Here is a 56,555-nt window from a genome sequence, read left to right on the forward strand (position 1 = left end):
GTCCGGAGCTCCGGACGAACGCCTTCGCGCGTCCGGCGACCGGTGCAGCCCGGGGCCGGTCGGCGATGCACGGCCCCGGGCGGTACCGGAGGTCTCAGGCGGAGCCGGCGTCCGCGCTCCCGATCAGGCTCTTGGGGCGCAGGTCGGTCCAGTTCCGCTCCACGTAGTCGAGGCTGGCCTGGCGGGTGTCCTCCTGATGGGCCACGGTCCAGCCGCCGGGCACCTCGACGAAGGCGGGCCACAGCGAGTGCTGCCCCTCGTCATTGACGAGCACCAGGTAGGTGCCGTTCTCGTCCTCGAAGGGATTGGTCACCGATACTCCTCGAACTTAGGTAAGGCTACCTTCACTTGCTGGGACCAGCTTACCCGGGCCGCCCCCGGTCGACGCGCGGAACGCCACAACTCCCGGCGCACCGGCCCCTTCCGCTGCCGCCGATGCCGCGGATCGCGCCGCATCGCTGACGTGCCCGCCCGCGCCACCGCCACGAGGGGCGGCCGTCGGACGAGCGGGAGGATCCGGCCCCCGGCCCTCTCCCACGAGGGAGCGATCCGGATCCCGGCACCCGCGAAGGGCGTTGCTCCACGGCCCCTCCGGAGTACCGGGGGGTCCGTCCCGGTGACTACTCCGGGTGTCTCCCGTGGCCCTCAGGGACGACCCAGGACCGGCGCCCAGAGGGATTCGTGGGGCCACCGCCCGCTCGTAGCGTCCTGATCACAGGCGGCGCGCGACGACCGTCCGGACAACGGCCATGGAAAGAGGCGGAACAGTGAGCGGGTGGCACGGGTGACTGAGCGGAACCGGCCGGAGGAGAAGGCGTTCGCCCCCGAATACCAGGGAGCCCTCGGCGCATTGTCGGTGAACTCCTCACTCACGGAGGTGCTGGCGAAGGGGACCGCGGAGCTGCGGGCCGCCGAACGCTCCGGGGACCACGTGGAGATGGCGCGCTGCGGGCTTGCCGTCGGCGAGGCGTACCGGCGGCTGGGGCGGGTGGCGGAGGCGGACGCGGCATGGAAGGCGAGCTACCGTGCGGCACGTTCGGCGCGGGACACGGGGGCGATGGCCTGGGCGCTCTGGAGCGGCGGCACGCTCGCCCGTCAGCGCGGCTCGCTGGCACTGGCCTACCGGCTGCTCGGGCTCGCGGCGGAGATGGGAGAGCGCGGGGGCGCCGTCATGGCGCGCAGCTACTCGCTGGCCGGCCTGGCGGAGACCGGGCGCATCCAGGGCGACTACCCGGCCGTCGCCGCCCTGCACGAGCGGCTGCTCGACGAGGCCAGGGCCCGCGGTGAGGCCCGGCACACGGTGTGGGCGCTGGAGGGCATAGCCCAGATGCACCGGAACACCGGCTCGTACGACAGGGCGCTCGCCCTGTTCGAGGAGGCGGCCGAGACCGCGGGCAGGGCCGATGACAGGCGGGGCCGGGCCTGGGCGCTGCGCGGGATCGCCGACGTGGTGTCCGTGCGCGACGGCGACGCGGAGCGGGCGCTGTCCCTGCTCACGGAGGCCGAGTCGCTCTGCCGCGAGATGCGGCTGTCCAGCGCCCTGGCGTACAACCACAAGATGCGGGCCAACGTGCACTACCGGGCCGGGCAGTACGCCCTGGCCCGTGACACCTACGCGCGGGCCCTCGCGGAGTTCCGGGAGATGGACGAGGCGCGGGGGACCGCGCTGTCGCGGCTGGGGCTCGCCAAGTCGCTGGCCAGGCTCGGGCGGAACCCGGCGCGGACCGCCGTCGAACTGGCCTCGGTCCGCCGGGCCCTGGACCGCATCGGCCTGCGGCACGCACGGGACATGGTCGACCGGGCGGCCGACGAGCTGGGGGTGGGCCCCCTGCCCGACGCCGTAAGCCGTACCGAGGAGCCCAGCGAGGCGGTGGGGTGACGCACCCCCGGGGTGCCGGACCGCCGTGCCCACGGAGGCGCGCCGGGGGCGGGTGACTCGCACCCCGGCGCCCGTCCGGGACGGGCGGGTGGCGATCCGCGACGCCGTACGCCCGGGAGCACGGCCGGGAAGGGGGCCCGGGGCGCCGTGCGCCTACCCCAGGAGGGCCGCGATGACGATCAGGGCCGGGACCGAGGCGACGGTGGACAGCAGAATCGATTCTCTGGCGAGCTGTTCGGCGACCCGGTACTGCGACGCGTAGGTGAAGAGGTTCTGCGCGGCGGGCAGCGCGGAGACCACGACGACGTCGAGGAGGGCCGCGCCGTGCAGATGGAACACGCCCGCTGCCACGCTCCAGGCGATGACGGGCTGGACCACGGTCTTGAGGGTGGCGGACAGGATGATGGCGGGCCGGTTGTCGCCCCGGGCCGGTAGGCCGCTGCCGCGCAGGGAGATGCCGAAGGCCAGGAGGACCGCGGGCACGGACATGTTGCCGATGAGGGTGAGGGGTTCGAGTGCGGGCGCCGGGACGGTCCATCCGGTGGCGGCCACGGTCACGCCTGCCAGCGAGCCGACGGCCATCGGGTTGCGGAGGGGTGTGGTCAGCCGCTGGAGGAGGGGGCGGGGTTCACCGGGGCGGCTCAGGTCGAGGATGGTCAGGGCGAGCGGGGTGACGACGATCTGCTGGAAGAGCAGGACGGGAGCCACGAGTGAGGCGTCCCCCAGCACGTAGACGGCGATCGGGATACCGAGGTTGCCGGCGTTGACGTAGCTGGAGCACAGGGCGCCGATGGTGAGGTGTCCGGCGCTCCAGCCCCGCACGAGTCCCACGACGAGGAAGAGGGCGGCCGCGGCGGCCGTCGCGGCCGCGGTGACCAGGAGCCGCCGGGAGAAGATGACGGACAGGTCCGCCCCCGCCAGGGTGGTGAAGAGCAGGGCGGGGGTGGCCACGTTGAAGGCGAGCCGGGTCAGGACCGTCCGGCCGTCGTCGCCCAGGTGTCCTCGGCGTCCGAGGATGTAGCCGATGCCGATGACCACGGCGATCACCGCGAACCCGGTGATAACTCCCTGCATGGACTTCCTTGCTGGTGGATCGTGTGCGGCCGGCCGGCGAAGGCCGCCTCGTGCCCCCGCCGCCCACAGGGCATGACCCCGTTCCGGGACCGCGAAGGGCTCGGGGCTGCCGCCCGCGACGGGCGGGGCCGATGCCTCGGGGGTCCGGCGGCCGGAGGACACGAGGCGGGAAGGTCCCGGAGGCAGCCCCCCGAACCCCGCCCACCCGGTGCGTCGGCCGGAGCCTGCCCCGCGGTCACCGTGGAGAGGCGTTCTCTCCGCCGGGCGGCGGCGCGGGCACCGACGACCGGTCCGGTTTCGACGGGACCGACTCTCATATTTTATAAGTTGTGCGGTGTTAGGGTGTGTCAGCAGAACGGGCGCTGTCAAGCCCTCCTGATCACGAGAGAAGGAACCGCGGCACGCGATGGCTGGTCCCAATCTTTTCCTGAGCAAGAGCGATCTCGCGTACGCCGAACTCCGAGGCCGGATCCTCTCGGGCAGCCTCCGGGCCGGGTCCCGGATCGCGCAGTCCGAACTGGCCGAGTCGCTCAACATGAGCATCACCCCCCTGCGCGAGGCGATCCGCCGTCTCAGCAGCGAGGGGCTCGTCGATCTCGACACCCACCGTGACGTCCGCGTCTCGCCGATGAGTTCGGAGGAGGCCCGCCAACTCCTCGAGGTCCGGCTGTCCCTGGACCCGACGGCGGCCGAACTCGCCGCCACGCGCCGCACGGCCGAGGACATCGCCGCGATGCGGGCGGCGGTCGAGGACCTGCTGCCCGTCACCCGGCAGTGGGGCGAGGACGCGCTCACCGCACACCGCGCCTTCCACCAGGCCCTGTACCGGGCCTCGCACAACGATGTCCTCATCCGCCTCCTGGACGACCTGTGGGACAAGTCCGACCGCTACCGCCGGCTCGGCCTCGAACTCCCGCCCGGCGACGAACCCCGCACCCGCGACCTGGAAGAACACCGCCGTCTGGTCGAGTTCGTCGTGGACGGCCGGGCGTCCGAGGCGGCACGGCTCATGCGCGGCCACATCGCGCACAGCCTCACCACCACGGCCATCAGCGTCCTGGAGCACCGCGAGAGCGGGCAGGACGGCTGAGCACGAGCACGGTCACGCCCTGGATCCGCCGGGCGCCGGGTACCGCGCCTCACACCCGTCGGGCCGGCACCGTACGTCCGGACCGGCACCGTACGTCATGGCCTGCGCCGTACCTCCGGACCTGCGCCGTATCTCCGGTCCGGCGCCGTATCTCCGGACCGGCACCGTACGTCCGGGCCTGCGGGTGCTCGCGTCGCCCGGGGGTGCGACGTGACGCGCGACCTGGCGGACGCGTTCCTTCCGCCGCCGGTCACCGGCCTTCCACTGGACGTGCATTCCGACGCGTGCCCCCTGGTCCCGCGGCCACGAAGCGGGACGGCGGCATGCCGAAGGCCCGGGTGAAGGCGGCGGTGAACGCCGCGGGAGAGGCGTAGCCGAGCCGGCCGCCGACCTCGCTGACCGATGCGCCGCGCAGCAACGGGAGGGCTGCGAGGAGTCGGGCGCGGGCCCGCCAGGCGGCCGGGCTGTCCCCGGTCTCCGCGCGGAAGCGCCGGGTGAAGGCACGCTCGCTCATGACCGTTCCGGCGGCCCAGTCCGCGTTGGTGACGGCGGCGTCCGGGGCGGCGAGGTAGGCGCGGCACAGCCGCGCGAGAGCGGCGGAGGCGGGAATCCCCACGTGGAACGGGAGCGGGGCGCGCTCGGAGATCTCGTACAGCAGGAGCGCGGCGATGCTTCCCTGCCGCCCGGAGAGGCTGTAGTCGGCCGTGAACTCCACTGCGGCCAGCAGTAGTTCACGCAGCAACGGCGGAACGTCGACCACCGTGCAGGTGGCCGGCCACCAGGGGACGGCGTCCGGCTCGACGTAGAGGCTCCGGGTGCTCACCCCCAGCATGCGGACCCGGTGCCGGGTGGCGGCCGGAATGAGCACGGCGCGCTCGGGCGGGACGGTCCAGGTCCCGTCGGCGGTGTCCACGACCATGATCCCGGTGGCGCCGTAGAGGAACTGCGCGCGCCGGTGCTCGTGCCAGTCCAGCACGTGGCCGGGCGGATAGTCGGTGCCGATCGGCAGGACGACCCGGTCGACGTGGTCGACATCGGCGAGCGGCACGTTCCTCACGCCTCGATCCTAGGCCGTCCCCGCGACCGCGAACCCGCACCGCACACCGGAAGCCCCGCGACCCTGAACCCGCGCCGCACACCGGAAGCCCCGGCACGGCGAACCAGCGCCGCGCGTCGGGAGGCCCGGCACGGCGAACGCACGCGACACGCCGGAATCCCGGGACCGCGAACCCGCGCCGCACACCGGAAGCCCCGGCACGGCGAACCAGCGCCGCGCGTCGGGAGGCCCAGCACGGCCCCGTTCACCCTGTGCGCCCGGGAGGCCCGGCACCGCGCTCTCACCCCGTGTAGGGGGCAAGGCCCCGCACGCGGAGGCGCGCCGTACGCCCCGGGTCCGTGGCCCACGCTGTGCGGCGCGTGTGATCGCCGGTGAGGTACCGGCCCCACACCACCGGCGAGGCACCGGCCCACATCCGGTACGCCCGCCGGACGCGGCGTCGCCGCACACCCGTGTGCGGCGCGTGCGGGCCCCTGACGGCACACGGTGGCCGGGACGCGAAAGAAGTGTGCCGACCATCGCATGCGAGCAGCTGCCTGGAGCTGATGGGGTGGGATCCATGGACGTGGTGATGCTGGTCGTGGTCGGGCTCCTCACCGGAGTGACGACGGTGCTGTTCGGGTTCGGCGGCGGGTTCGTGGCGGTGCCGGTCGTGGTGTGGGCCGACGCCGCACTCGGTGATGACGCGATGCGGGTGGCGACGGCGACCTCGGCCCTCGTGATGGTGGTGAACGCGGGGTTCGCGACAGCCGTGACACCGCGCCGGGTGCTCGTCGCCCTCAGCGGCAGCGGGCCGCTGCTGCTCCTGCTGGCGGCCGGCGCCTCGGCCGGCGCGGTCGCCGCGCGCTTCGCGCCCGCCGGACCGGTCCGCTGGGCGTTCGTCGGCTACGTCGTGCTCACGCTCGCCGACGTGCTCCTGCGCCCCGGCTTCCTGCGTACCGGCGGGCCCGTACGGGGGGACGCGGAGGCGCCGCGCGCCCTGCCCGCCTTCCTCGGCGCACCGGTCGGCGCCGTGGCGGCCTTCCTCGGCGTGGGCGGCAGCGTCATGACCGTGCCCGCGATGCGGCGGGCCGGACACACCATGGGGGTGGCGACCGCGTTGGCCAACCCGCTCACCCTGGCCATAGCGCTCCCGGCCACCGTGGTGTCCCTGGCCGCCGCCACGGTCCCCTCCGACGCTCGGGCGCACCTCGTCGGCCTCGTCGACCTGCGGGCCGCGGCGGCCCTGCTCCTGGGGGCCCTGCCGGTGATCGCCGTACTGCGCCGCCGCCCGCCCCGGATCCCCGACCGCGCGCACGCCTGGGCGTACGCCGGGCTGCTGGCCGTCGTCACCGCGGTGATGCTGCGGCCTGTCTGACGGCCGGCGCTACCCGGTGGCCGCCCGCCCGTGGACGCGTCAGCCGGCCCCCGGTCCCTCCGTGCTCTCCCGCAGGACGAGGCGGTGGGCCACGACGCGGTCCTGCGGCGACTGGATGCCGGTGCCCCCGGGTGCGGACTCCTGCGGACCGCGCGCGGCCTCCTCGATGCGCCGGTGCAGGAGCTGGACGGCGACCCTGGCCACCGCGGCCTTGTCGGGTGAGACGGTACTCAGCGTCGGCACGCTGAACCGGCCCCCCTCCACATCGTCGAAGCCGACCACCGCGACGTCCTCGGGCACGCGCAGGCCGTGTTCGTGCAGGGCCCGCAGCGCACCGAGGGCGAGCTGGTCGTTGAGGCACAGCAGCGCGTCGGGCCGGGCTCCGGCGCCCAGGGCCCGGGCCACCGCGCGTGCGCCGTCCGGCATCCTGAAGTCGGCCACCGGGAGCAGCGCCTCCGGGCGGTGGGCGATGCCCGCCCCGGCCAGGGCCGCGAGGTAACCGCGGGTGCGGGCCTCCGCGGTCCCGAGGCCCGGTGCCTCGATGCCGCCGACCGCGAGGACGGTCCGGCGCCCGAGACGGATGAGGTGCTCCGTCGCCTCGCGCGCGGCCCTCTCGTTGTCGATGGCCACATGGTCGGCGCCCTCCTCGAGCAACTCCCCGAGCAGCACCGTCGGCGGGGCACCCGCACGGTCCCTGACGTCGTCCGCGGTGAGGGCGAGCGGGCTGAGGATGATCCCGTCGACGAAGTCCGAGCCGAAACCGGCCAGCGCGGCCAGCTCGTGCTCACGGTCCGCACCGCTCTGGTGGATGAGCACCGTGAGGGAGAGCCGCTCGGCCTCGCGGATGACGTGCCGGGCGAGTTCGGCGAAGTACGGCACGTCCAGCTCGGGCACCACGAGGGCGATGATGCCCGTGCGGCCCTTGCGCAGGTGCCGCCCGGCCAGATTCACCCGGTACCCGAGGTGGTCGATCGCCTCGCGGACCACACGGCGGGTCCGGTCGGAGACATGGACGTAGTCGTTGATCACGTTGGAGACCGTCTTCTCCGACACCCCCGCGTGCCGTGCGACGTCCTTGATCCTGGGCCGTGCCACGGCCGACCTCCCTGCCCTCGCGCGCTGCCGAGTCTATGTCCCGGCCCGAGGACGGTGTACGGAGGCCGCCCTGTCCCTCCGGGGCGCGCGCTCGGCCCTCCCCGGAGCACCCCCGACCTCCTCGGCCTCGGCGCGGGACCGTCTCGCAGCCGTACGGTCCGAACTCTTTACAGCGAATGTACATCGATGTAAAAAAAGGTGGCCGCACTGTTTCAGCCAGTGCGGCCCACCCACCTGCCGTGTGCGGCGGACCCGCCCGTGCCGGGGGTCCACCGCCGATCCGGCATGAGCGTCCGGCCGTCGAAAGGTCCGCGATGAGTTCTTCGTCCCACCCCCGCCAGGTGCCGGTCACGCCCGGCCCCGGCCCGGCTCCCGGTCTCGGGCGCCGCCGGCTGCTGCGCTACGGAGCGGCCGGTGCGAGCGCGCTGCTCGCCACGGGCGCCCTGTCCGGCTGCTCCTCGCGTGCCTCCGCCTCCGACGCTACGGCTCTGAACGTATGGGACCTGTTCCAGGGCGGTGACGGCATGCTGATGGACGACATGATCCGGGCTGTCTCCAAGGGGCCGGACGGCTTCGAGGTCGATCGCACGATCCTGGACTGGGGGCCGTCCTACTACACGAAGCTCGCCATGTCGGCGGCCGGCGGACGGGCCTCCGACGTGGCGGTCCTGCATCTCTCCCGGCTGGCCGGCTACGCCCCCGGGGGGCTGCTGGACCCGTTCGACCTCGATGTGCTCGCCGAGTTCGGCGTCACGGAGAAGGACTTCACCCCGGCGGTCTGGGCCCGCACGAAGCATCAGGGGGGCGTCTACGCCATTCCCCTGGACGTCCACCCCTTCATCGTGTTCTACGACCGGGACGCCGCGGACCGGGCCGGGCTCCTGGACGCGAACGGCGAACTCGCCCCCATGGGTTCCCCGAAGGCGATGCTGGAGGCGGGCAAGGCGCTGGCCGAGGTGACGGGCAAGTCCGGCATCCTCTTCGGCCATGTCACCGACACCGCGCAGAGCTGGCGGCAGTTCGCCGCCCTCTACGCGCAGACCGGTGCGGCCTTCACCCTGCCGGACGGCGGCACGGCGCAGATCGACACCGACGCCGCCGTGCAGGTCGTGTCGTTCATGCAGCAGCTCTTCGACGGCCGGACGAACCCCAACAACCTCGACTACAACAGCGCGCTGGCCGGGTTCCTGGGCGGTCGCGGGGGTATGGCCATGCTCGGCGAATGGGAGCTTCCGGTGCTCCGGAAGTCCGGCATCGCACTCGGAGCCGCCCCCTTCCCCCAGGTCTTCGGGCGCCCCGCCGTCTACACCGACTCCCACAGCTTCGTCCTGCCGCACCAGAGCAACCCCGACCCGGCCCGCCGCCGGCAGGCGCACCGTTACGTCGCGCAGATCCTCAAGCAGAGCCTGACCTGGGCGAGCGCCGGGCACATCCCCGCCTACCAGCCGGTGCTGGCCGAGCCGGCGTACGCGGCGCTGGACCCGCAGTCCTCGTACGCCGACGCCGGGAAGGTGGCGGTCCTCGACCCGCCGAACTGGTTCGCCGGCGCGGCCTCGAACTTCCAGAACCGCATGTGCCAGCCGCTCCAGTCGGCGCTGCTGGGCAACACCACCGCCGAGAAGGCGGTACGGCAGATGGTCCGTGAGGCGAACACGCTGCTGCGGCAGCCCAACCCGGTGGCCTGACCGAGCAGAAGGAGTAACCGACGTGACCACCACCACGCCCATCGGGGCCCCCGCCCCGACCGGCGAACCACCTGCCGCCCCGGCCCCCCGGCGCGGGGCCGGCCGCCGAGGACCCGGACCGCTCTTCGTCCTGCCCTTCGTCGTGCCCTTCGTCCTGTTCCTCGTGTGGCCCGTGGTCCAGGGCCTCTGGATGAGCTTCACCGACAGCTCGCTCGCGCTGCGTGCCACGTCCTTCGTCGGTCTCGACAACTACGCCGAGGCCTTCGGTGACCCGGATGTCTGGAGCAGCCTCGGCAACACGGTCTTCTTCACCGCGGCCTCCAGCGTCCCCCTGGTGCTGATAGCACTCGCCATGGCGCTCCTGGTGCACACCGGGCTGGCCGGGCAGTGGGCTTGGCGGCTGTCCTTCTTCGTGCCCTACCTGCTGCCGGTCACCGTGGTGACCCTGATCTGGACCTGGCTCTACCAGCCGGACGTCGGCCTGGGCAACGAACTGCTCGGCGCGCTCGGCCTCGAACCGGTCGGCTGGCTGTCCGACGAGGCCGTCGCCATGTGGTCGGTCGCCGCGCTCACGGTCTGGTGGACGGTCGGCTTCAACTTCCTGCTCTACCTGGCCGCCCTCCAGTCCCTGCCGACGGTCTTCGACGAGGCTGCCGCCCTCGACGGCGCGGGTGCCTGGCGCCGTCTGTGGTCCGTCACCCTGCCGCAGCTGCGCCGGACCACCGTCCTGGTCGCCATGCTCCAGGTCCTCGCGTCGCTGAAGGTGTTCGACCAGATCTACATCCTCACCAAGGGCGGCCCCAACGGTTCGACCCGGCCCCTCCTCGAATACGTCTACGACGTCGGGTTCACGGGGTACCGGCTGGGCTACGCCTCCGCCGTCTCCTACGTCTTCTTCGCCCTCGTCATCCTCGTCTCCCTCGCACAGCTCCGCCTCTTCCGCCAGGAGGACTGACCGATGTCCACCACCACTCCCCCCGTCGCGCGGCCGCGGCGCCGCCCGTCACGGGAACAGGCCGGCTCCCCGATGCTCCTCGGCCACGGCCGGCTGCCGCGCGTCCTGGCCGGCACGGCGCTCGCGGTGCTGGCGGCCGTCTGGCTGGTGCCGTTCCTCTGGGCGGTGGCCACCTCACTCCAGAGCGAGCAGGACGTGGCCAAGCCGGGGCTGTCACCCTTCAAGGGCGCCTTCACCCTGGACGCGTACCAGCAGATACTCGACCGCGGGAACGTCACGGTCTGGGCGGCGAACAGCTTCCTCGTGGCGGGGCTCGTCACGCTGATCACCGTCGTGATCTCCACACTGGCGGCCTACGGCTTCTCCCGGGGCACGTTCCGCGGCCGGCGCGCCCTGCTCGCCGTCACCGTGACCGCCGTCATGGTCCCGCCGCAGCTCCTCATCGTGCCGCTGTTCGAGCAGATGCTGATGTTCAACCTGGTGGACACCTACGCGGCGATGATCCTGCCCCAGGTGGTCGCGCCCATGATGGTGTTCATCCTCAAGAGGTTCTTCGACGGCGTGCCCAGGGAACTGGAGGACGCCGCCCGGCTCGACGGGGCCTCCGAACTCCGGGTCTTCCTCTCGGTCGTGCTCCCGCTGTCGCGGCCGATCGTGGCAGCCGTGTCGATCTTCGTGTTCATCGGCGCGTGGAACAACTTCATGTGGCCGTTCATCGTCACCAACGACCCCGGCCTGATGACGCTCCCCGTGGGACTGGCCACCGTCAAGGACGCCTTCGGCATCCAGTACGCCCAGGCCATGGCCTCGGCACTGCTCGCGGCGCTGCCGCTGGTCGTGGTGTTCCTCCTGTTCCAGCGGCGCATCGTCAGCTCGGTGGCCACCACCGGCCTCGGCGGTGCCTGACCGCCCCTCCTCCGTCCCTCCGTACCACCCGGGGCCGGCCGCCCGACGCCGGTCCGACGACTCACTGGAGCATGTGTGCCCACTCACTCCGTCCCTCGCCCGGAGTACCCGCGACCGCAGTTCGTCCGTCGCGACTGGCTCAACCTGAACGGCCTCTGGCAGTTCGAGACCGACCGGGGGGACAGCGGTCTCGAACGCGGTCTCCTCACCCGTGACCTGGACGGGCAGATCCTGGTCCCCTTTCCTCCCGAGTCCGAGCTGTCCGGAATCGGCGACACCGACTTCCTGGAAGCCGTCTGGTACCGCCGCGTCCTGACGGTGCCGGCCGACTGGGCCGGGCGCCGGGTCCTGCTGCACTTCGGGGCCGTCGACCACGACACCACCGTCTGGGCGAACGGCACCGAGGTGGCGCGCCATCGCGGTGGTTTCACCCCGTTCACCGCCGACCTCGGTGACATCGCGGGCTCCGGTGAGGACGTCGTCGTCACCGTCCGGGCCCGTGACACCCGTTCGGGCCCGCAGGCCCGCGGCAAGCAGGCCGTGAAGTACGCCAACCACGACTGCAACTACACGCGTGTCACCGGCATCTGGCAGACCGTCTGGCTGGAGCCGGTCCACGAGTCGCACCTGAGGCGTCCGCGGATCACCCCGGACCTGGCCGGCTCGGCCTTCCACCTGGAACTGCCGCTCTCCTCGAACCTGCCGGGCCACCGGGTGCGTGCCGTGCTGAGCGACGGGGACGGAGAGGTGTCCCGGGCCGAGGCCCGCGCCGACCTCGACCTCGCGCCCCGTCTCCACCTTCCGGTGCCGGCGGACAGGAGCCGCGAGTGGGGCCCCGAGGACCCGCACCTGTACGGCCTGCGGATCGAACTCCTCGACGGGCAGGGGGTGGTGCTCGACACGGTGGAGAGCTACGCCGGGCTGCGCGCCGTCGGTCTGCGGGGCAAGGCGGTCACTCTCAACGGGCGCCCCGTCTTCCAGCGCCTCGTCCTCGACCAGGGCTGGTACCCGGACGGGCTGATGACCGCGCCCACCGACGAGGCGCTCGTCCGCGACATCGAGCTCGCCATGGAGGCGGGCTTCAACGGGGCCCGGCTCCACCAGAAGGTCTTCGAGGAGCGCTTCCTCTACCACGCGGACCGCCTCGGCTACCTGGTCTGGGGCGAGTTCGGCGACTGGGGCTGCGAGACGGGCGGGTCCTCGGGCGACAACCAGCAGCCCGACGCCTCCTACGTCGGCCAGTGGCTCGAAGCCGTGGAGCGCGACTACTCGCACCCCTCGATCGTCGGCTGGTGCCCCCTCAACGAGACGTACCAGAAGCTGCACGACCGCATCACCGCCCTCGACGACGTCACGCGGGCCATGTTCCTGGCCACCAAGGCCCTGGACACCACACGCCCCGTGATCGACGCGTCCGGCTACGCCCACCGGGTCGCGGAGACCGACATCTACGACGCGCACAGCTACGAGCAGGACCCGGAGGCCTTCCGCCGGCAGATGTCCGGCCTGGCGAAGGGCGAGCCGTTCGTCAACGCCTACGAGAACGGGGCCGCCTACTCGCAGCCCTACCGGGGGCAGCCGTACTTCGTGAGCGAGTTCGGCGGCATCTGGTGGGACCCGGAGGCCGCGGCCGCGGAGTCGGGTGAGGACCGCAACGCCTCCTGGGGTTACGGCGAGCGGGTCCGCAACGAGGAGGAGTTCCACGCGCGCTTCAGCGGCCTCACCGGTGTGCTGCTCCAGGACCCCGACATGTTCGGCTACTGCTACACACAGCTGACGGACGTCTTCCAGGAGCAGAACGGCATCTACCGCTTCGACCGCGGCACCAAGCTCGACGTGGAACGCGTCCGCGCGGCGCAGTCGCGGACGGCCGCCATCGAGGAGCGGGACGGCAGCTGACGCCCCAGGACGACGAGCGCCGCCCCGGGGCCCGGGGCGGCGCTCCCCTGCGGAGGCCCGCTCGGCGCGCGCCTTCCCCGGCAGGTGGGTACGAACGCCGCGTCCGGCTCCGGTCCCGCGCCGCGATCCGCCCGTGCGGCCGGTCGCCGCGCGGCACACGGGATGCCGCCCGCCGGAGACGAGGCGGGCGGCTCATACACGGATCCTCTGCCGCGGGTTTCCCGGCGTTCCCGCGCTCAGCGCGCGAGCCGGCCCATCAGCGCCGAGGCGCAGACGATGCCCACGACCGCCGCCAGACACAGCACACCGAAGTCCAGGGGCAGGTGCGCCGGGGTTCCGATCAGCAGACCGCGAAGGGCGTCGACCTCGTAGCTCAGCGGGTTGGCGCGGCTCACCGCCTGGAGCCAGCCCGGCATCAGGGCCACCGGGTAGAGCGCGTTGGACGCGAAGAACAGCGGCATGGTGATCGCCTGTCCGATACCCATCAGCCGGTCCCGGGTGAGCACGATGCCCGCGATGCTCATCGACAGGCAGGCGAAGAACGCCGATCCCAGGACGACCACCACGACGACCCCGGCCAGCCGCAGCGGGTTCCAGGTGAGCGCCACACCCAGAGCGGCGGCGATCAGGACGACCACCACGGCCTGGATCACCGCTTTGACCCCGGCGGCGAAGGCCTTGCCGGTGACCAGCGCGGCACGTGGGGTGGGGGTGACGAGGAGTTTGTTCAGGACCCCCGCGTCCCGCTCCCAGATGATCTGGATGCCGTAGAAGATGGCGATGAACATGGCGGACTGGGCGATGATCCCCGGCGCGAGAAAGTCGAGATAGGGCAGCTTCCCGGTGGGGATCGCATGGAGCCGGGTGAAGGTCTCACCGAAGATCAGCAGCCAGAGCGCGGGCTGGATCGCCCTGGTGTACAGCTCGGTACGGTCGTGGCGGAGTTTCTGGAGTTCCACCGCGCACATGGCGGCCACCCGCGCGGGCAGTACGGCCCAGCCGGTGCGCGCCCGCGAGGGCTCGATCGGCAGCGGGTCCGGTTCAGCCGAGGCGCGACGCCGTACGGCGGGTGCTGCGCACATCACGGAATTCGCCTCCTGCGTGATCGTCGTCGAGGCCGCTGCCCGCGTAGTGGCGGAAGACGTCCTCCAGCGTGGCCGCGCGGTCGGTGCCGGCCGGCCGGTCCAGGCCGGAGGTCAGACTGTCCGGGGTGCCGAGCGCGCGGATCGTCCCCTGGTGCATCAGGGCGAGACGGTCGCAGTACTGGGCGGCCTCGTCCATGTAGTGGGTGGTGACCAGGACGGTCATCCCGGTCGCGGCGCGGACCTCGTTCAGCCGCTCCCATACGCTGGTGCGGGCGATCGGGTCGAGACCGATGGTCGGCTCGTCCAGGATCAGCAACCGGGGCGCGCTGACCAGGGCCTGCGCGAGTTCGAGCCGGCGGATCATGCCGCCGGAGTACGTCCCCGCCATCCGGTCGGCGGCCTCGCCGAGACCGACCGCGTCCAGCGCCTGCGTCACTCTCGGGGCGCGCTTCCGGCGTGGCACGTCGTAGACGCGTGCGAAGAGGGTGACGTTCTCACGTCCGGTGAGGGCCGCGTCCGCGGAGAGCTGCTGGGGGACGTAGCCGAGCAGTCGCCGGACCCTCATCTTCTCCCTGGTGACGTCGTGGCCGAAGACCCGGACCGCCCCGGACGCGACGGGAAGGAGGGTGGTGATCACCCTGATGGTGGTGGTCTTCCCCGCTCCGTTGGGTCCGAGCAGGCCGAAGACCTCACCCGCGGTGACCGAGAAGTCCACACCGTCCACCGCGCGGGTGGCGCCGAAGCGGTAGACCAGTCCGGTGCAGTCGATGGCGTTGCGGGTCATGGCCGGATCACCTCCGGGTGTGCGATTCCTCGTGGAGCAGGGCGGCGAGCGCCCGGAGCGCGGGCAACGCCGTTGCCAGGGCTGCGCGGTCCTGTGCGGACAGCCGCTTCCACTGCTCGCGGTAGAGGGCGGCCCTGCGGTCGTCCCATTCCCGCAGCCGCCGGCCGGCCTCGGGTGTGACACGCAGCAGCGCGGCGCGGCGGTCCTGCGGATCGGGGACCCGGGACAGCAGTCCCCTGCCGGTGAGCTGGCGGACCAGGGTGGACACCGAGTTGCCGGCGAGGCGGAGTTCGGCCGCCGCCGACGACACCCGGATGCCCGGGTTCGACTGGACCAGCCGCAGCAGTTCGGCCTGGGCCACCGGCAGGGGCGGGCCGGTCAGACCACCGCGCAGGCTACGGCGGGCCAGCCGGTTGACACCGACCAGTGCCTCGCCCAGCTCCTTCGCGAGATCCTTGTCCGACATGTCTCCCATATTACCTCTTATGCAGAGGTAACCAGGGGCCCGCCGAGCCCGGACGCAGGGCCGTCCGGCCGGCCCGGACGCCGCCGGGTCGCGGGTGAGCGGCGGCGTTACGGTGGAGGGAAGGGTGATCGCGGATGTCCGGCTCCCGGTTGCGGTCCCACCGCGTGGCGGCGTGCGCAGCCTCGGGAATGCCGGGCACGCGAGAGCCGTACGCCGAGGAGGTGCGGCCGCGATGGATTCGGAACGCGCCGAGCGCATGGTGTCGGCACTCCGTGAACGCAGGGTGATGGCCCACGTCGTCCAGGCAGGTGTCTACGAGTTCGGCATACGTGTCGTCCTGGGCGAGGGGATCGAGGCGCTGTGGGACGTCGACGGAGCCGCCGGACTCGACGCGGAGATCGTCGGGGAGGGAGTCCTGATCGGTTTCGTCCCGCATGTGCCCGGTTCCGAGGAGTTCACCGAGCAGCAGTTGGTGGACACCATCGCGCGGACCGTCTACTCCCCCGAAGGGCTCCGCCCGCCGACGGACGCACCCCTCGCGCACGAGGGCGGTGCGCGCGCACCGAATCCCTCCGCCCCGCGCCCCGCGAACCCGCCGGCCCCGGTGGCCCGGTACCAGCGCCGCGCGCACTGGATCCGGCGGCACCGGAAGTAGACCTGCCCCGCCCCCGTTGCCGTTCCCGCTCTCGCTCTCATTCTCGTTCTCGTTCTCGTTCTCGTTCGAACAGGGGCGGGGAGGTGTGTCAGTGAGCGCGGACGTTCTCCGGCCCGACACCTTTGCTCCTGACCGGAGTTCCGTCCGGGGCGAACACGTGGCGGAAGGAGAAGGCGTGCGGCACGGGGCCGTGGTCGCGGAGGTGTTCCAGCCTGGAGACCCCGTCCCGCCAGGTGGGTATCAGGTCGTCGAGGACCCACCAGCACACGTGGCTCGGGTGTCCTGACCGCTCGAACCAGTCGTGACGCCGGTTCAGCGCCTCGCGGTGCAGACCGGTGTAGACGGCGTCGAACGCGGAGCCCGGATCGGTCCAGAGCGAGAGGGTCGCGGCCAGGGCGGTGCTGTCCGCCGTACGGCCTTTGCCGTACCAGTCCGGTACGGCGAACTCTCCCCACGCACCCCAGTCCGCCTCGAAGAGCACACCCTGGTCGCCGTCCGCCGCTTCGGCACGCGCGAGGTATCCGGGGTGCTGGCTGATCTTCCGGTAGACGGACCCACCGATGTCGTAGAACTCGCGCGTGAGAGGTGCGGTATCGGCGAGAGGTGACTTCAGGACGCCGAATGTGTACAGAGCAAGATGAGGCACGTGTCTCTCCCTGGTCGGGGCTGCCTGGCAGTTCGGTGGCTCACCCACGGGGGCTCGGGGGCGGGGGCCCGTCCCGTCGTGAGGGGGTCCGGCGTGGGGGAACCCCCGTGTGACCGTGGACGGCCACCGGAGGCGAGGCAAAGGTAACCGGCTCTGCGAGCCATGTCGACGTTGCGGATTCCCCGCCGAAGTGGCTTCGCGCACGGGTTCATGTGCGCGCCGGGACGGTTGCACCGCGTGCTGCCCCGGGAGTCCGGACCGGCACGGCGCATTCCGGAGCGGTATCGACACCCGCGCTCCCATGGGTGTGCCGCGCCACCGGGGGTGTCGCCGACGCCGACCGGGCCGGATGACGGTGCGGCCGGGTTCACCGCCGGAGTGCGGTTGCCCCCCGCCTGGCAGTTCGCACGGGCCGGCCCGGACACCGGGCCGTGGAGATACCGGGCGGGAGAGAGGGATCGGGAGGCCGCACCCGGCTCCTCGGCCGGGCCGCTGCCCAACACCTGGGCCTGCGCGCGAGGTGTGGGCCGACGGCGGCTGCGGTCGACACCTCGCCGCGCAGCCAGCCGCCCCGGGCATCCTCCCGGGGACCACCGCGCGCGCCCGGGGGCGGGGGGATCCACGCAGGTACCGGGACGACGGACGGTGGAGCGGACCTGCGGTCGGCCGATGCCGCACCGCAGCCCTGGCCGCGACCGCGCACCCGTCCCCTGACCGCCCGCACGGAAAGAGGGCTCGGCCAGGGCGGGTTCAGGACCCGGCGGCGGCCTTCTCGATACGGGGGACGAAGAACTCGGCCAAGGAGTGGAGGGTTCCCGGGTCCAGGGAACTGCCTCCCCAGTCCTCCAGGCGCACCTCGGCGACGACCGTACCCAGGCAGAGAGACAGGAAGATGTTGTCCAGGCCACCGGCGTTGCGGTAGTAGCTGTGGCTCTCGACGCCGGGGAGAGGAGGCACCTTCGCCTGCTCGTAACGGGCCGCCCACTTCTTCCTCGCGCCGCACGCGGCCTCCGCGTCGCCCCTGTCGGCGAAGGCTTCGATCTCGAAGCCGGCGAGCTCTCCACCCCCTTCGAACGACACCGAGCCACGCGCCACGCGGGCGCAGTCCCACGCCGACTCCGCGCCGCATTCCGCCGCAGGTGTGGGATCTTCGTCGACAGAGGCGTTGCCGTCCTTGGGCGTCCAGCCCTTCAAGGACTCCCGGTCGGGGAGCGCCTGGCGCAACAGCGCCTCGGTGTCGAAGACGGTGTCGAAGTCGGCCTTGCCGCCTTTCCCTTCGCCCGCGTCCGCTGCCGCGCTCGTGGTCGCTCCTGGCGCCGACGGAGCGCCCGTCGGACCTGAACCACCGCCTTCACAGGCGGTGGCGAGGACCGCCAGCGCCACCAGTGCTGCCGCCATCGGCGCCGTCGTGGACCTCAACCGCATGGCCCGCTCCCCCATCTGGACTGAACAGCTCCCCGAAGTGACTTACCGTCAGTCAATCTTTTCAGCCGTCCCACGGGACGGGCAACGCGCCCCGCCGTGCTGTCGCGATCGACAACTCAGGCTTGTACGGGGGCCCTTGGGCCTCCCGCGCCGGGAACCCACCGGGACCGGCGCCGTTCCCGTACCGGCGTGCCGTACAGGGCGGGCGGCCTGGCACCGCCGGAGCGGGGCACCGCCCTCGCGAATCACACGGAACAGTGTGACTCGGACATCCTCTCCCGCTGCCCCCGCACGGCGGGACCAGGGCCGCAGCGCCTGCCCGTAGCGCCCGACCGCACACTGACTGCCCGAACTATGGTGTCCCGCCACATACGCCCCTGACCTGCCCCTTCCTACGGTGTGGCGACACAGAAACGTCCCCGCCGACTGTCCGGAAGTGGTATTCATGGCCGCCCCAGCAACCGCTCCCCCGCCTCCCTCGAACCTCCGCCGCATCGTCGCCGCGAGCCTCGTCGGGACCACGGTGGAGTGGTACGACTTCTTCCTCTACGGCTCCGCCGCCGCGCTGGTCTTCAACAAGCTGTTCTTCCCCGAGTCCGACCCGCTCGTCGGCACCCTGCTCTCCTTCCTCACCTACGCCGTGGGCTTCGCCGCACGCCCCATCGGCGCCCTGGTGTTCGGCCACTACGGAGACCGTCTCGGGCGCAAGAAACTGCTGGTGCTGAGCCTGCTGATGATGGGCGGCGCGACCTTCGCCATCGGGCTCCTGCCGACGCACGCCACCATCGGTTCCGCCGCGCCCGTGCTGCTGACCGTCCTGCGCCTGGTGCAGGGGTTCGCCCTCGGCGGCGAGTGGGGCGGCGCCGTGCTGCTCGTGTCGGAACACGGTGACGCCCGGCGGCGTGGCTTCTGGGCGTCATGGCCCCAGACGGGCGCGCCCGCCGGGCAGTTGCTCGCCACCGCGGTGCTCTCCGCCCTCACCGCGCTCATGTCCGAGTCCTCGTTCGAGGCGTGGGGGTGGCGGATTCCCTTCCTGCTCTCCGGTGCGCTCGTGGTCCTGGGGCTGTGGATCCGTCTCTCCGTCGACGAGTCGCCCGTCTTCAAGGCGGCGCTCGCCCAGGCCGAACAGCGCAAGGCCGCCGCCGCCCCCGCCGAGAAGATGCCGCTGGTCGCGGTCCTGCGCCATCACTGGCGCGACGTGCTGATCGCCATGGGCGCGCGGATGGCCGAGAACATCAGCTACTACGTGATCACCGCGTTCATCCTGGTGTACGCGACCACCTCGGCGGAGCTGAGCAAGCAGACGGCGCTCAACGCCGTACTCGTCGCGTCCGCCGTGCACTTCGCCGTGATCCCGCTGTGGGGGGCGCTGTCCGACCGGGTGGGGCGCAGGCCCGTCTACCTGGTGGGCGCCGTCGGCGTGGGCCTGTGGATGTTCCCGTTCTTCGCGCTGATCGACAGCAGGAGCTTCGGGAGCCTGCTGCTCGCCGTCACCGTCGGACTGGTCTTCCACGGCGCGATGTACGCACCGCAGGCGGCCTTCTTCGCGGAGATGTTCGCCACGCGGATGCGCTACTCGGGAGCGTCGATCGGCGCCCAGTTCTCCTCGGTGGCCGCAGGGGCACCGGCACCCCTGATCGCCACGGCGCTGCTTGCGGACTTCGGCAGTTCCACGCCGATCTCGCTGTACGTCATCGCCGCCGCCCTCGTCACCGTGCTGGCGATCCTCTGCGCGAAGGAGACCAGGAGCCGGGACCTCACGGACATCGAGCCGGACGCGGGCCGGCGGTCCGCGGACCCCGCGGCTCAGCCCGCCGACGTCCGTGGCGTCTGAGCCGACGGCACGGAAGGGCCCGCCTCCGCCGTGTGCGGGGAGGCGGGCCCTCCGGTTCAGGCCTCGGGGGTCGGCGCGAACCAGGTGGGGCCGTCCGTGAGGGACTGCTCGATCCGGAACAGCGAGAACGCGTCCAGCGGGGGCAGCGCGTCGGCGTCGAACCACGCGACCTCCAGCGACTCGTCGTCGTTCACCCGCGCCTCGCCGCCGGTGGCGCGGCAGCGGAAGGTGATGTCGACGTACTGGCACCGGTCGCCGTTGGGGTACTGCACCGGCTTCAGCGCCTGGGTGAGCACGACCCGCTCGGCGACGCAGCGCACCGCCGTCTCCTCGTACACCTCACGCTCCGCCGTGGCCGCGGGCTCCTCGCCCGGCTCTCCGATCCCGCCGACGACCGACCACCTTCCGGTGTCCGCGCGCCGTCCGAGCAGCACCCTGCCGTCGTCGTCGAAGACGACCGCGCTGACGCCCGGGAGCAGCAGCAACTGGTGTCCGGCGGTGGCGCGGATGTCACGGATGAAGTCTGGAGTAGCCATGCGAGGAGACTACGCGGCGGCCGTGGCGTCCTCCCCCGGGCCGGCCGCCCCGTCCTTCCGCCTCCCGCGCGCACGCACGGCCCGGGCCGTCGCCCAGCCGAGACCGCCCAGCGCGAGCAGGGCCAGGACGCCCTCGGGCAGCGTGCCCAGCCGGGTGGCGGGTGTGAGCGAGGACCGCAGGGGCACCTCGTCGACCAGGGCGTCCGGGGTGAACATCTTCGTCTTCTCCACGACCGTGCCGTCCGGCCGGATCACCGCGCTGACGCCGCTGGTGACCGGCACGACGACGGACCGCCCGTGCTCGACCGCCCGCACCTGGCTCATCGCCAGCTGTTGGTAGGTCATCTCGCTGCGCCCGAAGGTCGCGTTGTTGCTCGGTACGGCGATCAGCTGCCCGCCGTCCTTGACGGTGTCGCGTACGGCGTCGTCGAAAGCGGCCTCGTAGCAGGTCACGAGGCCGACCTTTGTGCCGGCCAGGTCGAACACGCCGACCTTGCCGCCCGGGCCGAAGTCCCGCTGCACACGGTCGACGTCCTTGCTGAAGATGCGTGCGACGGACCGCATGGGCATGTACTCGCCGAACGGCTGGATGTGCCGCTTGTCGTACGTCTCCACGGGACCCTTCCCGGGGTCCCACTGGATGAGGGTGTTGCGCAGCGGCCCGGTGTCGGGGGTGAGGACGGCGCCGATGACGGTGGGGGCGCCGATGGCCCGGACGGCCCGGTCGATGGCGTCGCGGGCGTCGGCGTTGCGGTAGGGGTCGAGGTCGGAGGAGTTCTCCGGCCACAGGACGAAGTCGGGCTGGGGCACCTTGCCGGCCTTCACGTCCCGGGCGAGCTGCTCCGTCCGGTTCGCGTGGTTGTCCAGGACCGCCCTGCGCTGGGAGTTGAAGTCCAGTCCCAGCCGCGGCACGTTGCCCTGGATCGCTGCGACCGTGGCCGTGCCGTCCTCGGGTGAGTCGTCCACGAGCGGGAGCGCGGCGAGCGCCGCGACGACCGGGGCGGCCACGGTGACGGCCGCGGCGACGACGGCGGAGCGGGGCACCGTGCCGGCGGCACGGTGGCGGCGGACCTGCCGGGCCGCCTCCAGCAGCCCGAAGCCGCAGAGCACGACGGCGAACGAGAGCAGGGGGGTGCCGCCGAGGGCGGCGAGCGGCAGGAACGCGCCGTCGGCCTGGCCGAAGGCGATCTTGCCCCAGGGGAAGCCGCCGAACGGGACGCGGGCGCGGATCGCCTCGTCCAGGGTCCACACGGCCGCCGCCCACACGGGCCAGTACGGGAGCCGGGAGACGGCGGCGATGCCGACGCAGCCGACGGCGATGAACAGCGCTTCGGCGCACGCGAGCGCCAGCCAGGGAACGGGGCCGACCTCCTCCCCCGTCCAGTGCAGCAGCGGCAGCATGAAACCGAGGCCCGCGAGGAGGCCGAGGCCCAGTGCCGCGCGCACTCCGCGTGCCGTCAGCACCCAGCCGAGCAGGGCGAAGCCGGGAAGGACCAGCCACCACAGGGGCCGGGGCGGGAAGCTCGCGTAGAGCAGCGCACCGGACAGCACGGCAGCGGCCGGACGGGCGAGCCGCGGCCACAGCTTCCTGCTGCGGGACGCGGGGGCGGGCGGCGGTTCGACGGTGGTGATGGTGGCGCTCACCCGCCGGAGTCTACGGTGGGCCGCTGTGAGGGGCGGCGACCGCTCCGGGGACGGGACGTCCGGGCCGGGCCGGACCGGCTCAGGGTGCCGTGGTCCGTCCGGCGGCCGTCAGGTGCAGGCGGTCACGGATGAAACGCACGGCGGCCTCGGCGTCGTCGACCGTGACGGTGAAGGTCCTGCCGTCCCCCAGCCGGAGCACCAGCCCCTCCCCCCGGCGTACGACGACGGCGGTGCCCTGGTCGGGGCGCCAGCGGTAGCCCCAGCCGCCCCACTGGCGCGGGGTGACCTTGGGCGCGAAGTCCGCTCCCACCACGTGGGTGAGCAGGATGCGGCGCCGGGGGAGCCCGGCGTGACCGCAGCGCACCTCCAGGGCGTCGCCGTCGACCTTGACGGCGACGTGGACGAAGGCGAGGGTGCCGAAGAGGATCAGGAGTCCGGCGGCGACGCAGCCGATGACGGACATGAGCAGCGGGGCGAACCCGCCGCCCCACGCCGAGTCGACAGCCAGCTCGATGCCGAGCGCCAGGCACCCCGCTCCCACGGCCGCGAGCAGCCACTGGAAGCGGTTGGTGGCCCGTCCCGTCCAGACCGTGCTCGGGGCCTGGCTCGAACCGTGCCGCGCTTTACGGGGGTGGTCCGTCATGCCTTGCAGCGTACCCACGTTCCGCACGCGGGGAGCGGGCGCGAGGGTCCGGCGGGGCGCCGCGCGGGGTCAGATCGCGGGGCTGACCGCCTTGAGGAGCCTGCCCTCGGCATAGCCCAGAGCGGGTTCGTGCAGGTCGGCGACGTGTCCGGCGAGGAGGACCGTGAGGGTGCCGACCGGTTCGGCCGACGGAGCGGGTGCCGACCCGATACGGCGCAGTGCCTGTGCCGCGACCGCGTCGGCGGAACCGTGCAGGACGAGCGGCGAACGGCCGGTCCGGCCGCGCTCGACGGCGGCGCGGATGCATCCGGCCACCAGCTCGTAGTGGGTGCAGCCGAGGACGACGTCCGTGACACCGGCCGGCGTGAGCGCGGCGGCAGCGGCGACCGCGCGGTCGATCGCGTCCTCGTCGGCGTGCTCGACGGCGTCGGCGAGGCCGGGGCAGGGCACCTCGGTCACGTCCACGGCCCGCGCGAAGTCGTCGATCAGCCCGCGCTGGTAGGGGCTTCCGGTGGTCGCCGGGGTGGCCCAGATGGCGAAGGGGCCGCCGCCCGCGGCGGCCGGCTTGATCGCGGGCACCGTGCCGATGACCGGCAGGCCGGGCTCCAGCGCGGCCCGCAGGGTGGGAAGGGCATGCACGGACGCGGTGTTGCAGGCGACGATCAGGGCGTCCGGCCGGTGGGCGGCGGCCGCCTCGGCCACGGCGAGCGCCCGGCGGGTCACGTCCTCGGGGGTGCGCGGTCCCCAGGGCATGGATCCGGGGTCCGAGGACAGCACCAGATCGGCGTCCGGCCGCAGTCGGCGTACCGCGGCCGCTGCCGCGAGCAGGCCGATTCCCGAGTCCATGAGTGCGATCTTCACCCGGTCACCATAGTCGACAGCCCTTGCGGCACCGCCGGAGTGGGGCACACTTCGACGGATGAGCGCCGTTGCCTGGATCGCCGTGGGTTCACTGACCGTGTGGGTGTGGCTGCTGCTGGGCCAGGGCTTCTTCTGGAGGACCGACCAGCGGCTGCCCGGACGGCGCGAGGACCCTTCGCGCTGGCCTTCGGTGGCGGTGGTCGTACCCGCCAGGGACGAGGCCGAGGTCCTGCCGACGAGTCTGCCGTCCCTGCTCGCCCAGGACTATCCGGGTGACGCGGAGATCATCCTCGTCGACGACTGCAGCGGCGACGGCACGGGCGACCTCTCCCGCGCGCTGTCCGAGCGGTACGGGGGGCTGCCGCTGACGGTGGTGACACCCGGTGAGCCCGAGCCGGGGTGGACGGGCAAGCTCTGGGCCCTGCGGCACGGGATGGCGCAGGCCCGGCGGCGGAAGCCCGAGTTCCTGCTGCTGACGGACGCCGACATCGCCCATGAGCCGGACAGTCTGCGGGAACTGGTCACCGCGGCCGGGACCGAGGCGGCGGGCGGGTTCGACCTCGTCTCGCAGATGGCACGGCTGCGGGTCACGAGCACCTGGGAGCGGCTGCTCGTCCCGGCCTTCGTCTACTTCTTCGGGCAGCTGTACCCGTTCCGCCGGGTGAACGGCACGGGGTCGCGGACCACCGCGGCGGCGGGCGGCTGCGTGCTGCTGCGTGCCGGGGCCGCCGAGCGGGCGGGGATCCCGGAGTCCATCCGGCAGGCGGTGATCGACGACGTGTCGCTGGCACGTGCGGTGCGGCGCAGCGGCGGGCGCATCTGGCTGGGGCTCGCCGACCGGGTGGACAGTGTGCGGCCCTACCCCCGTCTGTCGGACCTGTGGCGGATGGTCGCGCGCAGCGCGTACGCCCAGCTGCGGCACAGCCCGACGCTGCTCGCCGGTACGGTCCTGGGTCTGGCCCTGGTCTACGTCGTACCCCCCGTCACCCTGGTCACCGGGCTGCTGACGGGCGACCCGGTGGCGGCGGTGGCGGGCGGGGCCGCCTGGGCGGTGATGGCCGGCACCTACATGCCGATGCTGGGGTACTACAGGCAGTCCTTCTGGCTGGCGCCCCTGCTGCCCTTCACCGCGGTCCTCTACCTCCTGATGACGGTGGATTCGGCGGTGCAGCACTACCGGGGGCTCGGCGCGGCCTGGAAGGGCCGTACGTACGCCCGTCCCGAGGCCGCACCGGAACCCTGAGGCCGGCCCGCCGGAGCGGCGGCGAACAGCGGGGTCACTTGCGCCCGGGGGTCCAGTTCATGCCCCACCCGTACGCGGCGTCGATGGTCCGCTGGGGGCTCACACCGCGCTGCGGGACGAGGTAGCGGGCCTCGCGCTGCACGGTGAGGTCTCCCCCGTCGCCGGTGATGAGCGCGAGCGCGCACACGGTGGAGGGCACGGTGCACTCGTCGAGGGAGAATTCGATGGGCGCGCCGTTCTGCGGCTGGAGGGTGACGGTGGCGTGCAGGTCGGCGAAGCTCCGGGCGCCCTCGTAGATGGTGACGAAGATGAGGACACGGCGCAGCCGGTGCTTGTGGTCGAGGCTGACGGTGAGGTTCTCGCCGCTGGAGACCGCACCGGTGCGGTCGTCGCCGTCGAGGTGGATGTACGGCGGCATCCGGAGGGAACCGAAGGCGTTCCCGAGCGCCTGCACGACTCCCTTGCTGCCGTCGGTGAGTTCGTACAGTGCGCAGAGATCCAGGTCCAGGTCCGCGTGCATGGCCACGGCCCTGCCGAGTTTGGCCCCCCAGCCCTTGAACTGCTTGCGCACCTCCCAGTTGAGGTTGACGCGCAGCGTGCCGGACGTGCCGCCCTGCTTCGAGAGGGAGACCGAGGGGGCCTCCTTCGTCAGCGTGACCTTGGTCAGCCTCACGGGCTGCGTGACGGGGGGCGCGGGCGGCGGGCTGGCGGGAGCCGGCGGGGTGGCCGGGGGCGCGGGGGGCCGGGGGGCGCTCTGCGGCTGCTGGGGAGGGGGTGACTGCTGGGGCGCCCGGGGAGGCGGCGTCTGCTGCGGCTCGTCGACGGAGATGCCGAAGTCCGTCGCGAGGCCCGCGAGCCCGGCGTCGTACCCCTGCCCCACGGCCCTGAACTTCCAGGCGCCCTGACGGAGGTAGAGCTCGCCGAGGATGAACGCGGTCTCGACGGTGGCGTCCGCGCTGTCGAAGCGCGCGATCTCGGAGCCGTTCGCCGCGTCCACGATCCTGACGTGGAGGCCGGCCACCTGTCCGAAGGTGCCGCCGTCCGCCGAGGCGGCGACCACGACGCGGTCGATCGCCGGCTCGATCCGCGCGAGGTCGACGGCGAGGCTGTCGGTAACGGTGTCACCGGCCGTCCGCTTGCCCTCGTGCCGCACGGCACCGGACGCGTGCTGCGGCTGGTTGTAGAAGACGAAGTCCGCGTCGTCGCGCACCCTTCCCGCCACCAGGAGCAGCGCCGAGGCGTCCACGTCGGGTGTGCCGGGCGCGGTGCGCCAGCCCAGTTCGACCCGCACGTCCTGGGCCGGCACCGCGACGTTGGTTCCCTTTTGCATGGTCATGCTCGCCCCCATCACGCGTCCGGCCGGAGCGTTTCCCGCCGGCCTGGTCTCCGGTCCGCCGAAATGCCCTCGGTCCCGGCGGGAGAGGCCCGGCGATCCGGCCGGTGCCCCTCCGTGAACTCCCTCTTTACACGATCACGGCGCGGCCCGGTGTCAGCCCATTCTGCCAAGTACCCCCGGACCGGGGAACGCGGCCCACCCCCGGATCACGAAGGACCTCGCCGCGTGCTGGGCATCGGCTGACCGCTCGACGCCGGTCACGACCGCTTTCCCCGGACCTGCTCTCCGGCCGGTCGGAGGCTCAACAGGAAGCGCTACTGAACGAGTTCAGGAAACTGGACGTTCGCTATCCCCCGTGCGCGACTACGCGCCGACCCAGGAGTACCGAGGCAATCGCTGCAATTCGATCTGACCGCTTCCTCGGAGGCGCCGGGGAGTTCCACCTTTCGTGGAGCGAGCGCGACGCATGACGTCCTCCGGGATCGGACGCGAACGCGACAGGACCACCGGGGCGGGGGCGTGACGGCCGATCCCCGGCGGACGCCCGGGCGGCAGGGCGCGTGAGCGCCGCTCGAACGACTCCGTCGTCCACACGCATCAGCACCTGGAGGGCGAGCGCGTCCACGACCTGCGCGGCGGGAAGCCCGTGCTCCACCGCCGGACGACGGAGGGGTGGACTGGGACGAGGCCAGCCTCTGCGGTTCGGTCAGGGACGTCGCGGCCGGCGCGTCCAGCGCCTCCCCGGCCTCGCCGGCGAGGCGCTGCCCCACGAGGCGTTCATCCACCGTGAACGGACGCTCCGGCGGAACGTCTTCTTCCTGGGAACCGGGGCGGTCCGGCGAGGGGTCGGTGATCGCCCGGGCCCGTTCGCGGTACCCGGATCCCACCTTCCACACGGCGGACCCGGTCGACGGCCTCGGGGCTGCCCGGACGGTCGCCGGATACGACGCCATGGTCGCCGGGCTCCCGCCGCGGTGCCTCGCGGATCCCGACGGACTGCCGAGGGACGCGTCCGTCGCCGCGCGTCCGGGAGGGCGGAGCGCGACAGGAAGGCCACCGGCCGCCTGGAGCACGGCCCCGGGTCCTCCCGGACTTCGGCGGGCACCGGTACTTCCACCGGCCCGTCAGCTGGCAGGTCAACTCCTCCGCCCGGTACGGACCGCGTCCGGACGACATGCGGGAGCCGCCCCGGCGCCGTGACACGGTCGGGGACAGGGAGCGCGGCAAGTGGACCGCGTTCGGGAAGTGGTGGAGCACCGTCCCTGTGCTCCCCGGGCTCTGCTTCCGCACGGCCGCCGCCGGCCGACCGGAGCCGCCGGGCCGGTCCTCCGCCGCGCCGCCGGCAGGGTGAACGGGTGCGCCGCGGTTACCGATCGGCGATCTCCCGATAAAGCCGTGAAGCACCGTACGCCGGGCCCGAAGTGCCTCCCGGTCCGCGCGGACAGCAATCGGGAGCCGTCCTTTGCGGTTCCTGTCAGCCGCAGGGTCCACCAGGGAAAAACCCCCGTTGTTAACAGAGGCTTTACCCATGTCCAGGCAGGTCAGGCCGACAAAAGCAGCGTAAAACGGATAACCCCAAGATTGGGGCTCCCCAACCGGCACATCGTGGGCTTAACTTATGTGTCATGACCTCCCCCCGCTCCACCTACGGCAGCGGCTACTACGCCGCGCCGTCGTTCCCCGACACCCCGATCTACGACTCCCTGGTCGCCGAGCGGGGTACCCCTCAGATCGCGCCGATCCGGGTCCCCGCCGCCTACGACACCGGGAACAGCTATCTTCCGGCGCTGCCGTCGGCGCTCCCGGCGCTGCCCGCCGGCCCGTCGCAGCAGACCGGTTCCGGTTCCTACGGCTACCCGCAGCCGGCGGCGCAGCCGCAGTACCAGAGCGCCGGGATGCAGCAGGCGCCGATGATGCAGCCCGCACAGCTGCAGCACGCCCCGGCGCCGTACATCCCGCAGCAGCCGTCGGCCCCCCGCGGGTACCAGCAGCAGCCGCAGCAGCCGCAGCGTCCCGGCACGGGGTACGAGGCGATGCGCCCCGCGTCCCCGCGGCCCGCGCCCGCCCCGGCTCCGGCGCAGTCGCCGTACGAGGACCCGTATAACCGCCCGTACCAGGGCCGGGGGTACTGACGGGCGTCGCCGCCCACGGCCGGTGACGGCTGGCAGGATGGAGGCATGCGTCCTCCCGCACTCGGTGCTGTATACATCCACCCGGTCAAATCGCTGGCCGCGCGGGCGGCCGACGAGGCCGTCGTCGAGCCGTGGGGACTCGACGGCGACCGCCGCTGGATGCTGATCGACATCGGGAACAAGGTGGTCACACAGCGTCAGCGGCCCGAGATGGCGCGGCTGTCCGCCGATCACCTGCCCGGTGGCGCGGTGGTCCTGTCGGCGCCGGGGAGCCCGTCGCTGAGGGTGGAGGTGCCCGAGCCGGTCCGCACGGTGGTAGCGGAGCTGCACCGGGACAAGGTCGAGGTGGTGGTGGCCGCGGGGGCCGCACACGCCTGGTTGGGCGCGCGCCTCGGTGCGGAGGTCCGGCTCGTCCATCTCGACGCGCCGTCGCACCGCAGGCCCGTCGATCCGGAGTTCGGCCGGCCGGGCGAGACGGTGTCGCTCGCCGACGGCTACCCGCTGCTCCTGACCACGTGTGCCTCTCTGGACGCGCTCAACTCGCTGGTGGCCCGGGGGGACCATCCGGACGAGGGGCCGCTTCCGATGGACCGGTTCCGGCCGAACGTGGTCGTGGACGGCACGGCGCCCTGGGCCGAGGACGGCTGGGGGCGGATCGCGATCGGGGAGGTCGCCTTCCGTGTCGTGAAGCCGTGCGGGCGCTGCGTCGTCACGACCACCGACCAGCGGACGGCGGAGCGGGGCAAGGAGCCGTTGCGCACCCTCGCCGCGCACCGCAGGGTCGGCAGGCATCTCCTCTTCGGCCAGAACCTGGTCCCGGAGGGCACGGGGACGATCCGGGTCGGGGACCCGGTGCGCGTGCTCGGATGACCGCGCGGATTCCGCCGGGACGCCGGAACTCGACCGGCCGCAGGGCCCGTTGGCGGCGTGAGGTTGCTCTCTCTTCGTCGCCGGACGAGGCATTCGCCGCCCTGCCGGGTTATCACGGACAGGGAAGGGGGTGCATGACTGTGCGAGCGGTTCTGGGAATCCGGCGGTGGCGGCGCAATCCCGTGTGCCGCGCCACCGACCGTCACGAGGCGTGGGTGGCGCTCGTCGCGCTGTCGCTGATGCTGCTCGCGGCCCCGGCACTGGGCTGGAAGGCCGGTGCGCTCACGGACGAGGCCCTCCAGCGCACCGTGCGGGCCCAGCACGACCAGCGGCGTCTCACCACGGCCGTCGTGGTCCGCCCCGCGACGGGCACGTCCCGGTTCGCCCAGGACCCCGAAACGGCGGTCACCGAGGGCTCCATGCGTACGTCGGTGGTGGCCGACTGGCTCGCGCCGGACGGTACGGCACGCACCGGCACCGTGTCGACGGCGTCCACGCACACGGCCCCCGGCGCCCGGATCCGGATCTGGACCAATGACCGGGGCCATCCGTCGATGCGCCCCATGGACACCTCCACGGCCCACACCCACGCGGCGCTCGCCGGCATCGGTGCGGCGCTGCTCGCCGGAGGTCTGACGGAGGCCGCCCGCCGGCTCGTCGTATGGCGCATGACGCAACGGCGGTACGCCCGGCTGGACCGCGCCTGGGCCGAAGTCGGCCCCGACTGGGGCAGAACGGGTACGGGCAGCTGATCCCGGACGCGCGGACCGGCTCGCGCACGGCCGCACCGGACCTCTCGGCAGCCGACCCGTCAACTCACGTCCGCCGCGCGCGCTACGGTGGACCGGCCCGCCCGACTCCTCGGCAGGCGGGCCGGAGGGCTGCCGGTGGACCGGCGTGCCCGGGGACAGGCACGAGCACGAGGCAGCGCACACGGCACGAGGTGGGGGCACAGCAGCACCATGGCACAGGGCACGGTCCAGGTGACGCACACCGGCACATCGCGATGGCGGCGCCGCACGGGCGAATACGCTTCTCTCACCGCCGCTCTGGAGGCCGCAGCGGACGGTGACGTCCTCACCATCGCCCCCGGCACCTACCGGGAGAATCTCGTCGTCCACCGGGCGGTGACGCTGCGCGGTCCCGAGGGGTCGGCCGGCTCCGTACGGATCGCGCCGCCCGACGGCGTCCCGCTGACCGTCCGCGCCTCCGCCGTCGTCCAGGACCTCCATGTGGAGGGACAGGACTCGGCGGCCCCCGCGCTGCTCGTCGAGGAGGGCGCACCCGAGCTGTCGGACCTGCGCATCGTGACCAGGTCGGCCGCCGGCATGGAGGTACGGGGTGCCGCACGGCCCACCGTGCGGCGCTGCACGGTCGACAACCCGGCCGGTGTGGGCATCGCCGTACTCGACGGGGCCGGCGGCGTGTTCGAGGAGTGCGAGGTCGTCTCGGCCGGGCAGGCCGGTGTGTCGGTGCGTGACGGCGCGCACCCGAGGCTGGAGCGGTGCCGTGTGCACCACTCCTCGGGCGCGGGGCTGAGCGTGACCGGCGAGGGCAGCGGCCTGGAGGCGGTGGGCTGCGAGGTGTACGAGATCAAGGGCAGCGGGGTGCAGGTCACCTCCCGTGGCACCGCGCACCTCACGGACTGCAGCGTGCACCGTACGTCGTCCGACGGGGTCACCCTGGACACCGACGCCGTCCTCACCCTCGCGGACTGCGACATCCACGACATCCCGGAGAACGCGGTGGACCTGCGGTCCCGGTCGGTGCTCACCCTGACCCGCTCCACGGTCCGCAGGTTCGGCCGCAACGGCCTGTCCGTCTGGGACCCGGGCACCCGTGTCGACGCCAACCAGTGCGAGATCCACGACAGCACCGGCGACTACCCGGCGGTGTGGGTCAGTGACGGGGCGACGGTGATACTCGACTCGTGCCGTGTCCACGACGTGCCCGACGCCCTCTTCGTCCTCGACCGGGGCTCGCGGGCGGACGTCGTGGACAGCGATCTCTCCCAGATCCGCAACACGGCGGTCTCGGTCAGCGACGGAGCCACCGCCCAGCTCGACGACTGCCGGATCCGCGAGGCTTCCACCGGGGCGTGGTTCCGTGACCACGGCAGCGGCGGCACGCTGAACAACTGCACGATCGACGCGGCGCAGACCGGCGTCATCGTGACCAAGGGCGCCGATCCGACGATCGAGCGGTGCACGGTCACCTCGCCCGCGGAGGCGGGTTTCTACGTCTCCGCCGAGGGCCGGGGCACCTTCGACAGCTGCCGGGTCACGGGGAGCGAGGGGTACGGCTTCCACGTGATGGACGGCTGCCGGTCCACCCTGACCCGCTGCCGCACCGAGCGGTGCGCGCGCGGGGGGTACGAGTTCGCCGACGGCTCCGGTGGCGACGGGCACGCGGGCGGTCCGGTGGCCGAGGACTGCACCAGCGACGAGAGCGGTCTGCGCGCCCCCGCTCCCCCGGCTCCCGCGGTCCTGACCGCGACACAGACCACGCCAGGGCTGCTCGGCGCGATGCCCGGCCTGCGGACCGCCGAGCCCGCAGCCGCACCCCCGCCCCCCGCCGAGCCGGCCCGCGACTCCGGGGCCGTGCTGGGCGAACTCGACGCGCTGGTGGGGCTGGACAGCGTCAAGCGCGAGGTGCGGGCGCTGACCGACATGATCGAGGTGGGCCGCCGTCGCAGGCTGGCGGGCCTGAAGGCGGCGTCGGTGCGCAGGCACCTGGTCTTCACCGGCTCCCCCGGCACGGGCAAGACGACGGTCGCCCGGCTGTACGGGGAGATCCTGGCCTCGCTCGGCGTGCTGGAGCACGGTCACCTGGTGGAGGTGTCCCGTGTCGACCTGGTGGGCGAGCACATCGGGTCCACGGCCATCCGCACCCAGGAGGCGTTCGACCGGGCGCGCGGCGGGGTCCTGTTCGTCGACGAGGCGTACGCCCTGTCGCCCGAGGACTCCGGCCGCGACTTCGGCCGGGAGGCCATCGACACGCTGGTGAAGCTGATGGAGGACCACCGCGACGCCGTGGTGGTCATCGTGGCCGGGTACACCCACGAGATGGAGCGCTTCCTCACCGTCAACCCCGGTGTGGCGTCACGCTTCTCCCGGACCATCACCTTCAGCGACTACGAGCCCGAGGAACTGCTGCGGATCGTCGGGCAGCAGACCGACGAGCACGAGTACAGCCTGGCGGAGGGCACCGGGGAGGCACTCCTGAAGTACTTCACGGCGCTTCCCAAGGGCCCCGCCTTCGGCAACGGCCGAACGGCTCGTCAGACCTTCGAGTCGATGGTGGAGCGGCACGCGGGCCGGGTCGCCCAGCTCACCGAGCCGAGCACGGACGACCTGACCATGCTCTATCCGGAGGACCTGCCGGCGCTGCCCTGAGCGGCGCCGCCCGCCTGCTGGGGGACGACGGGCCCGAGCCGTTCCAGGAGCGCGGCGCGCTCGACGGCGAACGCGGGGTCGGCCTGGTAGTCCGAGTGCCCCAGGATCGGTTCGGGCAGGGGGTGTTCGACGGTGCGCCCGTAGACCAGCGGGTCCCTCAGCGGGCCCCGGTCCACCTCCTGGCCCTGTCCCTCGTCGATGCGGACCGGGCCCCCGATCGGGTCCGTCGCACGCCAGAGGTTGCGCCAGCAGTGCACGGACCGCTCGAGCCCTTCGAGGGGGACCCGGCCGAAGTAGGCGGGGAACCAGCGCCCGTAGAGCCGCTCGATCGGCGAACCGTACGTGAGCAGGGCGACCCGGCGCCGTACCGGGTCGGGGAGCTGCCACACCGCCGCCGCGGCGAGCACGCTGCCCTGGGAGTGGCCGGAGATGACGAGTCGGCCGCGGGTGCTCCCCGTCCAGGCGCACATCCGCGACGAGAGGTCCGGGACGGCCCGCTCGGCGTAGCAGGGCGGCGCGAAGGGGTGGGCGGCGCGCGGCCAGAACGTACCCACGTCCCAGAGGATGCCGATGGTGCGCCGGGCGGAGACGTCGCGGTAGGCGCGCCGTCCCCAGGTGACGAACAGTATGAAGCCGAACCCGGTGAGCCAGGAGCCGGTGGACTGGGCCGTCTCGGCGAGCGATTCGACGAACGGGCCCGTGCCGTCGGTGGCGAGGCCGGGGACCTGGCCGGTGAGCCAGGAACCGGTCACCGCCATGACGCCGAGCAGCAGCGCGGCGCCGGAGAGCAGGCCGAGGATCCCGGGGGCGGCGTCGGTGAGCGCGGCGGTGGCACGGGTGCGGGCGATCCGCCGGGTACGTCCCGGCTCCGGGTGCTCCTCCTTGTACTCCGCCTCGATCCCGGGCCCCATCCGGCGGGCGCGGCGTACGGTGCGGGCCGTGAGCCAGGCGAGCGGCGGAAGCAGGAGGAGCAGCAGGACGGGGATGACGGACGCCTGCCAGCTGAGGAGTACGGGCGGGCCGTCTATGTCGGCGGCGGCGCCCATGCCCGGTGTGCCCGGGCCGTCGAGCCAGTCGCCCACCCGCTGGGCGATGCCCCCGGTCATCACCCCGCCGAGGGCGCAGGCGAGCATGGCGACCGCGGGGCCGCCGAGGCCGTGGAGCGTGGTGCGCGGTTCGGGGGCGCGCCGGTACAGGCTCCGGGCCACCAGGGCGAGCGCGACGACGAGGAGGCCCTGGGTGAGGGCGAGGGCGCGGAAGGCGGCCTCTCCGGGGAGGGCGCCCGTGGAGACCCAGCCGGGGCGTGACCAGCAGGCGTGGACGACGGCGCAGAGCAGCAGGGCGAGTGCGGAGCCGGGCAGGTAGGTGGTGACAGCCCGGTCGATCCGGTTGTCGAGGCGGCGCTCGCTGCGGCCCCGGTGGCAGACGACGGTGAGGACCACCGTCGCGCAGAGGGCGAGGGCCGCTTCGAGGAGGATGCCGACCGCGGCGGGGACGGGGCTGTCGGCGGAACGGTCGTACCGGGCCGCCGTTATGCCGACCGCGGCCGCGACCGTGAGGAATCCGGCCGCGGTGTGCGCCGCCCGCAGGCGGGCCACGAGTCTGCGCCCGTACCAGAAGCCGGGCCTGCCGAGGGCCGGGCGGACCAGGGGCGCGCCGGGCCGGGGGGCCGTGTCCTCGTCGGTGTCCGTCCGGGCGCTGTCCGGGTCCTCCCAGGCCAGGGGGCGCTGCGACTCGTAGGCGCTCCAGGTGCGGTTGGACAGGTACCAGAGCAGCCCCACCAGCGCGGTCGGTACGAGCGCCGCGACGGCGAGGCGGCGTCCGGGCTGGGCGAACCACCCGTCCTGCCGGGTGGACAGGAAGCCGAGCCAGGAGCGCTGCGCGGAGCACTCGGGCGTCCCGGCGCACTGCCAGGCCACGAGGTCGAGGGCGACCTCGCACGCCGCGGCGGTCAGCAGCACGGTGAGGCTGAGCGCGAGCAGCCGTACCAGGACCCCGTAGAGCCTGACCGCCCGGGCGCGCCCCTGTGCGGAGGGTCTCATCCAGTGAGCGATGTTGACCACCATGAAGGGGAGCAGCAGCAGCCAGAGGGCCCGGGAGCCGTTGCCGGAGGTGAGGTTGGACCAGCAGTAGGCCTCGGCGACGGGGCCGTCCCGGTGGCGCTCGGGGTGCTGTTCGGCCCCGACGTCCTCGGTGCGCCGGTACACGGCGGCGGTGGTGTCACCGGTGATCCTGGTCGTGCGCGGGTCGCCGAGCATCTCCTGGGGGGTGGCTCCGCCGACCCCGTGGACGAGCAGTTCCAGTGCGGCGCCGCTGCTCTGCGCGGCCGGGGAGGCAGGGGAGGCAGGGGGCAATGTCGGTGACTCGCTCTCTGGTCCGTCCGGCTCTCGGCCGGCGGGGTGGGCGGCTCGGGTCTGAACTGATGCGCAGTCACCACCATGGCCGACGGGACGCGCCCGCGGCATCGGCCCTCACCGAATCTCCCCAGTGGGACGGGCCGCGGGGGTGCGTGGCAGGATGAGGAGGTCCCGCAGGACCGCTGCCGGACCGTGCGGACAGACGGAAGGGCCGGGGCCCGGCGTTGAGCGAGAACCAGAACCTGCTCGCGGAGCAGCGGCGCGCGCTCATCCTCGATGACGTGCGCAAGCGGGGCGGGGTCAGGGTCAACGAGCTGACCCGCAAGCTGAGCGTCTCCGACATGACCATCCGCCGGGACCTGGACGCGCTGGCGCGTCAGGGTGTCATCGAGAAGGTGCACGGCGGTGCCGTCCCGGTGGTCGAGGCCAGCACGCACGAGCCGGGTTTCGAGGCCAAGTCGACGCTGGAGCTCAGTGCCAAGGAGGACATCGCGCGGGCGGCGGCGGCGATGGCGGTGCCGGGCAGCGCGATCGCGCTCTCCGGTGGCACGACCACCTTCGCGCTGGCCCGTCATCTGCTGGACGTACCGGGGCTGACGGTGGTGACGAACTCGGTGCGGGTCGCCGACGTGTTCCACGGCGCGCAGCGTCCGTCGGCGGCGGGCGGGGCGCGGGCGGGAGCGGCCACGGTGGTCCTGACCGGCGGGGTCCGCACGCCGTCGGACTCGCTCGTCGGGCCGGTCGCGGACCGCGCGATCGGCTCGCTCCACTTCGATGTGCTGTTCCTCGGTGTGCACGGGATCTCGGTCGAGGCCGGTCTCTCCACGCCGAACCTCGCGGAGGCCGAGACGAACCGGCGTTTCGTGCGGGCGGCCCGGCGGGTGGTGGTGGTCGCCGACCACACCAAGTGGGGCACGGTGGGGCTGAGTTCGTTCGCGGGGCTCGACGAGGTCGACGCCTTCGTGACGGACGCGGGGCTGCCGGACGCCGCGAGGCAGGAGATGGCGGAGCACCTGCCCGGGCTGGTGGTGGCGGGCGGGCCGTCGGACGAGTAGTCCGACGGCGGACGGCGCGGCGCCTTCCGTTCCGGTACCCGCGGGTGCCGGACGTCCTAGGATCGGTCTGTGGCCGTATTCCGTATCGAGCGCTTCACTTCTCTGCCCCCCGCCGAGGCGTGGCGGAGGGTGACGGACTGGGAGCGGCACGGCGGGACCGTTCCGCTCACGTCGGTCACCGTCCCCTCGGGCGGGCCCACCCGCGCCGGTACGGTCTTCGTGGCCCGTACGGGCGTGGGGCCGCTGGGGTTCGACGACCCGATGGAAGTGGTGCGGTGGACCCCGCCCGCCGCCGGCCGGGCGGGGGTGTGCCGGCTGGAGAAGCGGGGTTCCGTGGTGCGTGGCCGGGCGTCGATCGATGTCTGCCCGACCGGTTCGGGCTCCCATGTGATCTGGGTCGAGGAACTGCGCGTGCGGCTGCTGCCGCGCTGGGCCGATCCGTTGCTGGCGACGGCGGGCAGGAGGGTCTTCTCCCGCGAGCTCGGTGTTCTGCTGGAGGACTGACCCGCCGCCGCGCCGTCCGGGGCCCCTCCGGGTCAGGAGGGCCAGGTGCCGGTGGCCAGGAAGTGGTCGATCGTCTCCGTGTACGGCCGGATGTCCAGGCCCTGCCCGCTCAGCCAGTCGTCGGAGTAGTACTTGTCGAGGTAGCGGTCGCCCGGGTCGCAGAACAGCGTCACGACGCTCCCCGTGGTGCCCCGCTCCACCATCTCGGCGACGAGCCTGAAGGCGCTCCAGAGCCCTGTGCCGGTCGAGCCGCCCGCCTTGCGGCCGATGGCGCGCTCCAGCACCCGGACCGCCGCGACGGTGGCCGCGTCGGGCACCTTCATCATCCGGTCGATGGCTCCGGGCACGAAGCTCGGCTCCATCCGGGGCCTGCCGATGCCCTCGATGCGTGAACCGCAGTCGGCCGTCGCCAGCTGGTCGTTGCGGGTCCATCCGTCGAAGAAACAGGAGTTCTCCGGGTCGGGTACGCAGATCCGCGTGTCGTGCTGCATGTAGCGGACGTAGCGTCCGATGGTCGCCGAGGTGCCGCCGGTGCCGGCGGTGGCGACGATCCACGCGGGTTCGGGGTACCGCTCCAGCCGCAGTTGCTGGTAGATGGACTCCGCGATGTTGTTGTTGCCCCGCCAGTCGGTGGCGCGCTCGGCGTAGGTGAACTGGTCCATGTAGTGTCCGCCGGTCTCGGCCGCGAGGGCGGCGGACTCCTCGTAGATCCGGCGTGCGTCGTCGACGAAGTGGCACTGGCCGCCGTGGAATTCGATCAGGCGGCACTTCTCGGGGCTGGTGGTCCGGGGCATGACCGCGACGAACGGCACGCCGATCAGCTTCGCGAAGTACGCCTCCGAGACGGCGGTCGAGCCGCTGGACGCCTCGATGACGGGCTTGCCGCGGCGGATCCAGCCGTTGCAGAGCCCGTAGAGGAAGAGCGAACGGGCCAGCCGGTGCTTGAGGCTGCCCGTCGGGTGCGTCGACTCGTCCTTGAGGTACAGGTCGATGCCCCAGTGCTCGGGCAGCGGGAACCGCAGGAGATGGGTGTCCGCGGAACGGTTGGCGTCCGCCTGCACCTTGCGCACCGCCTCCTTGAGCCAGGTCCGGTAGTCCGGGTCGCTCCGGTCGACGTCAACGGTCTCCATGACGCCACTCCCTGGGGTGTGCTCACCGGTGTCCATCAGCGGTCTCCTTCGAGTGACGGCGATGCTCTGGTGCCCTCCACGATATTCCCCTCACCTGCACAAACGTTTACTTTGACGGCCCATAGCCCTCCCTTGGGCCGGGCGGCGCGGGGCTCCCCCGTCCTGAGGCACGGCCTGCCGGCCGGATCGGCGGGGAGGCGGACTGGTGCGCGGGCCCTGTTCACGGGCAGACTTGCAGGAGCCGGTACGAGGGGGGGCGAAGTCGCCATGGCCGAGACAGATTTCAGCGCTGCGGATTTCGGTGCGCCGGAGTTCGGCGCGGTGGAGTTCCGCGCGAGCGACGTGAGGATCCAGCGGTGGGCCCGGTCGCTGACCAGGGCAGGCCAAGTGATCGTCAAGGACGGCCGGATCGCGCTGCTGACGAGCAACGGACGCGAGATCGCCAGTGCGCCGGTGACGACGGTGAGCGCGGGCAAACCGTGGTTCCTGGCGGCCGACTCGGCGATCGCCCGTATCAACGGGGTGCGCTATCGGCTCACCATGGGCCAGCGCAACCGCAGGCCCGGCGGTGCCGGGCCCGCCCGCAGATTCCTGGAGGTGCTGCGGCGCGCCCCGCGGGACGCCGGACCTGACACGGCGGTCCGCCACGGACACCGCGAGTTGCGGAGCCAAACCCCCTGAGTCACGCTGGTCTCACGTCACTGATGGTGTACCGGCGGTGACAGCGAAAGCCGCCGCCGGGAACCACGCGGGGCGGACCACGCATGACCAGAAACAGCAGTCAGCCATCTGCTGGATCCGTTCCTTCGTCTTCTTCCGGACCTATTTCGGGGAGTCGCAGCCGTGATCAGCGAGCCAAGCAGGCACTGCGCGGTGGAGCTCAAGGCTCTGCCGTCGCGGATCGGTCAGGTCCGCAGAATCATCTCGGCGCAACTGCGCTACTGGCATCTCGATCCTCTGATCGACCATGCCGCGCTCGGCGTCACCGAGCTGCTGACCAATGTCCACCGGCACGCACAGCCGGACAAATCGTGCACCGTCGAGATCGAGCTGCTGCTCGACCGGCTGACGGTATCCGTCCACGACCACGACCCCCGGCTGCCGACCGTGTGTCACGCCGACCAGTCCGCGACCTCCGGGCGCGGACTGGCGATGATCGCGGCGGTCAGCGAGAGCTGGGGCGTACGACCGAGCGATGACGCGGGAAAGGTCATCTGGTTCACCCTGTCCGCACCCTCCTTCACCACCGCCGCGCTGCATCCCCTCCCGGTGTACGGGTCGACGACCGACGGCCCGTTCGCCTCGGACGTCATGGGGCTCGTGGAACCGGCGGCAGCACGGACGCGGGCCCGGTCGGCCGTGGTCGGCTGACCGAAGGGGGCCGGGCACGGCGGCACCGGAGCGCGTCGATCCGTTCGCGGTCGGCGCGCTCCGGCCCGTCCACGGCAGGATCCTGACGGGGCGGAGGGGCAACCCGGCCGCCCTCCTCGCCGCACCGGGCAGCCCTCGCCGTGACGGGCCGAGGGTTTCCGGGCGGGGCGGGGATCCGGCCCGGAGGCGTCCTGGCCGGTTCTCCGGATTCTGTACCTACTGGTATGTACAGTGCTCTCATGAGTACCCCGGAGCGACTGATCGAGGCCACCCAGGAACTGCTGTGGGAGCGCGGTTACGTGGGCACCAGCCCCAAGGCGATCCAGCAGCGGGCCGGCGCGGGGCAGGGCAGCATGTACCACCATTTCGCGGGCAAGCCCGATCTGGCGCTCGCCGCCGCGCTCCGCACCTGCGCGGAGATGCGGGAGACGGCCCGGCGCCTGCTGGACGGCCCCGGACCGGCGTACGGAAGGGTCTCGGCCTATCTGCTGCGCGAGCGGGACGTGCTGCGGGGCTGCCCGGTGGGGCGGCTGACGATGGATCCCGACGTGGTGGCCGACGAGGCGCTGCGCGCCCCGGTGGACGAGACGCTCGGCTGGCTGCGGGAACGGCTCGCCGAGGTCCTCCAGGAGGGCCTGGACCAGGGCGAGTTCTCCCCCGCCGTCGCCCCTAGCGAGATCGCGGCGGCCGTCGTGGCCACGGTCCAGGGCGGCTACGTCCTGGCCCGCGCGTCCGGCTCGGCCGCCGCCTTCGACGCGGCCGTCCGGGGTCTGCTCGCCCTTCTCGCCCCGCACACCACACCGGTCCGTCCGGCCTGAGGAGCACACGTGCACGCCATGCAGTACGAGATCACCCTTCCCGCCGACTACGACATGGGGATCATCCGCAGGCGGGTGGCGACCCGGGGCCATCTCCTCGACGCCTTCCCGGGCCTCGGCCTGAAGGCGTACCTGGTCCGCGAACGGGGCGGGGCCTCGCCCGTCAACCAGTACGCCCCGCTGTATCTGTGGTCGGCCCCCGAGGGCATGAACAGCTTCCTCCGGGGCCCCGGCTTCCAGGGCGTCGTCGACGACTTCGGCCGCCCCGCGGTGCGGCACTGGGCGGGCCTCTCCTACCGGGAGGGGGCGGCCTCGGGGGCACCGCCCCGCACCGCTGTGCGCCACCGCGAGCGGATCGCGGACACCGTCCGGCCGGCGGCCGCCGTGGAGGCGGCGCTGGAGGAGGGCCGCGTGACGGCCGGCGCACCCGGGGCCGTCGCCACGGCGCTGGCCGTCGACCCGCACCACTGGGAGCTGCTCCACTTCAGCCTCTGGGAGGACGAGCCGCCCCGGGTGCCGGGCGACCGCTACGAGGTGCTGCACGTGTCGTCGCCGGAGCGTGACCGGCTGGGGCGGGGGAAGCAGTGGTGAACCTGGTCCGCACGGTCCTCGGGGACGTCCCGGCCGGGGAACTCGGCGTCTGCGACGCGCACGACCACCTCTTCATCCGCTCCCCCGCCCTGCCGGGACAGGAGCTGGACGACCCGGCGGACGCGCGTGAGCGGCTGCGGAGCTTCCGCGCGGAGGGCGGGCGGACCGTCGTCCAGTGGACCCCGTACGGGATGGGCAGGCGGGCCGGGGATCTGGCGGCCCTGTCCCGATCCGAGGGGACGCGGATCGTCGCGGCGACCGGTCTGCACCGGGCGGCCCAGTACGCGCCCGAGGTGCTCGCCCGCGTCATGCCCGGGCTGGAGGACCTGTTCGTCTCGGAGATCACGGACGGGATCGGCACGACGGGCGTGCGGGCGGGGCTGATCAAGGTGGCCGGCGCGTTCCACGACGTGGACGCGCACGCCCGGCACACCATGGCGGCCGCCGCCGGGGCCCATCACCGTACGGGGGCCCCGATCGCCGTCCATCTGGAGCTGGGGACGGCGGCCGGGGACGTGCTGGATCTGCTGTGCGGAGAGCTGGGGGTGCAGCCGCGGCGGGTGATCCTCGGCCACCTGGGCCGGTTCCCGGACGGCGTCGCACAGCTCGACGCCGCGCGGGCGGGCGCGTTCCTCGCGTTCGACGGTCCCTCGCGCGCCCACCACGCCACGGACTGGCTGCTGCCCGGGCAGCTCGCCTCACTCGCGGAGGCCGGGTTCGGCGGGCAGTTGCTGATCGGCGGCGACACCACGGTGCCCGGGACGCCGGGGATGCCGTACCTGCTGCGGCGGCTGCGCCCCCGGCTGGTGCGGGCACTGGGGGAGGACGCCGTGGAGGCGATGCTCGTCCAGAACCCGGCGCGGGCGTTCGCTCTGGCAGGTGCCTGAGGGGTCGCCCCCTGACCGGCGGCGTGCTTCCTCGCGGCCGGTCAGGCGAGGGCGGCGAGGGGGTCGTCGAGCACCGGCTGCCAGGCCAGTTCGGCGGCGCCCACCAGGCTGTTGTGGTCCAGGGTGCAGGACAGGATCGGCACGCTGCCGCTGCGGCCCCACAGGCTGCGGTCGGCGACCACGGCCCGCAGCCGTTCGGGGTCGGCCTCCAGGAGATCGCGGTGCAGCCCGCCCAGGATGATCCGGTCCGGGTTGAGGATGTTGACGAGCCCGGCGAGACCGAGGCCCAGCCGGTCGATCAACTCCTCCGCGGCGGCCCGCACATCGGGGTCCCCGTACTCCGCGCGCAGCAGGTCGCCCGACTGCTTGAGCAGCGACTCCTCTGGGCCGGGCTCCCGGCGGGCCGCGGTGAGGAAGGCGAGGGGGTCCGTCTCGACGTCGAGGCAGCCGCGTCCGCCGCAGTGGCACGGGCGGCCCTCGGGGTTCACGGTGAGGTGCCCGACCTCCAGGGCGAGCCCCGAACTCCCGGTGTGCAGACGGCCGTCCAGGACGAGCGCGCCGCCCACCCCCCGGTGGCCGGTGGCGACACAGAGCAGGTGCTGAGCACCACGCCCGGCGCCGTGCCGGTGTTCCGCGAGGGCGGCCAGGTTGACGTCGTTCGCGGTGAACGCGGGGCCGCTGATCCCCGCGGCCCGTACGCAGCCGGCGAAGATCTCCCGGACCGGCGCTCCGGCCGGCCAGGCGATGTGCAGCGGGTTGAGCGCCGTGCCCTCGGGTTCGGCCACGGCGGACGGGACGGCGAGCCCGGCGCCCACGCAGCGCAGCCCGCTCTCGTGCAGGAGCCGCGCCCCGGCCTCGACGACCTCGCCCAGGACCTGGGCGGGGTCGGCCATGACGGCGACGCAGCCGGGCGCGGTGGCCACGATCCTGCCGCCGAGCCCGACGAGCGCGGCACGGAAGCCGTCGGAGTGCACCTGGGCGGCGAGCGCGACGGGCCCGCTGTCGCGCACGGACAGCCGGTGCGAGGGGCGGCCCTGGGAACCGGCGGCCGAGCCCGGGCTGGAGTCGACCTTGATGAGCCCGAGCGCCTCGAGTTCCGCGGCCACCGCGCCCGCCGTGGCACGGGTGACGCCGAGCTCCGAGGTCAGTACGGCACGCGTGGGAGCACGCCCGGTGTGCACGAGCTCCAGGGCGGGCCCGAGCGCGCTGCGGCCCCTCTCCAACTTCGTCCGCGTGGCGGTCGACTTGCCGTTCATGGGGGCGAGTCTCCCATGATCCTGGGCGGTTGCCGACGCCTCGGCATCCCGCGGTGTTCACCGGCCGGTCACCGGCGCAGCGGCCTTGCGCACGCCGTCGGGGCGACTCTATCCTCACTTTGTGCCGCGCGTAAACAAACTGCGGACGGCCCTGTCGGCAGGACTTGGCGGAGACACCGCCCCGCTCCCGCGGGCCCGCCTCCGCACCGCCCTGACCGTGTTCTTCGCCCTCGACGGATTCCTCTTCGCCGGCTGGGTGGTCCGCATCCCGGCCATCAAGCAGCAGACGGGGGCCACCGCCTCCACCCTGGGGCTCGCCCTGCTCGGCGTCTCCGCCGGTGCGGTGGTCACGATGATGCTCACGGGCAGGCTCTGCCGGCGCCACGGAAGCCACGCGGTCACGGTCGTCTGCGCCGTACTGCTGTCGCTGAGCATCGCCCTTCCGGCACAGACGGGTTCGGCGCTCGCCCTGGGTCTCGTGCTCCTGCTCTTCGGCGCGGCGTACGGCGGGATGAACGTGGCGATGAACAGCGCGGCCGTCGATCTGGTCACCGCGCTGCGGCGCCCGGTGATGCCGAGCTTCCACGCCGCGTTCAGCTTCGGCGGGATGGCCGGTGCGGGGCTCGGCGGGCTGGTCGCGGGCAGTCTTTCCCCCGCGACGCACCTCTTCGCCCTCACGGGCTTCGGACTTCTCGTCACGGCCCTGACCGGGCCGGTGCTGCTGCGCGCCGGCCCGTCCGCGGCCCCGGCCGGGCGGCGCCCCGCGGACGCCCCTGAACCGCCGAAGGGGATGAGCCCCCAGGCGCGCCGGATCGTGGTCCTGTTCGGTGTCATCGCCCTCTGCACGGCGTACGGCGAGGGTGCGCTGGCCGAGTGGGGCGCGCTGCACCTCAGCCAGGACCTGGGGGCGGCCCCCGGTCTCGCGGCGGCCGGATACTCCCTGTTCGCGCTGACGATGGCCGTCGGCAGGCTCAGCGGCACCGCCCTCCTGGAGCGCTTCGGGCAGACCCGGACACTGGTGGCGGGCGGGGCGACGGCCGCGGCGGGAATGCTGCTGGGCGCCCTGGCCCCGGCCGTCTGGCTCGTGCTGCTCGGCTTCGCCGTGGCCGGTCTGGGCCTGGCCAACATATTCCCGGTGGCGGTCGGCCGGGCCGGCGCGCTGGCCGGACCCAGCGGGGTGGCCGCCGCGTCGACCCTCGGCTACGGCGGGATGCTCCTGGGGCCGCCGGTCATCGGCTTCCTCGCCGACTGGTTCTCCCTTCCGGTGGCCCTCACCACGGTGACGCTGCTGGCCGCGACGGCGGCGGCGCTGGGCTACACCGCCCGCAACGCGACGAACACCTGAACGATTGAGTAGTCGTACTCAGGCACCGGCCGCTCCCCCGGCGCAGGATGGAGGTAACAGCCTTCTACGGGGAGCGGGACATGAATCACCGGACGATGAACACGCGGCCGCTGCGCACACTGACGCGGCTGACCTTCGGAAACACTGCTTCGCGGATCTACCTCGGCCTCGTCCTGGCGGTCGCGGTGTTCGTCGCGGTCGACGCGCTGTTCGTGTCCCACGACGACGCGTCGTTCGCCGGGGTCTGGCTGTTCTTCCTTGCCGCGCCGACCGTCTTCGTCTTCTTCCTGGGCAGCTCGATGGCCGGCGGGGACACCGGGGGCCCGGCCTGGTTCGTCTATCTCGCCCTGGTGGTGTCGGTACTCGTCCAGGCGTGTGCGCTGGGGTGGTTCTCCCAGCTGATCCGAGGCTCCCGCCACGGCCGCTCGGCGCACCCCCAGGGCACCTGAGGGGCGCGGCGAGCCCATGGCCCGGGCGCCGGGAACGAACCGCGCCCGGCGCTTCTTGGGCGGAAGGTACCGGGCCACGGGCACCTGGGGCCGGGACGTTGAGAAACCGCAGGACCTCTGGGCGGGAGGGCCGCAGGGCCGCAGGGCCGCAGGGGCAGTGTCTGCCCGTTGCCCTGCTGCCGGGGGCCCGCTCCGAGGTAGGTACGTAGGCTCGGGCGCCCCGTGGGCGCAGGGTTCCGCCCCGGACCGATTTCGATGCGGAGCGGTTACGGATGGGACCGGTTCCGGTTCACCGCGGTGATGGGTCGGACCGGTTCCCGATCGGTCCGTACTCGGGTTCGCGGGAGGGAGCCGGTTACAGATCAGCTCGCGCCCTTCGAGAGGGCAGAGCAGGCCGGGCGAATCCGTTTCCGGGACCCAGCACGGGCCCTCAGGCCCGCGGACGGTCAGCCGTTCACGATCCTGCCGACGTCCACGGATCCGCCGGAAGGCCAGGCTTCGGCCGGAACCACCCACCGGCCCGGTTCGCCCACCGGCCCGGTTCAGCGCGCAGCACCGTTCAGCATCCGGGAAAGCACCTCACGCTGTACGGGGCGGGCCTCCGCGTGGCGGGCCTGGCCGGCTCCGGTCAGTTCCACGCGGACGCCGCGCCGGTCCTCACTGCACATCGCGCGGCGCAGGAGGCCGTTCTTCTCCAGACGGGCAACGAGCCGTGAGAGAGCACTCTGGCTGAGATGGACCCGCGAGGCGATCTCCTGCACGCGCAGGCAGGCGCCACCGCTCTCCCCCGCCGCCTCGGCAAGGACGTCAAGCACCTCGAAGTCACTGGCTCCCAGGCCGTGCTGGTCCAGCGCCCGGTCGAGCTCGTTCAGGGTCCTGGCATGGAGCGCGAGCATCTCGCGCCACTCACCCACCAGGGCCTGCTCGGACTTCGTCGCTGCCATGACCGCACGCTAGCAGAACGGCAGGTTATCCATGCGCGTGCAATAGATGCACACGCATGATGCCGGGCGGCTACGGTACGCAGAAGCATGCTTGCTGTCGGTCATAGCCCCCTGTGACACTGGGAGCATGTCACGGCGCACTCAGGCGGAGCGGGACGCGATAACGGTCGAGATCGGCTACGCCCTGTTCAGTGGGGGCTTGGTGGCCGTGGCGACGTTCGTCGGGGTGTCCCTCCCCGCCCTGCTTCTCGACCTGTCCGACGGCTGGGACCGCGGGCTGTTCCGGGCCGGGGCCGCGCTCGGTGGGCTGGCGTTCGCCACGCGGGTCGTCCACGTGCTGTGGCGTTTCCCCCGCGCCGGCGAGGAGGGGCGCCTGCCACCCGCCGGGCCGACCCGGGACGTACGGAGGGACTCCGACCCGTAGGCCGTACGACAACCCGCCTCCGCGCCCCGGCTCCGAAGTGGCCCACGGGCGGTGGCTGACGCGCACCTGAGGGATGAACAGACCGGTGGCGCTTGCGCGGCCGCCCCGTGTCGCGCCTCCGACGCCGAACCGGGTCGCGCATTCCGCCCACGGCCTACCGGCCGACCCACACCTCGGCGCCGCCATCGCCACCTCCTCGGAAGAGGACGCGAACTCGGCGATCAGGGGCGGGCCGTCCTCCGGCAACCGCGAAACGTCTCGCGCCTCCACCGCCCGCATCACAGGTTGCCACTCATCCCGTTCGGCCCCGGGGAAGGAACCCGGGGGCCCGGATTCGAACGCCTCGGGTACGCACTCACCGCGCACGCAGGCGGGTGAGCCTGACCGCCCCGGCGTCGCACGGGCCGGACCGTCGGCAACCGCTCGGATCCGGGAGGACCGCCCGGGTCCCGGTCCCGGCAGGACCACCGGGCCGCCGCCTCCGGACGTCCGCAAGTACGGTTCGGGGTCCGGTTCGCACGCCCGGCGTGCGCCCCCGCACCACGGGCGAAGGCCGGTGAGGCGCACCGGCACCCCCGCCGATCCTGGCCGGACGGGCCACCCGGGCTCGCTCGCGGGCCCGCTCACCTGCACCCCCGGTACGTCGGTCCGGCGCCTCACCCCAGGCTCTTGCTCAGAAGATCCAGGTGGAAGACCCAGGCGGAGGACCTGGGCGGACGGCGGACAGCCGACAGCGGACGGCTCCGCGTGCAGGAAACGGAGCCGACGCACCAGCGCCTCCACTCATCCGCTCGCCACACCCCGGCCCCCGGGCCCGGACCACCGCGAACGGCGTCAACTCCGCGCCCTGACGGACAAGCTGAGCAAGCACGCGCGCCTCACTCCGTCAGCCACGCCGCCCGCCGGACTCGACAGGCCTGAGCGACGCGTCCCCGCCCCGCGTGCCCGCCGTCTCAGGTGCCGGTGCCCCCGCCGGGCCGGCCCTCCAGGAGCCCCACCGAGCGTCCGAGCTCATGGACGGCGTGCCGGAAGAACAGTTCGCGCGCTTCGACGACGCGGGTGAACTGGCCGAAGACCTCGAAGGAGATCAGCCCGAAGAGCTGCGCCCACGCGGAAACGAGGGCCACCGCGAAGGCCGGAGGAAGATCCGGTGCGAGATCGGCGGCCATGCGCGCGGCCTCGGGCCGCAGCCCCGGGGGCAGCCGGGGGACGGCGACGCCGTCCGCGAGGCGGGCGTCGTGCACGAGGCCGATGAGGACCTGGCCCACCCGGGAGGCGGGGCCGACGGTGTCCGGCGGGGCCGTGTAACCAGGGACCGGCGAGCCGTGGACCAACGCGTACTCATGGGGGTGCGCGAGGGCCCGGTCCCGTACGGCGCAGGCCACCGCGGTCCAGCGGTCGGGATGGGAAAGCCCCATGCCGTCGGCCTCCGCACGGGCCGTCTCCGCGGCTTCGCCCATCGCGTCGTAGGCGTCGACGATCAGAGCCGTCAACAGGTCGTCGCGGGAGGGGAAGTACCGGTAGAGCGCGGAGGACGCCATGCCGAGTTCACGGGCCACGGCACGAAGGGAGAGCTTCGCGGCGCCTTCCGCCGCGAGCTGCTTCCTGGCCTCGGCCTTGATCGCCGCGGTGACTTCGACGCGGGCGCGTTCCCTGGCTCCTCGAATGGCGCTCATGACGTCAGTCTGCCACGCGACGGGAGCACCGCACACCAACGAGAGCAGTGCTCTTGCTTTGGAGCATCGAGCGCGTGCACACTGATCTCAAGCGAGAGCACTGCTCTCTCAAGGGTGGAGGTCACCATGTCGCAGCAGCCGTACTACCTACAGGCCGGCGCCTTCGCGCAGCGGATGAACAGGGCCGTCGGATGGCTCGCACGCCACGGCGTCAGCCTTCTGGGCTCGGCGGAGCTGTCGGTGACGGGCCGCAGGAGCGGCCGGATGCAGCGCGTCCCCGTCAATCCCCACGGGTACGAAGGCGTCCAGTACCTGGTCTCCGCCCGCGGCCACTCGCAGTGGGTGCGCAACCTGCGCGCGGCCGGAGGCGGAGAACTGAAGGTGGGCCGGAAGGTCCGCGGGTTCACCTCCGTCGAGATCGCCGACGACGAGCAGAAGGTGCGGATCCTCCGCGCCTACCTGAAGCGCTGGGGCTGGGAGGTCGCTCAGTACTTCCAGGGCGTCACGGCGAAGTCGGCCGATGCCGAACTCCTGGCCGCGTGCCCGGACCACCCCGTCTTCCGGATCACGCTCAGGAGCTGATCCGGTCCGCCCCCTGACGGTCGACGACGTGCAGCGCGCGCTGGGCCAGCGGATGTGAGCGGACCAGCTCGGCCAGGGACGTCGTCCCCCGGGTGATGCCCGCGAACGCGTTCCAGGCGGGGCGGAAGCCGGTCAGCGCCGCGTGCAGGAGTCCGGGGCGCCGCTCGAAGAGCCTCAGCATGCGCCGTCCGACGCTCATCTCCACGCCCAGCCCGGCCTTGACCGCGAACGCGTAGTTGAGTGCCTGCCTCCGGGCGTCGACCGCGTCGTGCGACTCCGCGATGCGCACCGCCCATTCGCCCGCGAGCCGCCCGGACCGCAGGGCGAAGGAGATGCCCTCCCTGGTCCAGGGCTCCAGGAGCCCCGCCGCGTCGCCGCAGACGAGCACCCGGCCACGGGAGAGCGGCGAGTCGTCGCTGCGGCAGCGGGTCAGATGGCCGGAGGAGATCTTCGGTTCGAACCCGGCGAGACCCAGCCTGCCGACGAAGTCCTCCAGGTACCGCTTGGTCCCCGCGCCGTCGCCCCGCGCCGAGATCACACCGACGGTGAGCGTGTCCCCCTTGGGGAAGACCCAGCCGTAACTCCCGGGCATCGGACCCCAGTCGATGAGTACCCGCCCCGCCCAGTCCTCGGCGACCGTCTCCGGAACGGGGATCTCCGCCTCGAGGCCGAGGTCCACCTGGTCGAGCTTCACCCCGACATGAGCTCCTATACGCCCCGCGCTCCCGTCGGCGCCGACGACGGCACGCGCGAGCACCGTCTCGCCACCGGCCAGCACCACGGCGACCGTACGCCGGTCGGGCACGGCGGTGCCGTGCTGCTCGACCCGCGTCACCGCGACGCCCGTACGCAGCTCGGCGCCCGCCTTCTGGGCCTCCTCCACCAGGCCGGCGTCGAATTCCGGCCGGTTGATCAGCCCGAAGAGCATGCGCTTGGACTTGCGGGTGCGCGACAGCTTCCCGTTGAGCGAGAAGGTGACCGCGTGGATCCTGTCCTTGAGGGGCAGTTCGAATCCGGGGGGCAGGGAATCCCGCGAGAACCCGATGATTCCGCCGCCGCATGTCTTGTAGCGGGGGATCTCCGCCTTCTCCAGCAACAGCACCCGGCGGCCTGCGACTGCCGCCGCGTACGCCGCGGATGCTCCCGCCGGGCCCGCGCCGACCACGACGACGTCCCATACCGAGGACTCCTGCGGTACCGACGACGACTCATCCGGCTCAATTCCGGCGTCTGCGTTCTCGCTGCTCACGATGTGCTTCTGCTCCCGATCCGACCAGTGGCCCCAACTGCTCACGGCATCCTACGGCGCGCCGCGGCCGAACTCCTCTGTGGGAGGATCAGCCTCGAATTCGTCGTACACGCGACGTCGCGTCCCCGGCGTCGCCCCCGGCCGCGTAACGCGTCGCGCCCTAGTCCTAACGTCGCACCCACGAGGAGCGTGCCCATGACCGCCCGTCCGATTTCCGAGACCGTTGCCTCGCTGATGCCCCGCGCGAAGGCGGAGCTCGCCGAGCTGGTGGCCTTCCGGTCGGTCGCGGACACCGCGCAGTTCCCCAGGAGCGAGTGCGTGGCGGCGGCCGGCTGGGTCGCCGACGCGCTGCGCGCCGAGGACTTCCAGGACGTCGCCCTGCTCGACACCCCTGACGGGACCCAGTCGGTGTACGGCTACCTTCCCGGCCCGGCCGGCGCGCCCACCGTGCTGCTCTACGCGCACTACGACGTGCAGCCCCCGCTGGACGAGTCCGCCTGGCTCTCCCCGCCGTTCGAGCTGACCGAGCGCGACGGCCGCTGGTTCGGCCGGGGTGCCGCGGACTGCAAGGGCGGCTTCATCATGCACCTGCTCGCGCTGCGCGCCCTCAAAGCGAACGGCGGCGTCCCGGTCTCCGTCAAGGTGATCGCGGAGGGCTCGGAGGAGCAGGGCACGGGCGGCCTGGAACAGTACGCCGAGGCGCACCCCGAACTGCTGGCCGCCGACACTATCGTCATCGGTGACACCGGCAACTTCCGTGTCGGGCTCCCCACCGTCACCGCCACGCTGCGGGGCATGACGATGCTGCGGGTGCGCCTGGACACGCTCGAAGGGAACCTGCACTCGGGCCAGTTCGGCGGCGCGGCCCCGGACGCGCTGGCGGCCATGATCCAGCTGCTGGCATCCCTGCGGGACGAGGACGGCACGACCACGGTCGACGGACTGACGAACGACGCGGAGTGGGACGGACTGCGGTACCCCGAGGACGAGTTCCGTACGGACGCCAAGGTGCTCGACGGCGTGGGGCTGATCGGCACCGGCACGGTCGCCGACCGCATCTGGGCGCGGCCCGCGGTCACCGTCATCGGCATCGACTGCCCGCCGGTCGTCGGGGCCACCCCCTCGCTGCAGGCGAGCGCCCGTGCACAGGTGAGCCTGCGGGTGCCGCCGGGCCAGGACGCCGCCGAGGCCACCGAGCTGCTGACCGCCCACCTCCGGGCCCACGCCCCGTGGGGTGCGCGGGTCTCCGTCGAACAGGTCGGCCAGGGGCAGCCGTTCCGCGCCGACACCACCAGCCCCGCGTACACGTCGATGGCCGAGGCCATGCGGCTCGCCTACCCGGGTGAGGAGATGCAGTCCTCGGGCATGGGGGGTTCCATCCCGCTGTGCAACACCCTGGCCGCCCTGTATCCGCAGGCGGAGATCCTGCTCATCGGGCTGAGCGAGCCAGAGGCCCAGATCCACGCGGTGAACGAGAGCGTGTCCCCCGAGGAACTCGAGCGGCTCTCGGTCGCGGAGGCCCTGTTCCTGCGGAACTACGCGGAGTCCAGGAAGGGCTGAGGTCCGCACGGGGTGCCGGTGTACACGGCCGGGTACGGAGTGCCGGGGTCAGGAAGGCCTGAGGTCCGCACGGCGTGCCGGGGTACGGACTACCCGGGTACGGACCGCCCGTGCACGGACTGCCCTTGTACGGACTACCCGTGTCGCCCGGAGCGCGAGCCCGGGCGACGGGCGGCCCGCCGCCCTGGGTCCGCCGTGCGGACGGCGGCCGGGTGACGCGGCCGTCGCGGATCCGCCGTGTGGACGGTGGCCGGGTGACGCGGCCGTCGCGGGGCCGCCCCCGCCTTGTAGGGGCCGCCCGGCCGGGGCGCGTCACACCCTCGGGTGCGCTTTCGCCGGGGTCCGACGGGGGCCGGGGCCGACGGAGAGGGGCGGCAGAGCCTACCGGCCGCCCACGGGCACCCCGGCCTCGAGGTTCAGCACGGTCGACCGCTCGCGGGCGCGCAGTGCCCAGCGAAGCCGTTCGAAGCGTGTCGGCGGGAGCATGCCGGCGGCCTCCTCCTCGGTGACGAACCGCCAGCCGCGCAGTTCCGAACCGGGCAGGAGCAGGTGTGCGGCCTCCTCGCCGCACAGGTGGCCCCCGTCGAACAGGAAGCGCAGTCCCCCGTACGCGGGCGGCTTCGGCGCCTCCCAGTCGACCACGAGCAGTTTCGGCGGCTCGTCCAGGCGGAGCCCGATCTCCTCGGCGACCTCGCGTATCCCGGCCTGCGCGGGGGCCTCCCCCGGCTCCACCACACCGCCGGGGAACTCCCAGCCCGGTTTGTAGGTCGGATCGACGAGCAGCACCCGGTCCTGTTCGTCGAAGAGCAGCACCCCGGACGCCACCGTCTCCGCCCGGGGTTCGGGGGTCTGGACGATCCCGCACTCCCTGGCCTCGCCCGTGCGCAGCGCGTCCGCGATCCGCTGGGCCGTCTCGTGCGGGGTGAGGGTGCTGGTGTCGATCGTGTGGGCGTCGGCGGTGAGCCACCCGAGGGCCGCCCGGTAGGGCTCGATGTGCTCGTACGCCCACTGCCGGACACGCTCGTCGCGCTCGGGGTCACCGGCGCGTTCCTCGCGCTCGGCGATCCGCCTACGCAGGATCGTTTCCTCAGGTGAGAGCAGTATGTGGCGCACCGGTATGCGCCGGGCGGCGAGCCCGCCGAAGATCTCGTCGCGGTAGTCCTGTCTCAGGAGGGTCATCGGGACCACCAGGACCCCGGAGAGTTCGGCGAGGAGCGCGGCCGCCGTGTCGACCACCAGGCGCCGCCATATCGGCAGGTCCTGGAAGTCGGTCACCTCGGCGAGCTTCTTCGGGGGCAGCAGCCGGCGCAGTCCGCCGCCGGTCAGCCCGGGGTCGTAGAAGGTGCTGTTCGGGATCAGATCGATCAGTTCGCACGCGGCACTGGTCTTGCCCGCACTGAACGCACCGTTGATCCAGACGATCACGGGTCCCCCTCTTCCGTAGCCCCCTGTGGCTTGCCCGCAACACCCCGCTCCGGAAACCCGCGGGAGCCATGCGGTTGCGCGGGCGCGGGCGCCGGGGCGCTCGGCTGGACGGGTCCGCGCGGCCGCGCCGCCGTAACGGGGAGCGGCCGGACGTCGTTGGAGCGGGCAGTCACTGGAACGACGAGGGGGTACGCGGTGCGCCGCACGGTACTTGAGCGCTTTCCCGCCGGAGGGCCGCGCGGGAGCCGTCCCGCGGAGGAGTTCGCTGCGGCGCGCCGCGGCGAGGGTGTGGCCGCCGAGGTCGTGATGGACCTGGAGCAGGACGTCTTCCTGGTGGTCGTGCCCCAGCAGGCGACGGACCGGGGCCGCTGACCGGGAGGGGCGGGCTGCGCCCGCGGGACGACCGCCGGCCGGGGAGGCCGGGGGACGGCTACGGTGCGGCCACCGCCCGCACGCCGTTCGAGGCGCCGGGGCGTACCGCCGAGGCCGCGGCCGCGGCGCCCACCAGGCCCGCGTCGGCGCCCATCACCGCGGAGGTGACGGTCAGTCCCTGGACGAAGGAGAGCGTGGCGTAGTCGCGCAGCGAGGCGCGCAGCGGTGCGAAGAGCACCTCACCCGCGCCCGCGACTCCCCCTCCGATCACGGCGATGTCGATCTCGGCCAGGGTGGCGGTGGCAGCTATCCCGGCGGCGAGCGCCTGGGCGGCGCGTTCGAAGGAAGCGGCCGCGACCGGGTCTCCCGCCCGGGCGGCCGCCGCCACGGCGGCGGCCGTGGCATCGCCGTCCGGGCCGGGGCGCCAGCCGTTCTCCAGGGCGCGCCGGGCGATGTTGGGCCCGCTGGCGAGCCGCTCCACACACCCCCGGGCGCCGCAGGGGCAGCGGTCACCGTCCAGGTCGACGCTGATGTGGCCGATGTGACCGGCGTTTCCGGAGGGGCCCGGGTGCAGCTTTCCACCGAGCACGAGGCCGCCTCCGACGCCGGTGGAGACGACCATGCACAGCGCGTTGTCGTACCCACGGGCGGCGCCCAGCCAGTGCTCGGCGGCGGTCATCGCGACCCCGTCGCCGACAAGGGTGACGGGCAGCCCGCCGGTCGCCGCGGCCACCCGGTCCACCAGGGGAAAGCCCCGCCAGCCGGGCACGTTGACCGGGCTGACCGTGCCGGCCGAGGCGTCCACCGGTCCCGCGCTGCCGATGCCGACCGCGCGCACCCGGTGCCAGAGCGGAGAGGCGGTCAGCTCGGCGAGGACGCCGCTCACCGCGCCCATCACGGCCTCGGCGCCCTCACGGGCCGGTGTGGGGCGCCGCGCCCGTGCCAGGAGGGATCCGCCGCCGTCCACCAACGCCCCGGCGATCTTTGTACCGCCGATGTCGAGCGCGGCGACGAGGTCGGTATGCATCGGTGTGGACTCTCCGGAGGGGTGAGGCGCGGGACCTGCGAATTCAGTCAGGTGGTCCACCCAGTCTCCATTCTCTTGACAACGTTGTCCAGGGCCTATGCTCGACGCCACAGCATCCGGCTCCTCCCCGGCACCGCCGGGAAGGAGCCGGAATCATCCGTTCCCGACGACAGGACAGCGCACCGTGGCCGAGACCGCCCGCCATTCCGAGTCCCGCTACGGCAACAGGCCGACCATGAAGGACGTGGCAGCCCGTGCGGGAGTGGGCCTCAAGACGGTCTCACGCGTGGTGAACAGCGAGCCCGGAGTCACCCCCGACACCGAGCGCCGCGTCCAGGAGGCCATCGACGCACTCGGTTTCCGCCGCAACGACAGCGCGCGGGTGCTGCGCAAGGGCCGCACCGCGTCGATCGGCCTGGTCCTGGAGGACCTCGCGGACCCCTTCTACGGGCCGCTGAGCCGCGCCGTCGAGGAAGTGGCCCGCGCGCACGGCGCCCTGCTGATCAACGGCTCCAGCGCCGAGGACCCGGAGCGCGAGCAGGAGCTCGTCCTCGCGCTCTGCGCCCGCAGGGTGGACGGACTGATCGTGATCCCGGCCGGGGACGACCACCGTTATCTGGAGCCCGAGATGAAGGCCGGCATCGCCACGGTGTTCGTCGACCGTCCGGCGGGACGGGTCGACGCGGACATGGTCCTGTCGGACAGCTACGGCGGAGCCCGCGCGGGCGTGGCCCATCTGGTGGCACACGGCCACCGCCGGATCGGATTCGTCGGCGACCAGCCGCGCATCCACACCGCGACGGAACGGCTGCGCGGATACCACGCGGCGATGACCGACGCCGGGATCACGGTCGAGGACGCCTGGGTGTCCCTCGGCCCGACCGACCCCGCCCGGGTCAGGGCCGCCGTCGAGGCGATGCTGGCCGGTCCCGACCCGGTGACCGCGCTCTTCGCGGGCAACAACCGGGTGACGGTCACCGCCGTCCGCGTCCTCGCCGAGTGCGACCGCCGGATCGCCCTGGTCGGCTTCGACGACATCGAACTCGCCGATCTGCTGGGCATCACGGTGATCTCGCAGGACGCCGCGGCGGTCGGCAGGACCGCCGCGGAGCACCTGTTCCGCCGCCTCGACGGCGCGGCTCACGCCCCCGCGAGGGTGGAGCTGCCGACCCGGCTCATCGCGCGCGGCTCGGGGGAGCTCCCGCCCGCGTGACGGCTCACGGCGCCGTCACCGTCAGCCCGCCGCGGCGCGGCGCCGCGAACGTGTCGAGGTCCTCCCGGGTGAGACCGGTGAGGGCCCGGACCTCCGTGGTGTCCAGGGCGCCGCAGTCGATGCCCCGGAGCAGATAGCCGCTGAGGGCCTTCGCGGTGGCCGGCTCGTCCATGACGTCCCCGCCGGCCTTGGCCACGTAGGCGGCGAGCCGGGACGCGGCCTGGCCGAGGCCCTCGCGGTAGAAGCCGTACACGGCGGCGTAGCGGGTGGGCAGATGGCCCGGGTGCATGTCCCAGCCCTGGTAGTAGGCGCGGGCCAGGGCGCGCCGGGTGAGGCCGTGGTGGAGGCGCCAGGCGTCGTGGACCTGCTCGGTGGGGCCGACGGGCAGCACGTTGGTGGAACCGTCGCAGACCCGCACCCCGGTGCCCGCCGCGGCCACCTGCATGACCGCCTTGGCGTGGTCGGCCGCGGGGTGGTCGCCGGCCTGGTAGGCGGGGCTGACGCCGACGCAGGCGCTGTAGTCGAAGGTCCCGTAGTGCAGTCCCGTCGCCCGGCCCTGGGCCGCGTCGATCATGCGGGCCACGGCGGCGGTGCCGTCCGCCGCGAGGATGGACTGGCTGGTCTCGATCTGGATCTCGAACCCGAGGCGCCCGGACGGCAGGCCGTGGCCCTCCTCGAAGGCTTCGAGGAGCCGCACGAAGGCGGTGACCTGCTCGGGGTACGTCACCTTGGGCAGCGTCAGGACGAGCCCCTCGGGAAGGCCTCCGGCCCGCATCAGGCCGGTGAGGAAGATGTCCGTGGTACGGATGCCCCGGTCGCGTACGGCGGCCTCCATGCACTTCATCCGGATGCCCATGTACGGTGCCGCGGTCCCGCCGGCGTACGCCTCGGCCACCAGTCGCGCCGCGCGGGCGGCCGCCTGGTCCTCCTCGGCGTCGGGCCGGGGCCCGTAGCCGTCCTCGAAGTCGATGCGCAGGTCTTCCACCGGCTCGCGCTCCAGCTTGGCCCGTACGCGGTCGTGGACGGCCTCCGCGAGCTCCTGCGGGATCCCGAGGACCGAGGCGAACGCGGCGGCGTCGGGGGCGTGTTCGTCGAGCGCCGCCAGTGCCTGGTCGCCCCAGCCGCGCAGGGTGGTGGAGGTGAAGCTGTCGGCGGGCACGTAGACGGTGTGGACGGGCTGGCGGGTACCGGGGTCCCCCGGGTAGCGGCGGGCGAGTTCGGCGTCCACCGGTGCGAGGGAGGCGCTGATCTCGTCACCGACCGTGCCGGCGAGGCTCGTCGCCACCTTCTCCTGCTGACCCATGTCCGTACCCTCCACGTATTCAGTAATTCCGCTTCCTGGAATCTTTCATCCGCATAGTGAAGTTATAAGTCTCCCGGTCCCGCGTCAATGGTGATCCGGAACGGCCCGGGGCCGCGCGGTGGGAACACCGCGCGGCCCCGGGCCGGTGTACGGGCAGAGCTCCTGCCGGGTCAGCCCTTGCGGGACTTGACCTCGTCGGTGAGCTGCGGGACGACGTTGAAGAGGTCCCCGACGACGCCGTAGTCGACGAGGTCGAAGATCGGGGCCTCGGCGTCCTTGTTGACCGCGACGATGGTCTTCGAGGTCTGCATGCCGGCACGGTGCTGGATCGCGCCGGAGATGCCGGAGGCGATGTACAGCTGCGGCGAGACCGACTTGCCGGTCTGGCCGACCTGGTTGGTGTGCGGGTACCAGCCGGCGTCGACCGCGGCGCGCGAGGCACCCACGGCCGCACCGAGCGAGTCG

At 73.0% G+C, this 56,555-nt stretch carries 52 protein-coding genes (1 of these 52 running past the window's edge); 28 read left to right on the plus strand and 24 right to left on the minus strand.

Translation table 11 applies throughout. From position 1 onward, the window contains the following. Positions 1-94: 94 nt before the first annotated feature. Positions 95-313 carry an MbtH family protein gene (locus tag ACFVS9_RS22910; protein WP_389934936.1) on the minus strand — a complete coding sequence of 73 codons (219 nt, stop codon included), beginning with the start codon at positions 311-313 and terminating at the stop codon, positions 95-97. 462 nt (positions 314-775) lie between these two features. Here ACFVS9_RS22910 and ACFVS9_RS22915 point away from each other — a divergent pair, with 462 nt between their 5' ends. Continuing rightward, complete coding sequence (locus ACFVS9_RS22915) at positions 776-1,879, plus strand: tetratricopeptide repeat protein (protein ID WP_389934939.1); 1,104 nt, start codon at positions 776-778, stop codon at positions 1,877-1,879. 153 nt (positions 1,880-2,032) lie between these two features. Here ACFVS9_RS22915 and ACFVS9_RS22920 read toward each other — a convergent pair whose 3' ends face one another. Continuing rightward, positions 2,033-2,953 (minus strand): AEC family transporter, encoded by a 921-nt coding sequence (locus tag ACFVS9_RS22920; protein ID WP_389934941.1) that lies wholly within the window; start codon positions 2,951-2,953, stop codon positions 2,033-2,035. 406 nt (positions 2,954-3,359) lie between these two features. Here ACFVS9_RS22920 and ACFVS9_RS22925 point away from each other — a divergent pair, with 406 nt between their 5' ends. Further along, the gene (locus ACFVS9_RS22925; RefSeq protein ID WP_383115649.1) at positions 3,360-4,043 is read left to right on the plus strand and encodes a GntR family transcriptional regulator; all 684 of its coding nucleotides are present in this window, start codon (positions 3,360-3,362) and stop codon (positions 4,041-4,043) included. A gap of 250 nt (positions 4,044-4,293) precedes the next feature. Here ACFVS9_RS22925 and ACFVS9_RS22930 read toward each other — a convergent pair whose 3' ends face one another. Then, entirely contained in the window at positions 4,294-5,100 is an 807-nt protein-coding gene (locus tag ACFVS9_RS22930) for a helix-turn-helix domain-containing protein (protein WP_383115650.1), read from the minus strand. A gap of 559 nt (positions 5,101-5,659) precedes the next feature. On the opposite strand from ACFVS9_RS22930, the gene ACFVS9_RS22935 reads away from it, so the two are divergent. After that, on the plus strand, positions 5,660-6,457 hold the full coding sequence (locus ACFVS9_RS22935) for a TSUP family transporter (RefSeq protein ID WP_389935096.1): 798 nt from the start codon (positions 5,660-5,662) through the stop codon (positions 6,455-6,457). Between the two features lie 39 nt (positions 6,458-6,496). Here ACFVS9_RS22935 and ACFVS9_RS22940 read toward each other — a convergent pair whose 3' ends face one another. Beyond that, entirely contained in the window at positions 6,497-7,552 is a 1,056-nt protein-coding gene (locus tag ACFVS9_RS22940) for a LacI family DNA-binding transcriptional regulator (protein WP_389934945.1), read from the minus strand. A 314-nt stretch (positions 7,553-7,866) separates the two neighbouring features. Between ACFVS9_RS22940 and ACFVS9_RS22945 the strand changes: the two genes are divergently transcribed. The 4 genes from ACFVS9_RS22945 to ACFVS9_RS22960 all read left to right on the plus strand — a co-directional run bounded on the left by ACFVS9_RS22945 (position 7,867) and on the right by ACFVS9_RS22960 (position 12,997). Next, positions 7,867-9,237 carry an extracellular solute-binding protein gene (locus tag ACFVS9_RS22945; protein ID WP_389934948.1) on the plus strand — a complete coding sequence of 457 codons (1,371 nt, stop codon included), beginning with the start codon at positions 7,867-7,869 and terminating at the stop codon, positions 9,235-9,237. 22 nt (positions 9,238-9,259) lie between these two features. Next, on the plus strand, positions 9,260-10,192 hold the full coding sequence (locus tag ACFVS9_RS22950) for a carbohydrate ABC transporter permease (protein ID WP_383115654.1): 933 nt from the start codon (positions 9,260-9,262) through the stop codon (positions 10,190-10,192). A gap of 3 nt (positions 10,193-10,195) precedes the next feature. Next, entirely contained in the window at positions 10,196-11,098 is a 903-nt protein-coding gene (locus ACFVS9_RS22955) for a carbohydrate ABC transporter permease (protein WP_383115655.1), read from the plus strand. A gap of 75 nt (positions 11,099-11,173) precedes the next feature. Next, positions 11,174-12,997 (plus strand): glycoside hydrolase family 2 protein, encoded by a 1,824-nt coding sequence (locus tag ACFVS9_RS22960; protein WP_383115656.1) that lies wholly within the window; start codon positions 11,174-11,176, stop codon positions 12,995-12,997. Between the two features lie 236 nt (positions 12,998-13,233). Here ACFVS9_RS22960 and ACFVS9_RS22965 read toward each other — a convergent pair whose 3' ends face one another. From ACFVS9_RS22965 to ACFVS9_RS22975, 3 genes are read right to left on the minus strand one after another with little or no spacing between them, the layout of a single operon-like run. Continuing rightward, entirely contained in the window at positions 13,234-14,079 is an 846-nt protein-coding gene (locus tag ACFVS9_RS22965; RefSeq protein WP_383115657.1) for an ABC transporter permease, read from the minus strand. Continuing rightward, positions 14,039-14,866, minus strand: coding sequence for an ABC transporter ATP-binding protein (locus ACFVS9_RS22970; RefSeq protein WP_383115658.1), 828 nt, complete (start codon positions 14,864-14,866; stop codon positions 14,039-14,041). The genes ACFVS9_RS22965 and ACFVS9_RS22970 overlap by 41 nt, the downstream gene beginning before the upstream one ends. Positions 14,867-14,873: 7 nt before the next feature. After that, positions 14,874-15,332, minus strand: a complete 459-nt coding sequence (locus tag ACFVS9_RS22975) for a MarR family winged helix-turn-helix transcriptional regulator (RefSeq protein ID WP_389934954.1) — start codon at positions 15,330-15,332, stop codon at positions 14,874-14,876. A 232-nt stretch (positions 15,333-15,564) separates the two neighbouring features. Here ACFVS9_RS22975 and ACFVS9_RS22980 point away from each other — a divergent pair, with 232 nt between their 5' ends. Beyond that, complete coding sequence (locus ACFVS9_RS22980) at positions 15,565-15,987, plus strand: hypothetical protein (protein WP_383115660.1); 423 nt, start codon at positions 15,565-15,567, stop codon at positions 15,985-15,987. Positions 15,988-16,075: 88 nt separating this feature from the next. Here ACFVS9_RS22980 and ACFVS9_RS22985 read toward each other — a convergent pair whose 3' ends face one another. Then, positions 16,076-16,633, minus strand: coding sequence for a DUF3291 domain-containing protein (locus tag ACFVS9_RS22985; RefSeq protein ID WP_389934957.1), 558 nt, complete (start codon positions 16,631-16,633; stop codon positions 16,076-16,078). 750 nt (positions 16,634-17,383) lie between these two features. Further along, positions 17,384-18,058, minus strand: coding sequence for a hypothetical protein (locus ACFVS9_RS22990; protein ID WP_383115662.1), 675 nt, complete (start codon positions 18,056-18,058; stop codon positions 17,384-17,386). Between the two features lie 445 nt (positions 18,059-18,503). Between ACFVS9_RS22990 and ACFVS9_RS22995 the strand changes: the two genes are divergently transcribed. Beyond that, a complete protein-coding gene (locus ACFVS9_RS22995) occupies positions 18,504-19,892 on the plus strand; it encodes an MFS transporter (protein ID WP_389934960.1) in 1,389 nt (462 codons plus the stop codon). Positions 19,893-19,948: 56 nt separating this feature from the next. Here the strand turns inward: ACFVS9_RS22995 and ACFVS9_RS23000 are convergent, their stop codons facing one another. From ACFVS9_RS23000 to ACFVS9_RS23015, 4 genes are all read right to left on the minus strand, one after another. Then, on the minus strand, positions 19,949-20,428 hold the full coding sequence (locus tag ACFVS9_RS23000) for an NUDIX domain-containing protein (protein ID WP_383115664.1): 480 nt from the start codon (positions 20,426-20,428) through the stop codon (positions 19,949-19,951). 9 nt (positions 20,429-20,437) lie between these two features. Then, positions 20,438-22,072, minus strand: coding sequence for an apolipoprotein N-acyltransferase (gene lnt / locus ACFVS9_RS23005; protein ID WP_389934963.1), 1,635 nt, complete (start codon positions 22,070-22,072; stop codon positions 20,438-20,440). 79 nt (positions 22,073-22,151) lie between these two features. Next, a complete protein-coding gene (locus tag ACFVS9_RS23010; protein ID WP_383115666.1) occupies positions 22,152-22,715 on the minus strand; it encodes a hypothetical protein in 564 nt (187 codons plus the stop codon). Between the two features lie 69 nt (positions 22,716-22,784). Then, the gene (locus ACFVS9_RS23015; RefSeq protein ID WP_389934966.1) at positions 22,785-23,576 is read right to left on the minus strand and encodes a glutamate racemase; all 792 of its coding nucleotides are present in this window, start codon (positions 23,574-23,576) and stop codon (positions 22,785-22,787) included. A gap of 58 nt (positions 23,577-23,634) precedes the next feature. Here ACFVS9_RS23015 and ACFVS9_RS23020 point away from each other — a divergent pair, with 58 nt between their 5' ends. After that, positions 23,635-24,819 carry a glycosyltransferase gene (locus ACFVS9_RS23020; protein WP_389934969.1) on the plus strand — a complete coding sequence of 395 codons (1,185 nt, stop codon included), beginning with the start codon at positions 23,635-23,637 and terminating at the stop codon, positions 24,817-24,819. 34 nt (positions 24,820-24,853) lie between these two features. Here the strand turns inward: ACFVS9_RS23020 and ACFVS9_RS23025 are convergent, their stop codons facing one another. Then, positions 24,854-26,167 (minus strand): TerD family protein, encoded by a 1,314-nt coding sequence (locus ACFVS9_RS23025; protein ID WP_383115669.1) that lies wholly within the window; start codon positions 26,165-26,167, stop codon positions 24,854-24,856. Between the two features lie 1,613 nt (positions 26,168-27,780). Between ACFVS9_RS23025 and ACFVS9_RS23030 the strand changes: the two genes are divergently transcribed. The 4 genes from ACFVS9_RS23030 (at position 27,781) to ACFVS9_RS23045 (ending at position 32,552) form a co-directional block, all read left to right on the plus strand. Beyond that, positions 27,781-28,287: a DUF6643 family protein gene (locus ACFVS9_RS23030; protein ID WP_383115670.1), complete on the plus strand. Its 507-nt coding sequence runs from the start codon at positions 27,781-27,783 to the stop codon at positions 28,285-28,287. A gap of 45 nt (positions 28,288-28,332) precedes the next feature. Then, positions 28,333-29,157: an MOSC domain-containing protein gene (locus tag ACFVS9_RS23035; RefSeq protein WP_389934972.1), complete on the plus strand. Its 825-nt coding sequence runs from the start codon at positions 28,333-28,335 to the stop codon at positions 29,155-29,157. Positions 29,158-29,291: 134 nt separating this feature from the next. Next, entirely contained in the window at positions 29,292-29,909 is a 618-nt protein-coding gene (locus tag ACFVS9_RS23040; RefSeq protein WP_389934975.1) for a hypothetical protein, read from the plus strand. 210 nt (positions 29,910-30,119) lie between these two features. Beyond that, complete coding sequence (locus ACFVS9_RS23045; protein ID WP_383115673.1) at positions 30,120-32,552, plus strand: right-handed parallel beta-helix repeat-containing protein; 2,433 nt, start codon at positions 30,120-30,122, stop codon at positions 32,550-32,552. Here the strand turns inward: ACFVS9_RS23045 and ACFVS9_RS23050 are convergent. Then, a complete protein-coding gene (locus tag ACFVS9_RS23050; RefSeq protein ID WP_389934978.1) occupies positions 32,522-34,906 on the minus strand; it encodes a hypothetical protein in 2,385 nt (794 codons plus the stop codon). The two genes, ACFVS9_RS23045 and ACFVS9_RS23050, sit on opposite strands and share 31 nt — an antisense overlap. A gap of 227 nt (positions 34,907-35,133) precedes the next feature. Between ACFVS9_RS23050 and ACFVS9_RS23055 the strand changes: the two genes are divergently transcribed. Together ACFVS9_RS23055 and ACFVS9_RS23060 are read left to right on the plus strand one after the other, a co-directional pair. After that, positions 35,134-35,964, plus strand: a complete 831-nt coding sequence (locus tag ACFVS9_RS23055) for a DeoR/GlpR family DNA-binding transcription regulator (RefSeq protein WP_383115675.1) — start codon at positions 35,134-35,136, stop codon at positions 35,962-35,964. A 69-nt stretch (positions 35,965-36,033) separates the two neighbouring features. After that, positions 36,034-36,468 carry an SRPBCC family protein gene (locus ACFVS9_RS23060; protein ID WP_383115676.1) on the plus strand — a complete coding sequence of 145 codons (435 nt, stop codon included), beginning with the start codon at positions 36,034-36,036 and terminating at the stop codon, positions 36,466-36,468. A 32-nt stretch (positions 36,469-36,500) separates the two neighbouring features. Here ACFVS9_RS23060 and ACFVS9_RS23065 read toward each other — a convergent pair whose 3' ends face one another. Continuing rightward, entirely contained in the window at positions 36,501-37,634 is a 1,134-nt protein-coding gene (locus ACFVS9_RS23065; RefSeq protein ID WP_383115677.1) for a PLP-dependent cysteine synthase family protein, read from the minus strand. Between the two features lie 231 nt (positions 37,635-37,865). On the opposite strand from ACFVS9_RS23065, the gene ACFVS9_RS23070 reads away from it, so the two are divergent. The 5 genes from ACFVS9_RS23070 (at position 37,866) to ACFVS9_RS23090 (ending at position 41,265) form a co-directional block, all read left to right on the plus strand. Continuing rightward, entirely contained in the window at positions 37,866-38,279 is a 414-nt protein-coding gene (locus ACFVS9_RS23070) for a hypothetical protein (RefSeq protein WP_383115678.1), read from the plus strand. A 162-nt stretch (positions 38,280-38,441) separates the two neighbouring features. Then, positions 38,442-38,969, plus strand: a complete 528-nt coding sequence (locus ACFVS9_RS23075) for an ATP-binding protein (RefSeq protein ID WP_389934983.1) — start codon at positions 38,442-38,444, stop codon at positions 38,967-38,969. 224 nt (positions 38,970-39,193) lie between these two features. Continuing rightward, entirely contained in the window at positions 39,194-39,787 is a 594-nt protein-coding gene (locus ACFVS9_RS23080; RefSeq protein WP_389934986.1) for a TetR/AcrR family transcriptional regulator, read from the plus strand. 9 nt (positions 39,788-39,796) lie between these two features. Beyond that, positions 39,797-40,378, plus strand: a complete 582-nt coding sequence (locus ACFVS9_RS23085; RefSeq protein WP_383115681.1) for a DUF4865 family protein — start codon at positions 39,797-39,799, stop codon at positions 40,376-40,378. After that, positions 40,375-41,265, plus strand: a complete 891-nt coding sequence (locus tag ACFVS9_RS23090) for a phosphotriesterase (RefSeq protein WP_389934989.1) — start codon at positions 40,375-40,377, stop codon at positions 41,263-41,265. The genes ACFVS9_RS23085 and ACFVS9_RS23090 overlap by 4 nt, the downstream gene beginning before the upstream one ends. A 41-nt stretch (positions 41,266-41,306) precedes the next feature. Here the strand turns inward: ACFVS9_RS23090 and ACFVS9_RS23095 are convergent, their stop codons facing one another. Next, on the minus strand, positions 41,307-42,521 hold the full coding sequence (locus tag ACFVS9_RS23095) for an ROK family protein (RefSeq protein WP_383115683.1): 1,215 nt from the start codon (positions 42,519-42,521) through the stop codon (positions 41,307-41,309). Positions 42,522-42,642: 121 nt separating this feature from the next. Between ACFVS9_RS23095 and ACFVS9_RS23100 the strand changes: the two genes are divergently transcribed. Together ACFVS9_RS23100 and ACFVS9_RS23105 are read left to right on the plus strand one after the other, a co-directional pair. Then, positions 42,643-43,866, plus strand: coding sequence for an MFS transporter (locus ACFVS9_RS23100; RefSeq protein WP_389934992.1), 1,224 nt, complete (start codon positions 42,643-42,645; stop codon positions 43,864-43,866). An 80-nt stretch (positions 43,867-43,946) separates the two neighbouring features. After that, complete coding sequence (locus ACFVS9_RS23105) at positions 43,947-44,315, plus strand: SCO4225 family membrane protein (protein ID WP_389934995.1); 369 nt, start codon at positions 43,947-43,949, stop codon at positions 44,313-44,315. Positions 44,316-44,857: 542 nt separating this feature from the next. On the opposite strand, the gene ACFVS9_RS23110 is transcribed toward ACFVS9_RS23105, so the two are convergent. Then, entirely contained in the window at positions 44,858-45,259 is a 402-nt protein-coding gene (locus ACFVS9_RS23110) for a MarR family transcriptional regulator (protein WP_389934998.1), read from the minus strand. A 127-nt stretch (positions 45,260-45,386) separates the two neighbouring features. Between ACFVS9_RS23110 and ACFVS9_RS23115 the strand changes: the two genes are divergently transcribed. Beyond that, a complete protein-coding gene (locus tag ACFVS9_RS23115; protein WP_389935001.1) occupies positions 45,387-45,683 on the plus strand; it encodes a DUF6332 family protein in 297 nt (98 codons plus the stop codon). Positions 45,684-46,636: 953 nt separating this feature from the next. Here the strand turns inward: ACFVS9_RS23115 and ACFVS9_RS23120 are convergent. Beyond that, positions 46,637-47,359 (minus strand): TetR/AcrR family transcriptional regulator, encoded by a 723-nt coding sequence (locus ACFVS9_RS23120; RefSeq protein WP_389935004.1) that lies wholly within the window; start codon positions 47,357-47,359, stop codon positions 46,637-46,639. 126 nt (positions 47,360-47,485) lie between these two features. On the opposite strand from ACFVS9_RS23120, the gene ACFVS9_RS23125 reads away from it, so the two are divergent. Then, positions 47,486-47,941, plus strand: a complete 456-nt coding sequence (locus ACFVS9_RS23125) for a nitroreductase/quinone reductase family protein (protein ID WP_389935007.1) — start codon at positions 47,486-47,488, stop codon at positions 47,939-47,941. Here ACFVS9_RS23125 and ACFVS9_RS23130 read toward each other — a convergent pair. Continuing rightward, a complete protein-coding gene (locus tag ACFVS9_RS23130; RefSeq protein ID WP_389935010.1) occupies positions 47,931-49,190 on the minus strand; it encodes a geranylgeranyl reductase family protein in 1,260 nt (419 codons plus the stop codon). The two genes, ACFVS9_RS23125 and ACFVS9_RS23130, sit on opposite strands and share 11 nt — an antisense overlap. Before the next feature lie 195 nt (positions 49,191-49,385). On the opposite strand from ACFVS9_RS23130, the gene ACFVS9_RS23135 reads away from it, so the two are divergent. After that, entirely contained in the window at positions 49,386-50,750 is a 1,365-nt protein-coding gene (locus ACFVS9_RS23135; protein WP_383115691.1) for a dipeptidase, read from the plus strand. 381 nt (positions 50,751-51,131) lie between these two features. Here the strand turns inward: ACFVS9_RS23135 and ACFVS9_RS23140 are convergent, their stop codons facing one another. After that, positions 51,132-52,175 (minus strand): NUDIX domain-containing protein, encoded by a 1,044-nt coding sequence (locus ACFVS9_RS23140; RefSeq protein WP_383115692.1) that lies wholly within the window; start codon positions 52,173-52,175, stop codon positions 51,132-51,134. 195 nt (positions 52,176-52,370) lie between these two features. Between ACFVS9_RS23140 and ACFVS9_RS23145 the strand changes: the two genes are divergently transcribed. Then, positions 52,371-52,547 (plus strand): hypothetical protein, encoded by a 177-nt coding sequence (locus ACFVS9_RS23145; RefSeq protein WP_383115693.1) that lies wholly within the window; start codon positions 52,371-52,373, stop codon positions 52,545-52,547. Positions 52,548-52,605: 58 nt separating this feature from the next. Here ACFVS9_RS23145 and ACFVS9_RS23150 read toward each other — a convergent pair whose 3' ends face one another. Next, on the minus strand, positions 52,606-53,574 hold the full coding sequence (locus tag ACFVS9_RS23150; RefSeq protein WP_383115694.1) for an ROK family protein: 969 nt from the start codon (positions 53,572-53,574) through the stop codon (positions 52,606-52,608). Positions 53,575-53,758: 184 nt separating this feature from the next. On the opposite strand from ACFVS9_RS23150, the gene ACFVS9_RS23155 reads away from it, so the two are divergent. Further along, a complete protein-coding gene (locus tag ACFVS9_RS23155; protein ID WP_383115695.1) occupies positions 53,759-54,787 on the plus strand; it encodes a LacI family DNA-binding transcriptional regulator in 1,029 nt (342 codons plus the stop codon). 4 nt (positions 54,788-54,791) lie between these two features. Here the strand turns inward: ACFVS9_RS23155 and ACFVS9_RS23160 are convergent, their stop codons facing one another. Then, positions 54,792-56,090: a DUF6986 family protein gene (locus ACFVS9_RS23160; RefSeq protein WP_383115696.1), complete on the minus strand. Its 1,299-nt coding sequence runs from the start codon at positions 56,088-56,090 to the stop codon at positions 54,792-54,794. A 170-nt stretch (positions 56,091-56,260) separates the two neighbouring features. Next, positions 56,261-56,555: the 3' end of an electron transfer flavoprotein subunit alpha/FixB family protein gene (locus tag ACFVS9_RS23165; protein ID WP_383115025.1), read on the minus strand. Its footprint extends 668 nt past the window's final position; only the last 295 of its 963 coding nucleotides appear in the window; its start codon lies off the right edge, out of view; the stop codon is at positions 56,261-56,263.

The organism is Streptomyces sp. NPDC058008 (assembly GCF_042886395.1).
Lineage (GTDB): Bacteria > Actinomycetota > Actinomycetes > Streptomycetales > Streptomycetaceae > Streptomyces.

Coding starts and splice junctions, on each gene's coding strand:
- ACFVS9_RS22975 (WP_389934954.1), bottom strand. CDS start 15,332: ATGTCGGACAAGGATCTCGCGAAGGAGCTGGGCGAGGCACTGGTCGGT.
- ACFVS9_RS23110 (WP_389934998.1), bottom strand. CDS start 45,259: ATGGCAGCGACGAAGTCCGAGCAGGCCCTGGTGGGTGAGTGGCGCGAG.
- ACFVS9_RS23000 (WP_383115664.1), bottom strand. CDS start 20,428: ATGGCTACTCCAGACTTCATCCGTGACATCCGCGCCACCGCCGGACAC.
- ACFVS9_RS23045 (WP_383115673.1), top strand. CDS start 30,120: ATGGCACAGGGCACGGTCCAGGTGACGCACACCGGCACATCGCGATGG.
- ACFVS9_RS23020 (WP_389934969.1), top strand. CDS start 23,635: ATGAGCGCCGTTGCCTGGATCGCCGTGGGTTCACTGACCGTGTGGGTG.
- ACFVS9_RS23035 (WP_389934972.1), top strand. CDS start 28,333: ATGCGTCCTCCCGCACTCGGTGCTGTATACATCCACCCGGTCAAATCG.
- ACFVS9_RS22925 (WP_383115649.1), top strand. CDS start 3,360: ATGGCTGGTCCCAATCTTTTCCTGAGCAAGAGCGATCTCGCGTACGCC.
- ACFVS9_RS23115 (WP_389935001.1), top strand. CDS start 45,387: ATGTCACGGCGCACTCAGGCGGAGCGGGACGCGATAACGGTCGAGATC.
- ACFVS9_RS23025 (WP_383115669.1), bottom strand. CDS start 26,167: ATGGGGGCGAGCATGACCATGCAAAAGGGAACCAACGTCGCGGTGCCG.
- ACFVS9_RS22935 (WP_389935096.1), top strand. CDS start 5,660: ATGGACGTGGTGATGCTGGTCGTGGTCGGGCTCCTCACCGGAGTGACG.
- ACFVS9_RS23040 (WP_389934975.1), top strand. CDS start 29,292: ATGACTGTGCGAGCGGTTCTGGGAATCCGGCGGTGGCGGCGCAATCCC.
- ACFVS9_RS23095 (WP_383115683.1), bottom strand. CDS start 42,521: ATGAACGGCAAGTCGACCGCCACGCGGACGAAGTTGGAGAGGGGCCGC.
- ACFVS9_RS23160 (WP_383115696.1), bottom strand. CDS start 56,090: ATGGGTCAGCAGGAGAAGGTGGCGACGAGCCTCGCCGGCACGGTCGGT.
- ACFVS9_RS23105 (WP_389934995.1), top strand. CDS start 43,947: ATGAATCACCGGACGATGAACACGCGGCCGCTGCGCACACTGACGCGG.
- ACFVS9_RS22970 (WP_383115658.1), bottom strand. CDS start 14,866: ATGACCCGCAACGCCATCGACTGCACCGGACTGGTCTACCGCTTCGGC.
- ACFVS9_RS23070 (WP_383115678.1), top strand. CDS start 37,866: ATGGCCGAGACAGATTTCAGCGCTGCGGATTTCGGTGCGCCGGAGTTC.
- ACFVS9_RS22990 (WP_383115662.1), bottom strand. CDS start 18,058: ATGCGGTTGAGGTCCACGACGGCGCCGATGGCGGCAGCACTGGTGGCG.
- ACFVS9_RS23135 (WP_383115691.1), top strand. CDS start 49,386: ATGACCGCCCGTCCGATTTCCGAGACCGTTGCCTCGCTGATGCCCCGC.
- ACFVS9_RS23010 (WP_383115666.1), bottom strand. CDS start 22,715: ATGACGGACCACCCCCGTAAAGCGCGGCACGGTTCGAGCCAGGCCCCG.
- ACFVS9_RS23065 (WP_383115677.1), bottom strand. CDS start 37,634: ATGGACACCGGTGAGCACACCCCAGGGAGTGGCGTCATGGAGACCGTT.
- ACFVS9_RS22955 (WP_383115655.1), top strand. CDS start 10,196: ATGTCCACCACCACTCCCCCCGTCGCGCGGCCGCGGCGCCGCCCGTCA.
- ACFVS9_RS22965 (WP_383115657.1), bottom strand. CDS start 14,079: ATGTGCGCAGCACCCGCCGTACGGCGTCGCGCCTCGGCTGAACCGGAC.
- ACFVS9_RS22945 (WP_389934948.1), top strand. CDS start 7,867: ATGAGTTCTTCGTCCCACCCCCGCCAGGTGCCGGTCACGCCCGGCCCC.
- ACFVS9_RS23150 (WP_383115694.1), bottom strand. CDS start 53,574: ATGCATACCGACCTCGTCGCCGCGCTCGACATCGGCGGTACAAAGATC.
- ACFVS9_RS23120 (WP_389935004.1), bottom strand. CDS start 47,359: ATGAGCGCCATTCGAGGAGCCAGGGAACGCGCCCGCGTCGAAGTCACC.
- ACFVS9_RS22980 (WP_383115660.1), top strand. CDS start 15,565: ATGGATTCGGAACGCGCCGAGCGCATGGTGTCGGCACTCCGTGAACGC.
- ACFVS9_RS23030 (WP_383115670.1), top strand. CDS start 27,781: ATGACCTCCCCCCGCTCCACCTACGGCAGCGGCTACTACGCCGCGCCG.
- ACFVS9_RS23080 (WP_389934986.1), top strand. CDS start 39,194: ATGTACAGTGCTCTCATGAGTACCCCGGAGCGACTGATCGAGGCCACC.
- ACFVS9_RS23125 (WP_389935007.1), top strand. CDS start 47,486: ATGTCGCAGCAGCCGTACTACCTACAGGCCGGCGCCTTCGCGCAGCGG.
- ACFVS9_RS22995 (WP_389934960.1), top strand. CDS start 18,504: ATGGCCGCCCCAGCAACCGCTCCCCCGCCTCCCTCGAACCTCCGCCGC.
- ACFVS9_RS22920 (WP_389934941.1), bottom strand. CDS start 2,953: ATGCAGGGAGTTATCACCGGGTTCGCGGTGATCGCCGTGGTCATCGGC.